Annotated in this window: 52 protein-coding genes and 3 pseudogenes (1 of these 55 only partly in view); 29 read left to right on the forward strand and 26 right to left on the reverse strand. The window is 63.2% G+C overall.

Features of this window, described 5'->3' with window-relative positions:
- The 4 genes from secD to queA all read right to left on the reverse strand — a co-directional run.
- Positions 1–998, reverse strand: the 5' portion of a protein-coding gene (gene secD, locus C7440_RS04005) for a protein translocase subunit SecD (RefSeq protein WP_017524372.1). 871 nt of this gene lie to the left of the window's left edge; the window shows 998 of its 1,869 coding nt (coding positions 1–998); it begins with the start codon at positions 996–998; its stop codon lies beyond the left edge, outside the window.
- A gap of 93 nt (positions 999–1,091) precedes the next feature.
- Entirely contained in the window at positions 1,092–1,436 is a 345-nt protein-coding gene (yajC, locus tag C7440_RS04010) for a preprotein translocase subunit YajC (RefSeq protein ID WP_017524373.1), read from the reverse strand.
- An 84-nt stretch (positions 1,437–1,520) separates the two neighbouring features.
- A complete protein-coding gene (gene tgt, locus C7440_RS04015; RefSeq protein ID WP_017524374.1) occupies positions 1,521–2,657 on the reverse strand; it encodes a tRNA guanosine(34) transglycosylase Tgt in 1,137 nt (378 codons plus the stop codon).
- Positions 2,654–3,694, reverse strand: coding sequence for a tRNA preQ1(34) S-adenosylmethionine ribosyltransferase-isomerase QueA (queA, locus tag C7440_RS04020; RefSeq protein WP_017524375.1), 1,041 nt, complete (start codon positions 3,692–3,694; stop codon positions 2,654–2,656). Before queA ends, tgt begins: the two co-directional genes overlap by 4 nt.
- A gap of 134 nt (positions 3,695–3,828) precedes the next feature.
- On the opposite strand from queA, the gene dacB reads away from it, so the two are divergent.
- From dacB to C7440_RS04055, 6 genes are all read left to right on the forward strand, one after another.
- Positions 3,829–5,364, forward strand: coding sequence for a D-alanyl-D-alanine carboxypeptidase/D-alanyl-D-alanine endopeptidase (dacB, locus tag C7440_RS04025; RefSeq protein WP_243410819.1), 1,536 nt, complete (start codon positions 3,829–3,831; stop codon positions 5,362–5,364).
- A gap of 25 nt (positions 5,365–5,389) precedes the next feature.
- A complete protein-coding gene (gene upp, locus C7440_RS04030; protein WP_017525191.1) occupies positions 5,390–6,028 on the forward strand; it encodes a uracil phosphoribosyltransferase in 639 nt (212 codons plus the stop codon).
- Positions 6,029–6,251: 223 nt separating this feature from the next.
- A complete protein-coding gene (locus C7440_RS04040; protein WP_100224226.1) occupies positions 6,252–6,974 on the forward strand; it encodes a hypothetical protein in 723 nt (240 codons plus the stop codon).
- 240 nt (positions 6,975–7,214) lie between these two features.
- Positions 7,215–7,532 carry an ElaB/YgaM/YqjD family protein gene (locus tag C7440_RS04045; protein ID WP_017525188.1) on the forward strand — a complete coding sequence of 106 codons (318 nt, stop codon included), beginning with the start codon at positions 7,215–7,217 and terminating at the stop codon, positions 7,530–7,532.
- Positions 7,533–7,608: 76 nt separating this feature from the next.
- The gene (locus tag C7440_RS04050) at positions 7,609–8,019 is read left to right on the forward strand and encodes a phage holin family protein (RefSeq protein WP_040549299.1); all 411 of its coding nucleotides are present in this window, start codon (positions 7,609–7,611) and stop codon (positions 8,017–8,019) included.
- On the forward strand, positions 8,012–8,383 hold the full coding sequence (locus tag C7440_RS04055) for a hypothetical protein (protein WP_017525186.1): 372 nt from the start codon (positions 8,012–8,014) through the stop codon (positions 8,381–8,383). The genes C7440_RS04050 and C7440_RS04055 overlap by 8 nt, the downstream gene beginning before the upstream one ends.
- Positions 8,384–8,572: 189 nt before the next feature.
- Here C7440_RS04055 and C7440_RS04060 read toward each other — a convergent pair whose 3' ends face one another.
- On the reverse strand, positions 8,573–10,117 hold the full coding sequence (locus tag C7440_RS04060; protein ID WP_116517550.1) for a UbiD family decarboxylase: 1,545 nt from the start codon (positions 10,115–10,117) through the stop codon (positions 8,573–8,575).
- A gap of 108 nt (positions 10,118–10,225) precedes the next feature.
- On the opposite strand from C7440_RS04060, the gene C7440_RS04065 reads away from it, so the two are divergent.
- Positions 10,226–11,059 (forward strand): lytic transglycosylase domain-containing protein, encoded by an 834-nt coding sequence (locus C7440_RS04065; protein WP_083851329.1) that lies wholly within the window; start codon positions 10,226–10,228, stop codon positions 11,057–11,059.
- A gap of 36 nt (positions 11,060–11,095) precedes the next feature.
- On the opposite strand, the gene C7440_RS04070 is transcribed toward C7440_RS04065, so the two are convergent.
- Complete coding sequence (locus tag C7440_RS04070) at positions 11,096–12,259, reverse strand: pyridoxal phosphate-dependent aminotransferase (protein ID WP_017525183.1); 1,164 nt, start codon at positions 12,257–12,259, stop codon at positions 11,096–11,098.
- A gap of 1,029 nt (positions 12,260–13,288) precedes the next feature.
- Here C7440_RS04070 and C7440_RS04075 point away from each other — a divergent pair.
- The 4 genes from C7440_RS04075 to C7440_RS04090 all read left to right on the forward strand — a co-directional run bounded on the left by C7440_RS04075 (position 13,289) and on the right by C7440_RS04090 (position 18,315).
- Positions 13,289–14,212 (forward strand): hypothetical protein, encoded by a 924-nt coding sequence (locus C7440_RS04075; protein WP_017525236.1) that lies wholly within the window; start codon positions 13,289–13,291, stop codon positions 14,210–14,212.
- Positions 14,213–14,346: 134 nt separating this feature from the next.
- Complete coding sequence (locus C7440_RS04080; RefSeq protein ID WP_017525235.1) at positions 14,347–16,641, forward strand: NADP-dependent malic enzyme; 2,295 nt, start codon at positions 14,347–14,349, stop codon at positions 16,639–16,641.
- Positions 16,642–16,645: 4 nt separating this feature from the next.
- On the forward strand, positions 16,646–17,848 hold the full coding sequence (locus C7440_RS04085) for a patatin-like phospholipase family protein (protein ID WP_116517551.1): 1,203 nt from the start codon (positions 16,646–16,648) through the stop codon (positions 17,846–17,848).
- Positions 17,845–18,315: a barstar family protein gene (locus C7440_RS04090; protein WP_017525233.1), complete on the forward strand. Its 471-nt coding sequence runs from the start codon at positions 17,845–17,847 to the stop codon at positions 18,313–18,315. The genes C7440_RS04085 and C7440_RS04090 overlap by 4 nt, the downstream gene beginning before the upstream one ends.
- A gap of 68 nt (positions 18,316–18,383) precedes the next feature.
- Here the strand turns inward: C7440_RS04090 and C7440_RS04095 are convergent, their stop codons facing one another.
- Positions 18,384–19,112 (reverse strand): 16S rRNA (uracil(1498)-N(3))-methyltransferase, encoded by a 729-nt coding sequence (locus C7440_RS04095; protein ID WP_026068093.1) that lies wholly within the window; start codon positions 19,110–19,112, stop codon positions 18,384–18,386.
- A gap of 96 nt (positions 19,113–19,208) precedes the next feature.
- On the opposite strand from C7440_RS04095, the gene tkt reads away from it, so the two are divergent.
- The 9 genes from tkt to C7440_RS04140 all read left to right on the forward strand — a co-directional run bounded on the left by tkt (position 19,209) and on the right by C7440_RS04140 (position 29,728).
- Positions 19,209–21,254: a transketolase gene (gene tkt, locus C7440_RS04100; RefSeq protein WP_026068092.1), complete on the forward strand. Its 2,046-nt coding sequence runs from the start codon at positions 19,209–19,211 to the stop codon at positions 21,252–21,254.
- Positions 21,255–21,269: 15 nt separating this feature from the next.
- On the forward strand, positions 21,270–22,283 hold the full coding sequence (gene gap, locus C7440_RS04105; RefSeq protein ID WP_116517552.1) for a type I glyceraldehyde-3-phosphate dehydrogenase: 1,014 nt from the start codon (positions 21,270–21,272) through the stop codon (positions 22,281–22,283).
- Between the two features lie 142 nt (positions 22,284–22,425).
- The gene (locus C7440_RS04110; protein ID WP_116517553.1) at positions 22,426–23,619 is read left to right on the forward strand and encodes a phosphoglycerate kinase; all 1,194 of its coding nucleotides are present in this window, start codon (positions 22,426–22,428) and stop codon (positions 23,617–23,619) included.
- 88 nt (positions 23,620–23,707) lie between these two features.
- Positions 23,708–24,340 (forward strand): molybdopterin adenylyltransferase, encoded by a 633-nt coding sequence (gene mog, locus C7440_RS04115; RefSeq protein ID WP_116517554.1) that lies wholly within the window; start codon positions 23,708–23,710, stop codon positions 24,338–24,340.
- Between the two features lie 187 nt (positions 24,341–24,527).
- Positions 24,528–25,592 carry a class II fructose-bisphosphate aldolase gene (gene fba, locus C7440_RS04120; protein ID WP_116517555.1) on the forward strand — a complete coding sequence of 355 codons (1,065 nt, stop codon included), beginning with the start codon at positions 24,528–24,530 and terminating at the stop codon, positions 25,590–25,592.
- On the forward strand, positions 25,593–26,471 hold the full coding sequence (locus C7440_RS04125; RefSeq protein WP_017525226.1) for a phosphoribosylaminoimidazolesuccinocarboxamide synthase: 879 nt from the start codon (positions 25,593–25,595) through the stop codon (positions 26,469–26,471).
- Between the two features lie 47 nt (positions 26,472–26,518).
- Positions 26,519–27,055, forward strand: coding sequence for a 5-(carboxyamino)imidazole ribonucleotide mutase (gene purE / locus C7440_RS04130; RefSeq protein ID WP_017525225.1), 537 nt, complete (start codon positions 26,519–26,521; stop codon positions 27,053–27,055).
- A gap of 106 nt (positions 27,056–27,161) precedes the next feature.
- Positions 27,162–28,346: a 5-(carboxyamino)imidazole ribonucleotide synthase gene (locus tag C7440_RS04135; RefSeq protein WP_116517968.1), complete on the forward strand. Its 1,185-nt coding sequence runs from the start codon at positions 27,162–27,164 to the stop codon at positions 28,344–28,346.
- 179 nt (positions 28,347–28,525) lie between these two features.
- Entirely contained in the window at positions 28,526–29,728 is a 1,203-nt protein-coding gene (locus tag C7440_RS04140) for an L-threonylcarbamoyladenylate synthase (protein WP_116517556.1), read from the forward strand.
- Positions 29,729–29,821: 93 nt separating this feature from the next.
- On the opposite strand, the gene C7440_RS04145 is transcribed toward C7440_RS04140, so the two are convergent.
- The 9 genes from C7440_RS04145 to C7440_RS04185 all read right to left on the reverse strand — a co-directional run bounded on the left by C7440_RS04145 (position 29,822) and on the right by C7440_RS04185 (position 39,043).
- The gene (locus tag C7440_RS04145; protein ID WP_017525222.1) at positions 29,822–30,532 is read right to left on the reverse strand and encodes an ABC transporter ATP-binding protein; all 711 of its coding nucleotides are present in this window, start codon (positions 30,530–30,532) and stop codon (positions 29,822–29,824) included.
- Entirely contained in the window at positions 30,529–31,275 is a 747-nt protein-coding gene (locus C7440_RS04150) for an ABC transporter ATP-binding protein (RefSeq protein WP_017525221.1), read from the reverse strand. The genes C7440_RS04145 and C7440_RS04150 overlap by 4 nt, the downstream gene beginning before the upstream one ends.
- Positions 31,276–31,285: 10 nt before the next feature.
- The gene (locus tag C7440_RS04155) at positions 31,286–32,284 is read right to left on the reverse strand and encodes a branched-chain amino acid ABC transporter permease (protein WP_017525220.1); all 999 of its coding nucleotides are present in this window, start codon (positions 32,282–32,284) and stop codon (positions 31,286–31,288) included.
- 12 nt (positions 32,285–32,296) lie between these two features.
- Entirely contained in the window at positions 32,297–33,175 is an 879-nt protein-coding gene (locus C7440_RS04160) for a branched-chain amino acid ABC transporter permease (RefSeq protein ID WP_017525219.1), read from the reverse strand.
- 67 nt (positions 33,176–33,242) lie between these two features.
- On the reverse strand, positions 33,243–34,400 hold the full coding sequence (locus tag C7440_RS04165; protein WP_017525218.1) for an ABC transporter substrate-binding protein: 1,158 nt from the start codon (positions 34,398–34,400) through the stop codon (positions 33,243–33,245).
- A gap of 60 nt (positions 34,401–34,460) precedes the next feature.
- A complete protein-coding gene (locus tag C7440_RS04170; protein WP_017525217.1) occupies positions 34,461–35,276 on the reverse strand; it encodes an alpha/beta fold hydrolase in 816 nt (271 codons plus the stop codon).
- Position 35,277: 1 nt separating this feature from the next.
- Positions 35,278–36,831, reverse strand: coding sequence for a benzoate-CoA ligase family protein (locus tag C7440_RS04175; RefSeq protein WP_017525216.1), 1,554 nt, complete (start codon positions 36,829–36,831; stop codon positions 35,278–35,280).
- A 108-nt stretch (positions 36,832–36,939) separates the two neighbouring features.
- Positions 36,940–38,478, reverse strand: a complete 1,539-nt coding sequence (locus C7440_RS04180) for a 3,4-dehydroadipyl-CoA semialdehyde dehydrogenase (protein WP_116517557.1) — start codon at positions 38,476–38,478, stop codon at positions 36,940–36,942.
- A gap of 94 nt (positions 38,479–38,572) precedes the next feature.
- Positions 38,573–39,043 carry a 4-hydroxylaminobenzoate lyase gene (locus C7440_RS04185; RefSeq protein WP_017525214.1) on the reverse strand — a complete coding sequence of 157 codons (471 nt, stop codon included), beginning with the start codon at positions 39,041–39,043 and terminating at the stop codon, positions 38,573–38,575.
- Positions 39,044–39,195: 152 nt separating this feature from the next.
- Between C7440_RS04185 and C7440_RS04190 the strand changes: the two genes are divergently transcribed.
- The 6 genes from C7440_RS04190 to C7440_RS19780 all read left to right on the forward strand — a co-directional run bounded on the left by C7440_RS04190 (position 39,196) and on the right by C7440_RS19780 (position 45,468).
- Positions 39,196–40,134 (forward strand): helix-turn-helix transcriptional regulator, encoded by a 939-nt coding sequence (locus C7440_RS04190; RefSeq protein WP_026068087.1) that lies wholly within the window; start codon positions 39,196–39,198, stop codon positions 40,132–40,134.
- Between the two features lie 117 nt (positions 40,135–40,251).
- A complete protein-coding gene (gene boxC, locus C7440_RS04195) occupies positions 40,252–41,934 on the forward strand; it encodes a 2,3-epoxybenzoyl-CoA dihydrolase (protein ID WP_017525212.1) in 1,683 nt (560 codons plus the stop codon).
- Positions 41,935–41,969: 35 nt separating this feature from the next.
- On the forward strand, positions 41,970–43,397 hold the full coding sequence (gene boxB, locus C7440_RS04200; protein WP_017525211.1) for a benzoyl-CoA 2,3-epoxidase subunit BoxB: 1,428 nt from the start codon (positions 41,970–41,972) through the stop codon (positions 43,395–43,397).
- Positions 43,398–43,516: 119 nt separating this feature from the next.
- Positions 43,517–44,788 (forward strand): benzoyl-CoA 2,3-epoxidase subunit BoxA, encoded by a 1,272-nt coding sequence (gene boxA, locus C7440_RS04205; protein WP_017525210.1) that lies wholly within the window; start codon positions 43,517–43,519, stop codon positions 44,786–44,788.
- Positions 44,789–44,809: 21 nt separating this feature from the next.
- Entirely contained in the window at positions 44,810–45,259 is a 450-nt protein-coding gene (locus tag C7440_RS04210) for a MaoC family dehydratase (RefSeq protein WP_026068086.1), read from the forward strand.
- A gap of 59 nt (positions 45,260–45,318) precedes the next feature.
- Complete coding sequence (locus C7440_RS19780) at positions 45,319–45,468, forward strand: hypothetical protein (RefSeq protein WP_165832440.1); 150 nt, start codon at positions 45,319–45,321, stop codon at positions 45,466–45,468.
- Between the two features lie 57 nt (positions 45,469–45,525).
- Here the strand turns inward: C7440_RS19780 and C7440_RS04215 are convergent, their stop codons facing one another.
- The gene (locus C7440_RS04215; protein WP_116517558.1) at positions 45,526–46,473 is read right to left on the reverse strand and encodes a LysR family transcriptional regulator; all 948 of its coding nucleotides are present in this window, start codon (positions 46,471–46,473) and stop codon (positions 45,526–45,528) included.
- 113 nt (positions 46,474–46,586) lie between these two features.
- Between C7440_RS04215 and C7440_RS20275 the strand changes: the two are divergent.
- Positions 46,587–46,982, forward strand: a pseudogene (locus C7440_RS20275) (carboxylesterase family protein); the annotation flags it as partial.
- The gene (locus C7440_RS04225) at positions 46,937–47,749 is read left to right on the forward strand and encodes an MFS transporter (RefSeq protein WP_341476768.1); all 813 of its coding nucleotides are present in this window, start codon (positions 46,937–46,939) and stop codon (positions 47,747–47,749) included. The pseudogene C7440_RS20275 and the gene C7440_RS04225, both read left to right, overlap by 46 nt.
- Before the next feature lie 80 nt (positions 47,750–47,829).
- Here the strand turns inward: C7440_RS04225 and C7440_RS04230 are convergent, their stop codons facing one another.
- The 8 genes and pseudogenes from C7440_RS04230 to C7440_RS04265 all read right to left on the reverse strand — a co-directional run bounded on the left by C7440_RS04230 (position 47,830) and on the right by C7440_RS04265 (position 53,928).
- Positions 47,830–48,999: an ABC transporter substrate-binding protein gene (locus C7440_RS04230; protein WP_116517560.1), complete on the reverse strand. Its 1,170-nt coding sequence runs from the start codon at positions 48,997–48,999 to the stop codon at positions 47,830–47,832.
- A 78-nt stretch (positions 49,000–49,077) separates the two neighbouring features.
- On the reverse strand, positions 49,078–49,821 hold the full coding sequence (locus tag C7440_RS04235) for an ABC transporter ATP-binding protein (RefSeq protein ID WP_207775377.1): 744 nt from the start codon (positions 49,819–49,821) through the stop codon (positions 49,078–49,080).
- Positions 49,818–50,576 (reverse strand): ABC transporter ATP-binding protein, encoded by a 759-nt coding sequence (locus C7440_RS04240; RefSeq protein ID WP_116517561.1) that lies wholly within the window; start codon positions 50,574–50,576, stop codon positions 49,818–49,820. The genes C7440_RS04235 and C7440_RS04240 overlap by 4 nt, the downstream gene beginning before the upstream one ends.
- Positions 50,573–51,115 (reverse strand): annotated as a pseudogene (locus C7440_RS04245) (branched-chain amino acid ABC transporter permease); the annotation flags it as partial. The pseudogene C7440_RS04245 and the gene C7440_RS04240, both read right to left, overlap by 4 nt.
- 10 nt (positions 51,116–51,125) lie before the next feature.
- A pseudogene (locus C7440_RS20280) lies at positions 51,126–51,353 on the reverse strand (ABC transporter permease subunit); the annotation flags it as partial.
- A gap of 12 nt (positions 51,354–51,365) precedes the next feature.
- Complete coding sequence (locus C7440_RS04255) at positions 51,366–52,532, reverse strand: LLM class flavin-dependent oxidoreductase (protein WP_017525200.1); 1,167 nt, start codon at positions 52,530–52,532, stop codon at positions 51,366–51,368.
- A 5-nt stretch (positions 52,533–52,537) separates the two neighbouring features.
- On the reverse strand, positions 52,538–53,317 hold the full coding sequence (locus C7440_RS04260; RefSeq protein ID WP_026068085.1) for an alpha/beta fold hydrolase: 780 nt from the start codon (positions 53,315–53,317) through the stop codon (positions 52,538–52,540).
- Positions 53,318–53,334: 17 nt separating this feature from the next.
- Entirely contained in the window at positions 53,335–53,928 is a 594-nt protein-coding gene (locus C7440_RS04265) for an NADPH-dependent FMN reductase (RefSeq protein WP_017525198.1), read from the reverse strand.
- Between the two features lie 769 nt (positions 53,929–54,697).
- Between C7440_RS04265 and C7440_RS04270 the strand changes: the two genes are divergently transcribed.
- Positions 54,698–55,189: a MarR family winged helix-turn-helix transcriptional regulator gene (locus tag C7440_RS04270; protein ID WP_017525197.1), complete on the forward strand. Its 492-nt coding sequence runs from the start codon at positions 54,698–54,700 to the stop codon at positions 55,187–55,189.
- A 265-nt stretch (positions 55,190–55,454) separates the two neighbouring features.
- Here C7440_RS04270 and C7440_RS04275 read toward each other — a convergent pair whose 3' ends face one another.
- On the reverse strand, positions 55,455–56,642 hold the full coding sequence (locus C7440_RS04275) for an acyl-CoA dehydrogenase (protein WP_017525196.1): 1,188 nt from the start codon (positions 56,640–56,642) through the stop codon (positions 55,455–55,457).
- Positions 56,643–56,812 lie beyond the last annotated feature (170 nt).

Consider the following 56,812-nt stretch of genomic DNA (forward strand, 5'->3'; position numbering starts at 1 on the left):
AGCACCACCTGGCGGCGCAGCAGCAGCGGGCGTCCGTCGGTATCGGTATAGCGCTCGAGCCCGAAGGGCACGTTGCCGCTGGAAAGCGCCGCCATGGCCGAGGGCGAATCGTCGACCATGCGGATTTCGAGGGTGGCGGTGCGGCCCAGGATTTCCTTGGCCTTGGCTACGTCTTGCACGCCGGGCAGCTGCACGATGATGCGGTCGGCGCCCTGTTGCTGGATGACCGGCTCGGCCACGCCCAGCTCGTTGATGCGGTTGTGCAGCGTGACGATGTTCTGGCGCAGGGCGTGGCTTTGCACCTGGGCGATCGCGGTTTCGGTCAGCACGCCGGTAAGCAGGAAGCTGTTGCCCGCGGTGCCGTTGGTAAACGCCATGTCGGGCATGCGCCGGCGCAGCTCTGAGGCGGCATCGTCGCGGCTTTGTTCGGTGTCGAAGCGGGCCACTACGGAATGGTCGCTGCGCTCGACCCCCGAGACTGCGATGCGCGCGTCGCGCAGGCTGCTGCGCACGTCGTTGGCCAGCGAATCGTAGCGCCCCGTCAGTGCCCCCTGCATGTCGACTTCAAGCAGGAAGTGCACGCCGCCGCGAAGGTCGAGACCCAGGTACATGGGACGCGCGCCGATGGCGGTAAGCCAGTTGGGCGAGGCCGAGAGCAGGTTCAGGGCAATGGTGTAGTCGGGGTCTTCGGGATTGGGATTGAAGGCTTTTTCAAGGGCGTCCTTGGCCGCCAGCTGGATGTCGGGAGTGGCAAAGCGCACGCGCACGGCGCCCACCGGCCCGTTCTGCTCGAAGAAGGCCCCGGTGGATTCGATGCCTTTCTCGGCCAGAACCTGCTGTGCCCGGACCAGCACGCTGTTGTCGATCTTGACGGAAGTCTTGGCCCCTGCGATCTGGACCGCCGGCGACTCGCCGAAGAAGTTGGGAAGCGTATACAGCAGCCCGACGATCAGGGCCACCAGAACGGTAAGGTATTTCCAGAGGGGATAACGGTTCATCGTCGATCAACTAAATAAGCGGGAACGGGCCCCGGGGTGGCCGGCATGCGGCCGAAGCAGCGCTTCGGCGCACGCAAGGCCTGCGCGTCGGGATTACAGCGACTTGATCGTTCCCTTGGGCAGCACGTTGGACACGGCGGTGCGCTGCATGACGACCTCGACCGGCTTGTCGGCCAGTTCGGCGACTTCGATGGTGATGTAGGCGTCGCCCACCTTGGTGACCTTGCCCAGCAGGCCGCCCGAGGTGATGACTTCGTCGCCCTTGCTGAGGCCGGCCACGAGATTGCGGTGCTCTTTCTGGCGCTTCATTTGGGGACGGATCATCAGGAAGTACAAGATGACGAACATCAGGATGATGGGCAGCATGCCCATCAGCCCGCTGGTGGCGTCGCCCGCGGCCTGGGCGGTAATGATGTTGAGTAGGTCGACTGCCTGCATGTGTATGGCTCCTGGTCTCGATGAAAGTATTTGTAAGTGCGGGGGTGCAAAAAAGCGAATTTTCTATTGTAGCGACATCCGGCGCTATTCGATGCCCCGGGCGCGGTTTTCGGCAAACTGCTTTTTCCATGCCTCGAAGCTGCCTTCTGCGATGGCCTGGCGCATCTCGTCCATGATGGTCAGGTAGAAGTGCAGATTGTGCAGGGTGTTCAGGCGCGAGCCGGTGATCTCGTTGGCCCGCTGCAGGTGATGCAGGTAGGCGCGCGAAAAATGCGAGCAGGTGTGGCACGAGCACGAGGGGTCGAGCGGGCGCGTATCGTCGCGATAGCGGGCGTTGCGTATCTTGATGTCGCCGTAGCGCGTGAACAGCCAGCCGTTGCGGGCATTGCGGGTGGGCATGACGCAGTCGAACATGTCCACGCCGCGGCTCACGCCCTCGACCAGGTCTTCGGGCGTTCCCACCCCCATCAGGTAGCGCGGCGCATTGGCGGGCAGGCGCGGCGCGACGTGGGCCAGCACCCTTTGCATGTCTTCCTTGGGCTCGCCCACCGACAGGCCGCCTATGGCGTAGCCGTGAAAGCCGATGTCCACCAGCCCGGCCAGCGATTCGTCGCGCAGGTTTTCGTACATGCCGCCCTGCACGATGCCGAACAGGGCGTTGGGGTTTTCAAGCTTGTCGAAGGCCTCGCGCGAGCGCCTGGCCCAGCGCAGCGACATGCGCATGGAACGCGCCGCCTCTTCCGAGGTGGCCGGGCGGCCGTCGATGGCGTAGGGCGTGCATTCGTCGAACACCATGACAATGTCCGAGTTGAGCGAGCGCTGGATGCGCATGGATTCTTCGGGCGTAAGAAACAGCCGAGAGCCGTCTATGGGCGAGGCGAACTTTACGCCTTCTTCGGTGATCTTGCGCAGGCCGTCCAGGCTGAACACCTGGAAGCCGCCCGAATCGGTCAGTATGGGCTTTTGCCACTGCATGAAGCCGTGCAGCCCGCCATGCTTCTCGAGAACGCCGGTTCCCGGGCGCAGCCACAGGTGGAAGGTATTGCCCAGCACGATCTGGGCGCCGATTTCGTCCAGCTCGTGGGGCAGCATGGCCTTGACGCTGCCATAGGTGCCCACGGGCATGAAGATCGGCGTCTGGACGACGCCGTGATTCAGGGTGAGGCGCCCGCGGCGCGCGGCGCCGTCGGTGGCCAGAAGCTCGAATTGCAGGCCGGTCATGGTTTGGGAGATTCAATGAACATGGCGTCGCCATAGCTGAAGAAACGATAGCGGGATTGCACCGCATGGGCGTAGGCCCTGCGTATGGGCTCCATGCCGGCCAGAGCCGACACCAGCATCATCAGGGTGGAGCGCGGCAGGTGAAAATTGGTGATCAGCGCATCGACATACGAAAAACGATAGCCGGGCGTAATGAACAGGCGGGTATCGCCTTCGAGCGGGTCGTCGGCGCAGCCGGCTTGTGCCGCGGCCGATTCCAGGGCACGCACGCTGGTGGTGCCCACGGCGATCACCCGGCCGCCCTGGCGCCGGGCTTCCTCGATCTGCCGAACGACCGCCTGGGGAACGACATAGCGCTCGGCATGCATCTGATGTTGGGACAGGTCTTCGACCCTTACGGGCTGGAAGGTGCCCGCGCCCACATGCAGGGTGACGAAAGCATGCTGGATGCCCTGGGCGACCAGTGCATCCAGCATGGGCTGGTCGAAATGCAGGCCCGCCGTGGGCGCCGCTACGGCGCCGGGAGCCTGGGCGTAGACGGTCTGGTAGCGTTCCTCGTCCTGGGCCTGGGCCTCATGCGTAATGTACGGCGGGAGGGGCGTGGCGCCATGGCGCTCGAGGAGATCGAGCACCCGGGCCGGAAACTCCAGCTCGAACAGCTCATCCTGGCGGCCAGCCACTTCGATCGTGAAGGCGTCGTCGATGCGCAGCCGGGTGCCCGCCTTGGGCGATTTGCTGGCCTTGACGTGCGCCAGGGCGGTGGTGGGGCCGGTGATGCGCTCGACCAGAATCTCGACCTTGCCGCCGCTGTCCTTGTGCCCGCGCAGGCGCGCCTTGATGACCTGGGTGTTGTTCAGTACGAGCAGGTCGTGGGGCCGCAGCAGCGAGGGCAGATCGGTAAAGAGGCGGTCATGCAGGGCCGAGCGCGCATCGAGATGCAGCAGCCTGCTGCCGCTGCGGGTGGCGGCCGGAGTCTGGGCAATGAGTTCGGAGGGAAGGTGATAGTCGAACTGCGACAGTTGAAGCGAGGGGTTCACGCGTAAAGATTTGCAATGGTCAACGTGCCATTTTAAGCCGCGCTGCGATTTTTCCGCTCGCGCCCTCCCTGTCCACCCATCGTTCCGGTATGCTGGTGTTTTTTTTGCGGTACCCGGCGAACCTGTTCCAAAGCATGATGACTCTGTCCGCATTTTCCGAGCATTCGTCTGCGCCGCGTCGGCGGGCAGGCCTGTTCCGTCGCCTCGCGCAGCATGCAGGCCTGAAGTCCCTGGCCCGGGTGTCTGGTCGCCCGGCTTCCGCCCTTGCAGGTTTCCTGTTCGTATGCCTGGCCTCGTACGGGGCGGCGGCAAGCGCCCAGGCCTTGCCGCCCGAACTCGATCAGGCTTGGCGGGCCGCCCGGCTGCAGCAGGGCGATGTGTCGCTGGTCGTGCAGGAAATCGGCGGGCCCCGTCTGGTCGAGCTCAATCCGGCCACGCCGCGCAATCCCGCATCTGTAATGAAAATGGTCACTACCTGGGCGGCGTTGTCGGGCCTGGGGCCCGAGTATCGCTGGCGCACCGAACTGCTGGCCGAGCGCGGCGCCCGCATCGATGGCCAGGGCAGCCTGCGCGGCCCCTTGTACATCAAGGCTGGGGGCGACCCCCACCTTACCCAGGAAGAGCTCTGGTTCCTGTTGCGCGAGCTGCGCCTGCGGGGGGTCAAGAACCTGAGCGAGGTCGTGGTCGACCGCTCCGTCTTCGGCCAGGTGGGCATCGACCCCAACGCGTTTGACGACGCCGGAGACCGGCCCTACAACGCCAGCCCCGATGCCATGATGGTGGGGCTGGGTGCTGCGCGCCTGCTGTTCGTGCCCGATACCGTGGGTCGCAAGTGGATACCCGTTCTCGACCCTCCATTGCCGGGGGTGCGCATCCAGGGCGAAGTGAAATACAGCGACGCCGTGTGTCCCGGCTCGCCCGCCGTGTCTGTCCAGGCGCGCCAGGTAGGCGCCGAAACCCTGGTCGACGTGGCGGGCACCGCCGCGGGTTCCTGCGGCGAGTTCACCGTTTACCGGCTGGTGCAGTCGCAGCCGGCCTATTTCTCGGCCCTGTTCCGCCAGTTGTGGCGCGACCTGGGCGGTACCCTGGCAAGAGGGGTCCGTGAAGGCCGGGCGCCCGGCAATGCGCAGGTCCTGGCCTGGACCGAGTCCGAGACCCTGGCCGACACCATTCGCCAGATCAACAAGCAAAGCAACAACGTCATGGCGCGTACCCTGCTGCTGACCCTGGGCGCCGAAAAAGCCGGCCGCCCGGCAACCCCGGCCGGCGGGGGGCAGGCCGTCCTGGCCGTCCTGGCCGAGCAGGGCGTAGACACGCGGGGCTGGCAAATAGATAATGGTTCGGGCCTGTCGCGCAACGGCCGCCTTACCGCCGGGGGCCTGGCCGGCATGCTCGAGGCGGCCTGGCGCTCGCCGCTCATGCCCGAGTATGTCTCCTCGCTGGCCATTTCCGGCGTTGATGGTACGATGCGGCGGCGCCTTCGCCAGGACGAAGTCCGGGGCATGGCCCACCTTAAAACAGGCACGCTGCGCGATGCCCGCGCCCTGGCCGGCTACGTGCTTGGGGCAAGCGGCAAGCGTTATATTGTCGTCAGCCTGGCCAATGGCGAGCGGGCCACGGCGATCCGGTCTTTCGATGACGCGCTGATCTCGTGGCTGGCCGCACGCTGACTTCTTCTCTGCACACCGAACCACCATGCCCATACACGAAATCCGCCATCCGCTGATACGCCACAAGCTCGGCCTCATGCGCCGCGCCGACCTCAGCACCAAGAACTTCCGCGAGATGTCCCAAGAGGTCGCGGCCCTGCTCACCTACGAGGCCACCAAAGACCTGCCCCTCGAATCGGCGGCGGTACAGGGCTGGTGCGGCCAGATCGAGGTCGAAAAACTCGCCGGCAAGAAGGTAACCGTGGTGCCCATCTTGCGGGCCGGAATCGGCATGCTCGACGGCGTGCTTACCCTGATTCCAGGCGCCAAGGTCAGCGCCGTGGGCATCGCGCGCGATGAAGAAACCCTTCAGGCCCAGCCCTATCTCGAGCGCCTGGTCGGCGCGCTGGACCAGCGCCTGGCCCTCATCGTCGACCCCATGCTTGCCACAGGCGGCTCCATGGTCGCCACCATCGACATGCTCAAGAAGGCCGGCTGCCGCAATATCCGGGCCCTGGTGCTGGTCGCGGCGCCCGAGGGCATCAGCGCGGTCGAGGCCGCCCACCCCGACGTGCAGGTCTTTACCGCTTCCATCGACAGCCATCTGAACGCCAGCGGCTACATCATCCCCGGCCTGGGCGACGCGGGCGACCGCATCTTCGGCACCAAGCAGAAAGACGACTGAACTTCGGCCGCCGCCCGACGCCGTTCGATCGCGCAACTACTCAAGCGCCGCCAAAGGCCGCTTCTCGACGCCCGGCCTGGCGCCCGCCGGCCACGGGTCGCCGCATGCCGCTTCGGGCGCCGGTAAGATATTGATAACTTTTTCATTGCGCGCATACCGCATGCGCAGCGCAAAACGGGTAGGATGTAACCATTGCGCTTCGTACAGGGGTGATTGAATGCACATGGCCGCAAGAACGGGTTGTACCTTGGCGTTTCTGTTTATCGGGCTGCACGCCGGGCCCGCTGCGGCCGGCTTGTGCGACGCGCCTTTCATGCACGACCAGGGCAAGGTCCGCCTCGATGGTTCGGGCGCCCTGCGGCTGGGCGCCGACCTGTCCTTTTCCGAAGTCAAGAAGAACTCGCAGGGCGAATGCCAGGCGCGGGTGCAGGGCACCGCCACTTTCGGGCTGGCGGGCCTGCCGGCGGGCAAGTCCGACCTCGACTACTGGATGACCCTGCGCAACGGGCAGGCCAGCTTCGAGCGCCAGACCGAGCAGGGCGGGCGCGAGCCGGTGCAGGGCAAGTTCGACCTGCGCATGCTGGGCCTGTTTTCCTACGGCGAGCCCATTACAAAGGCCGGCCAAACCTTCCCGGCCCGCAAGTTCCAGGTCAATGTCGATCACAAGGGCGTCGATGCCAAGCCCGTCGTCGTCCATACCGGCGCCAAGACCGTGGGTGAAAAGGCTTCCATACAAACCGCGGCCGGCACGCAGTCGTGCTGGCCCATCAATTACTCGCGGGTCATCGAAGCCACCCAGGCGTCGTTCAGCGGCCTGGTCCTGCCCATACCCGAGATCCGTTCCACCGTCACCGACTGGTTCTGCCCCGAGCTGAACATGGTCATGCGCCAGGAAAGCCGGCAGCAGGGCGTGTCGTCCACCGTCGAGGTGTCCGAACTGAAATAATCGATATGGGTTGTTGCTTGAACTCTTGGGCATGCTTCTTGCCAACGGGCCTTTCCAAGAGCCCGCCCATATTCAGGCATGACCGCCGCATTGTGTGCAGCGCGATTGTTCGAGCGGCGGGCGGGGGCGCGGCAACAATTCCGGCACGGAGCATGACATGAATCAATAAATGCTTCGCAGCTTCCGCTAATATCGTTATTGAAGACCGCAGTTTCTTCCATTCTTCACAAGGAGCCCATCATGGCACGAAGCAAAGATCTCGAGTCCAGAGAAGACCAGTTCATCAACAGCGTAAAAGAAAGCCTCGACGACGCCGAAAAGCTCTTGCGCGAGGCGGCCGACACCACCGGCGACAAGGCCAACGAACTGCGCGAGAAGGCCATGGAATCGCTGCGCCGCACCCGGGTCGCCCTGTATGACGCCCAGGATGCAGTGCTTGCCAAGGGCCGGCAGGCGGCCCGCGCCACCGACGACTACGTCCACGACAACCCCTGGCAGGCGGTGGGGGTGGCCGGTCTCACGGGCCTGCTCGTGGGCATGTTGATCTGCCGCCGCTAAGGGGCCGTACGCAAAACCTCGCCTCGTGCCGGCCGGCCGCAAGGCCGGCGGCATGCTGCCTTACGCAAGGGGATTTATGGCGCTAAGACACTCTATCGGAGACCTCGCCAGCACTGTCCTTTCCATGGTCCGCACCCGGCTCGAGCTTTTTTCGCTCGAAGCGGCGGGCGAAAAGTCGCGCGTCCTCCGCCTGCTTTGCATGGCCTTCGGTGCGCTGCTGTTTTCTTCGCTTGCGCTGCTGGTCTTTTCCATCGCGGTGGCGCTGTACTTCTGGCCCACCGAAGCGCGCTACCTGGCGATAGGCGTGCTGGCCCTTATTTACGCGGTGGTGGGCCTGGGTCTTTTCTGGGGCGTCTGGCACTGCCTCAGCAACGGTCCCATGCCTTTCTCGGCCACGCTTGCCGAGCTCAAGCGCGACATATCGCTGGCCGAACGCTTGCGCGAACCCGACGAGCCTGACGATTTCACAGGAGGAAGGCATGGCTAGTAAACCGTCCGCCAGTCGCCTGCGCGAAGTCAAGATCGAGTTGTTGCGGGCCCGGGCCGCCATCGAGCGCCAGACGCTGCAGAACAGCCTGCGCCACGTGGGCCAGGACCTGCAGCCGGGGGCGCTGCTGCGCAGCTTCCTGCCGGCCTCCGTCAGCCGCAAGCGTCCCACTGATTGGCTGTTCCAGGGGCTGGGCCTGCTCAGGCGCTATCCCTTCATCGTGTCCACGGCCTCGACCCTGCTTTCGGGCGTACGCAAGCGCAACCGCCTGCTGCGCCTGGGCGCGGGGCTGCTGCTTAGCTGGCAGGTGGCCCGCAATATGGGCGGACGCGACGACCGGGGCGGCACGGGGGCAAGCCGCTAGGGCCTTTTTGCATAAAAAGCTGCGAGAGTGCCCCGATTTTTGCCGGGAATCCGCGGGGGCTAGCCCTTGGGGAAACGGTGGCCGCGCTGGCGGGCAAAGGCCGAGCAGGCGCTGTTTCGAGCTTATTGCCGGATCAACCGCGCTCCCTGGCCCGCGCGGGGCCGGCCTTGGCTTCTGCCGGCTCGGCGTTTACAGGCCCAACTGGCCCCACATGGCGTCGACGCGGGCCTTTACGTCTTTGTCCATCTGAATGGGGCGGCCCCACTCGCGCTGGGTTTCGCCCGGCCATTTGTTGGTGGCGTCCATGCCCATCTTTCCGCCCAGGCCCGACACGGGCGAGGCAAAGTCCAGGTAGTCGATCGGCGTGTTCTCCACCAGCAGGGTGTCGCGTGCCGGGTCCATGCGGGTGGTCATGGCCCAGACCACCTCTTTCCAGTCGCGCACGTCGACGTCGTCGTCCACGACGATGATGAACTTGGTGTACATGAACTGGCGCAGAATGCTCCACAGGCCGAACATGACCCGCTTGGCGTGGCCGGCGTACTGCTTGCGTATCGACACGACCGCCAGGCGGTAGCTGCAGCCTTCGGGCGGCAGGTGGAAGTCCACGATCTCGGGAAGCTGGCGCCGCAGAAGCGGCACGAACACCTCGTTCAGGGCCACCCCCAGCACGGCCGGCTCGTCGGGCGGCTTGCCGGTGTAGGTGCTGTGATAAATGGGATTGCGGCGCATGGTAATGCGCTCGACCGTGAAGACCGGGAACCAGTCCTGCTCGTTGTAATAGCCTGTGTGGTCGCCGTAGGGGCCCTCGAGCGCCATTTCATAGCGCCCGTCGGAGGGGGGCTTGACACCCTCTGGAACCGTGGGCTCCAGGGCGGCGGGGTGGTCCGAGGGCAATATATGCCCCTCGAGCACGATTTCGGCGAAGGCGGGAACGGTAAGGTCGCTGCCCAGGGCGTCGGCCACCTCGGTGCGCGAGCCGCGCAGCAGCCCGGCAAACTGGTATTCGGACAGGCTGTCGGGCACGGGCGTGACGGCGCCCAGGGTGGTGGCCGGGTCGGCGCCCAGGGCCACCGCTATGGGAAATGGCTTGCCGGGGTTGGCCAGGGCGTGGTCGCGGAAGTCGAGCGCCCCGCCGCGATGCGACAGCCAGCGCATGATGAGCTTGTTGCGGCCGATGAGCTGCTGGCGGTAGATGCCCAGGTTCTGGCGGCGGGCATTGGGGCCGCGCGTAATGACCAGGCCCCAGGTGAGCAGGGGGGCGGCGTCCTCGGGCCAGCAGGTCTGCAGCGGGATGGCGCCCAGGTCGACGTCGTCGCCTTCGAGCACGATTTCCTGGCAGGCCGGATTGCGAATGCGTTTCGGGCTCATGTCCCACAGGGCCGACTTCAGCAACGAGACCTTGGCAAAGGCATCGCGCAGACCACGCGGGGCCTCGGGCTCGCGCAGCGAGGCCAGCAGTTCGCCGATGTCGCGCAGGGCGGCCACGTCGTCGGCGCCCATGCCCAGCGCCACCCGCCCGGGTGTGCCGAACAGGTTGGCCAGCACGGGCATCGAGGCGCGGCGGCCGTCGTGCATGGGGTGCTCGAACAACAGGGCGGGCCCTTCGGCACGCAGGACGCGGTCGCTGATTTCGGTCATTTCAAGCGCCGTCGAGACGGGGTGCGTGATGCGCTTGAGCTGGCCCGCTCCTTCCAATTGCGCGACGAAGTCCCGCAGGTCACGGTATTTCAAGAAATTCTCACTGATTGGTTTTGACGGACGTCTAAGGTTAACATCGAGCTCGGCATTTTATTGGAAGGGGCCGGGCACCAAGGGCCCCTGAAGGAAGGCAACAAGGACATGACGGTTTCGGGCACTTACACTTGGCTGGGACGCTCGCTGCGCCTGACGGGCAGGCGCGCGGCCGAGCTTACGCATGCCGCGGCGGTCTACCTGGGGATTGCGGTGCTGGTCACGGTATCGCTGAGCTTTGTGGTGCCGTCGCTGCGCGATCAATCACAGCAGATACACGCCGCCCTGCTGATTAGCCTGAAGCCCGGCTCGGTGACGGACGATGGTTCGGGCCTGTCGCTGGCGGAACGCCTGTCGGGCGGGCAGGTGGACCTGTCCTCGGGACGCGGTGCCGCGGACGACGGAGCGGCGGCGGACGAAGAAGAGCCGCAAACCTTTGCCGACGCGCTCAGCGCGCTCGATTCCTTCTCCATCCCGGGTGTCACCAAGGTGCAGAGCCAGGCGCTGCGCAGCTACATTGCGCGCAAGTACCGCATCGCCCATGACGTGGCGGGGGTGTTGATCCACACGGTGTTCGCGGTGGCGCCTGAAAAGGACCTGGACCCGCTGCTGGTGCTGGCCGTCATTGCCATCGAGTCGCGCTATAACCCTTTTGCCGAAAGCCATGTGGGCGCGCAGGGGCTGATGCAGGTCATGACCAAGGTGCACCAGGACAAGTTCGAGCGTTTTGACGGCGGCGCCGAAGCGGCGCTGAATCCGATCGCCAACATACGGGTGGGCAGCCAGATCTTGCACGACTGCATCCAGCGCCGTGGCTCGGTCACCGGGGGCCTGGCCTGTTATGTGGGGGCCACCGGCCCCAGCGACGGCGGCTACGGGGCCAAGGTGCTGGCAGAGCGCCGGCGGCTTTCCCTGGCCTCGGGCATTCCGCCGCGGCTGTAGCGGCACCGCGCTTCCGGCGGGGGCTCGGGTGTTTGCCTATGCCCGGGCGAGAAAGCCTTCCATGCGTTCCACGGCTTCTTTCAGGCGGTCCAGGCCGGTCGAGTACGACAGGCGGATCGAGTGTGCCGCATGGGCCGGCCCGAAATCGCGCCCCGGCACCGTGGCCACGCCCGCTTCATGCAGCAGCCGGTGCACGAAGTCGTCGCTGTCCTGGCTGTAGCGGCTGATGTCGGCGTAAATGTAGAAGGCGCCGTCGGGCACGACCGGCACGTGCAGGCCGATGCGCTCGAGCTGCGGCAGCAGGTAGTCGCGCCGCTGTTTGAACGACAGCCGCCGCTGGTCGTACACACGCATCACTTCGGGCTCGAAGCAGGTAAGGGCGGCATGCTGCGCCAGCGAGGGAGCGCAGATCGCCAGGCTGGCCGCAAGCTTTTCGATGGCGGGCACCATGTCTTGCGGGGCGATCATCCAGCCCAGGCGCCAGCCTGTCATGTGGAAGTATTTGGAGAAACTGTTGATGATGATGATGTCGTCGTCGATGGCCAGCGCGCTGCGTGGTGTATCGCCGTAATACAGGCCCAGGTAGATTTCGTCCATGATGACGAAGCCGCCCCGCTGGCGCACTTCGCTGACCAGCTCGCGCAGTTCGTCGTGCTCGATGGTGGTGCCCGTGGGGTTGCTGGGCGAGGCCACGAGCACTCCGGCTGTGGCGGGCCCCCAGTGCCGCCGGACGTCTTGGGCCGAAAGCTGGAAGCGCTGTTCCGCCGACGAGGGAACCAGCCGAGGCACGCCGCCCGCGCCCATGATGAAGTTCTGGTTGGCGGGGTAAGAGGGGTCGGACATCAGTACTTCGTCGCCCGGGTTGATCAGTGCCATGGCGGCCAGCAGCAGGGCGCCGGAAGCGCCGGATGTGACGATGACGCGGCTCGGGTCGACGGTTGCGCCGAATTGCTGCTGGTAGTAGTGGGCAATGGCCTCGCGCAGGGCGGGCAGGCCGGCCGGCGATGTATAGCCGCTTAGGCCGGCTGCCGCGGCGCGATTTAAAGTCTCGACGACCTGGGCGGGGGCGGTGAAGTCGGGCTCGCCTATGCCCAGGCTGATGATGTCCCGGCCTTGCGCATTCAGGGCGCTGGCCTGCTTGAAGATTTCGACTGCGTAGAAGGGCATGACCTGGTCGGTGCGCTTGGCTAGGCGGGACATAAATTGCTGCTCTGAAGAAAAATCTGATTGTAGGCGGTTCTTTGGGTTCTTGAACTGGAGCGCTGGGCGGTTGAAAGTCCCTAATGTCCCTCCATCCCGACACTTCAACAATACAAGTTCTTAAGCTGGCGCGCTGGTGTGGTCCGTTCTTTGAGTTCTTTAGCGGCGCGCTGCGGGGCAGTATTTAGGGCGCCGGAGAGCTGCGGCCGGCTTTGCCGGCTGCCCTCGCGTCCTATTGTTTTTGGGGCGCTCGCGAACTCGCGGGCGGCGGAGCAGTGCTCCGCCAAGCTTGCCCGCTCAAACATGCGCTCGCTTGCCTCCCCAAAAACAACAGGCCGCTCGGCTTGCTCAACGTCGCCCTAAATACTGCCCCGCATCGCGCCTCAGAGTGTCTTGGGTTGGGGCACCCTGGGTTTCTTGGCTTGATGCACCGTATTTTTTCTGCGACAGGTGGCGGCATTCTGCTTTTGCGACAGATAGGTGGCATTTCTACGAATACAGGGTGTTCTGCCACAGGCATGCGGCATTACGACCGGGCAGTATTTTTAGCTGCCAAGCCATCACATCCCCCCGGACTCAAGGTTTTCCCCAGCCCGAGCCTCGCAAGAGGGGCGTTTATCTACCCCAATGCAGTTCCTGTGATGTGGGGTGTGGCTGGGCCGGGCGTTGGCGGTCGAGCCAGGCGCCGCAGAACGGAGGGCGAAGGCCCGGAGGATGCGGACAGGCGGGCCCGGAGGGCCGACCGGCGTCGACTGGAACAGACATACCCCGCAGCGCAGGAACGGGTTTAAAGCAAACAGCATCACATTCAAGAGGCAACCCAGGGACAAACACCCCCACAGCCAAGAGACAACTCAGGAACGGTTCAAGAACCAACGTCCTCACCGTCAGACGCAGGAGCGGACTAAGAACCAGCAATCTCACGATCAAGAGATAAGATGGAACAGGAACGAATCACCCGCCCGCTCACTCAAAACACGGCAGTCGTAGCTATACTTTCCACCAAAGATTCTTCGCAACAGGAACACCATGGAGTCCTCATCCAGACGGGCTTTTCTGACCGGTCGGCGTGCCGCGCGCAGCCCCTGGGAACAATTCTGCCGCCGCATGCAGCATGGCATTGCCGGCGACTTTCTTGACTTCGGCCTGTACGAAGGCAAGGGCAGCGCCCGGCTTACCCCCAGCCAGGGCGGCGACGTGCGCCTGGCCCTGGCCCTGTGCCGCGAATTCGGGGTGGTCCTGGCCCTGAGCGGCATCAACCAGGGCGACAGCCTGACCGGGCAGTCGGTCTTGTGGATCGAGCTCGACGGCTCCATGGCCGGCTGCCAGCCCTTGCCCGACGATGAGGGCAAGTGGTTCGTCCAGCCCGGCACGCATCTGTCGGAACTGGCAAGCGCCGGCCTGCCCCAGTTTGCCGACCAGCCCGGCTACCTTACCGTTGCCGCCTGGGCAGCCGACCGCAGCCTGTGCGGCTGGGCGCCGGGCGAGTCTTTTCGTTGCGGCCTGCTGCATGCTTCGGTGCTGATGGCCGATGGCAGCAGCGCCGTGCTGGGGCCTTTCGGCGCGGGCAACCGTATGCCCCTGGGCACGCTGACCTTGCAAAAGCTCGTGCCACAGCTGTTTGCTCTGGCTTCGTCTGAACCCGCCGCCCGTTTCGCCACTCACGAACGCTGGCCCGCGCGCTATCGTCTCGATGCGCTTGCGCCCCGGCCGGGGCATGATGTCAATCTTTCTCATCTTTTGCTGGGCCATGGGGGCGATCTGGGCTGGATCGAGTGGATGGTGTTCGAGGCCCGGCCGGCCCTGCCTTCGATGGACTGGACCACAGCCTATACCAGTCGTCCGCCGGCGGGCGACGATGCGCTGTGGCAACAAGCGTCTACGCTCGATCGCGGCGTGAAGAAGCTGTTTGATCCCGACGGCGTTTTTCCCGACCCGGGGCAGGATCTTTGACGCCTTGCGCCCGGCTTTGCGCCCCGTGCCGCGCAAGGCGCGGCTTGCGCGTAGGCATCACACCATGACCGAAGGCGCGCGAGGGGCTAGAATGATCGTCTCTTGTTCACCTCGTCCTGTCTGAATCGATCATCATGGAAGAAAACTTTCGCAAAGCGGCCCTCGAATACCACGAGCAAGGCCGTCCGGGGAAAATCGCCGTCACGCCCACCAAGCAGCTGTCCAACCAACGGGACCTGGCGCTGGCATACTCGCCCGGCGTGGCCGCCGCTTGCGAAGAGATCGTCAACGATCCTGTCAATGCCTTCCGCTTCACGGGGCGCGGCAACCTGGTGGGCGTCATCACCAACGGCACCGCGGTGCTGGGCCTGGGCAATATTGGCCCGCTGGCTTCCAAGCCGGTCATGGAAGGCAAGGCGGTGCTTTTCAAGAAGTTCGCCGGCATCGACGTCTTCGACATCGAGATCAACGAAAACGACCCCGACAAGCTGGTCGACATCATCGCCGGGCTCGAGCCCACCTTCGGCGGCATCAACCTTGAAGACATCAAGGCGCCCGAGTGCTTCGTGGTCGAGCGCAAGCTGCGCGAACGCATGAAGATTCCCGTCTTCCACGACGACCAGCACGGCACGGCCATCTGTGTCGCCTCGGCCTTCATCAGCGCGCTCAAGGTGGTGGAAAAAGACATCAAGCAGGTCAAGCTGGCGGTGTCGGGCGCCGGCGCCGCCGCGCTGGCCTGCCTCGACCTGCTCGTCGACCTGGGCCTGCCGGTCGAGAACATCTGGGTCTCGGACATCGAAGGCGTGGTCTACAAGGGCCGCACCGTCCTCATGGACCCGGCCAAAGAACGGTTCGCGCAAGAAACCGAGGCCCGCAAGCTGGGCGACATCATCGGCGGCGCCGACGTGTTCCTGGGCCTGTCGGCCGGCGGCGTGCTCAAGCCCGAGATGGTGGCCGCCATGGCGCCCAGGCCCGTCATCCTGGCCCTGGCCAACCCCAACCCCGAAATCCTGCCCGAAGACGCCCACGCGGTGCGCGACGACGTCGTCATGGCCACCGGGCGCTCCGACTACCCCAACCAGGTCAACAATGTGTTGTGCTTCCCCTACATTTTCCGGGGAGCGCTCGACGTGGGGGCCACCACCATTACGCGCGGCATGGAAAAAGCCGCCGTCGAGGCCATTTCGCAACTGGCCCAAGAAGAACAGAACGACGCGGTGGCCGCCGCCTACGGCACCTACAACGTGTCTTTCGGCCCCGAATACCTCATTCCCAAGCCCTTCGACAACCGCCTCATCGTGCGCGTGGCGCCGGCCGTGGCGCGCGCCGCCATGGAAGACGGCGTGGCCACGCGACCCATTGCCGACTTCGACAGCTACGTCGAAGAACTGCAGCAGTTCATGTACCGCTCGGGCTCGTTCATGAAGCCGCTGTTCTCCACCGCCAAGAGCATGGTGCGCGAGGGCGGCAAGGCGCGCATCGTATTCAGCGAGGGCGAAGAAGAGCGCGTGCTGCGAGCGGTGCAGATCGTGGTCGACGAGAAGCTGGCCAAGCCCATCCTCATCGGCCGGCCCGAGGTCCTGCAGGCCCGCATCAAGAAGTTCGGCTTGCGCCTGAAGCTGGGTGAAGACGTCGAGGTCACCAACACCGAGTACGACGAACGTTTCCACAGCTACTGGACCACCTACTGGGAAATGATGTGCCGGCGGGGCATTACCAAAGAAATGGCCCGGGTCGAGATGCGCCGCAGGCTTACGCTCATCGGCGCCATGATGATCCACATGGGCGATGCCGACGGCATGGTGTGCGGCACGGTCGGCTCCTACGCCGATCACCTGCGTTTCATCGACGAGGTCATCGGCAAGGCGCCGGGGGCCCGCACCTATGCGGCCATGAACATCCTGCTGCTGTCCGAGCGCACGGTGGCGCTGGCCGACACCCACGTCAACGACAATCCCACCACCGAGCAGATCGCCGAGATCACGCTGGCGGCGGCGGGCGAAATGCGGCGCCTCAACATCGAGCCGAAGGCGGCCTTGCTGTCGCGATCCAACTTCGGCACCGGCAGTTCGGCCTCGGGAGCCAAGATGCGTGATGCATTGGCCATCGTGCGCGAACAGGACCCCACACTGGAGGTCGACGGCGAGATGCACGGCGACTGCGCGCTCGACGAAGCCCTGCGCCAGCGCATCCTGCCCTCGACCACGCTGAAGGGGTCGGCCAACCTGCTCATATGCCCCAACGTCGATGCCGGCAACATCGCCTACAACCTGCTCAAGACGGCCGCGGGGGGCAACGTTGCCGTCGGGCCCTTCCTGCTCGGCGCCAACGCGCCCGTGCACATCCTGACGTCCAGTTCAACGGTGCGGCGCATCGTCAACATGGCGGCGCTGACTGTCGTGGACGCCAACACGCCACGCTCGACGTGATGCCATGCGCAAGGGCTTCGGTAGCTCGCCGGTAGGCCTTGTTCTGATGGGGGGCGGCGCGCGCGCCGCCTACCAGGTTGGCGTCCTGTCGGGCATTCTGCAAATACTCGACCCCGACCGCTCACCGCAGTTCTGCAACCCTTTTCCCATCTTGTGCGGCACCTCGGCCGGCGCCATCAACGCGGCGGCCCTGGCCTGCCGGGCCAACGACATCCACCTGGCGGTCGACCGCCTGGTCACGCTCTGGGATGAGCTACACACCGAGCACATCTATCGCAGCGATGCGCTTTCGCTGCTGGGCACGGGATGGCGCTGGCTGAGCATGCTGGCGCTGGGCTGGCTATGGCCCGGACTGCGCGGCAGGCGTCCCAGCTCGCTGCTCGACAACAGCCCCCTGGCCGATCTGCTGGCGGCCACGCTGGATTTCGACCGTCTCAACGACAATCTCGACCAGGGCGAATTGCAGGCGCTTGCCATCACGGCCACGGCCTTCGTCACGGGCGAGCATCTTACCTTCTATAATGCGCGCCACCTCATCGACCCATGGACACGAAGCCTGCGCCGCGCCGTGCCCGGGCGGGTAGGGGTAGAGCATCTCATGGCATCCAGCGCCATTCCCTTCATCTTTCCCGCCCAGGCCATCCTGGTGAACGGCAAGACGGAATGGTGTGGCGATGGCTCCATGCGGCAGCTGGCGCCCCTGAGCCCGGCCATCCACCTGGGCGCCGAGCGGGTCCTGGTGGTGGGTACCGGCCATCGGGACGACACCCATGCCGAAGAGCGCCAGGTCGACTCCCACTATCCGCCGCTGGCCCAGGTAGGTGGGCATGTGCTGTCCAGCATATTCATGGACGGCCTGTCGATGGACGTCGAAAGGCTCGAACGCATCAACGACCTGCTCGCCCTGGCGCCGGCCGAGAAAGTCGAAACGCAGTCCCTCAGGACGGTCAGCGCACTGACCATCACCCCCAGCAAGCCGCTGGACAACATTGCCATGGAGTTTTTGCATCAAATGCCACCTTCGGTTCGTACACTTTTTCGGGTACTCGGTGTATCGTCGGGTTCCGGGGCCACGACAGGCGGAGCGTTGGTATCCTACTTGCTGTTCGAGGCCGGATACACCCGCGAGCTCATCCGTCTCGGACGAGCCGACAGCATGGAACGTATTGAGGAAGTCAAAGCGTTTTTCAAGGAGACGCCACAATGACCCAAGCGCAGACATGGCAGAAAAAATTACAGAAAGGCGGTCTGATCGATTCCGCAGCCGTCTCGCGGGAAGAAGCCGTCGAGCGGGCCCAGGCTGCGGGGCTTACCGCCTATGTGATCGATTGCGATCGGGCGCGCAGCCGTTCGGCTGTGTTGCGGGCGGTGGTCAAGGCGGTCGATTTTCCCGAGTTCTTCGGGGGCAACCTCGACGCCCTGTACGATTGCATCTGTGACACGGTGCTCGACCAGAAAACAGGCCTGTTCCTGTGGTTCGACAAGCTGCATTCGGGCGATCCGGCCCTGACCGAAGACGCCGAGGCCATTCTGGCGGTGTGCGACGACGTGGTCGAGTTCGCCCGCAATAACGAGCGCAGCTTTTCGTACGCCGTGGTGCATGCCGGCAAGCATCCCGACCCTGAACCGGGGGTTGCGCCTACGCCTTATTCGGGCGCCCGCGAAGAAGAATAGCCGGCAAGGGTAAGAACACCGGCTTTGCCAGGTGCCCAAGCCGCTGCGTGCGCAGCGGCTTGGCTGTTTCAGTTCCAGCCTTTCAATGCGCTTACGGCGGCGATCAGTGCCAGCCCCGCCGTCTCGGTGCGCAACACCCGCGTCCCGAACCGCACGGGCGCCGCGCCTTGCCGCAGCGCCGCCTGCTGTTCTTCGGGCGACCAGCCGCCTTCGGGCCCCACCAGAAGGGTAATGTCGTTTGCCGCGCCCACGGCCTGGTCCAGCGCCTGAGTGGCTTCCGGATGGCAAAGCAGCACGGGGCCGGCCGTTTCCAGCGAAGCCAGGCAGGCTTCCAGGGCGAGGGGGGCCTCGATGCGCATGATGCGGTTGCGGCCGCATTGCTCGCTGGCCGACTGGGCAATGCGCTGCCAGTGCTGCAGGCGCTTGGCCTGGCGCTGCGGGTTCAACTGAACCACGCTGCGCTGGGCCGCGACCGGAATCAGCCGATGCGCACCCAGTTCCACGGCTTTTTCCACGATCCAGTCCATCTTGTCGCCCGAGGGTAGGCCCTGCACCAGGGTGATCGTGCCCGCCAGCTCGGCTTCCACGGCGTGGTGGGCGCCCACTTGAGCCTGGGCCGACTTGCCCTGGATGCTTAACACGGCCTCGTACTGCCCCCCGCGCCCGTCGAACAGAATGACCGCTGCGCCGTCCTTCAGGCGCAGCACACGCAAGGCGTAGTGCGCAAGCTCGGGGGGCAGCTCGAGGGCCTGATGCGGCTGCAGGGGAAGAGGGCAGAAGAACCTGGGTCGGGCCATGGGCTGGGAAAAATGCAAGATGGTAAAATCAGTGGCTTTGCAACGCTTCGCCGGAAAGCGGCCCATACGCGGCCGCCAGGTCTTAGAGAATACCCCATGAGCCCTTCGCCAGCCCAAGACTCCACTTTGGCCAATGCCATCCGTGCGCTTTCCATGGATGCGGTCCAACAAGCCAATTCCGGCCACCCGGGCGCGCCCATGGGCATGGCCGACATTGCCGAGGCCCTCTGGACCCGCCACCTGCGCCATAATCCGGCCGATCCGGCCTGGTTCGACCGCGACCGCTTCGTGCTGTCGAACGGCCATGGCTCGATGCTGATCTACGCCTTGCTGCATCTTACCGGCTACGACCTGCCCATCGGCGAACTCAAGAATTTCCGGCAGTTGCATTCGCGCACACCCGGCCACCCCGAAGTGGGCATCACCGCCGGCGTCGAGACCACCACCGGCCCGCTGGGCCAGGGCCTGGCCAACGCGGTCGGCATGGCGCTGGCCGAGGCCCTGCTGGCCCAGGAATTCAACCGCGACGGCCACAAGGTGGTCGATCACTTCACCTATGCCTTCGTGGGCGACGGCTGCCTGATGGAGGGCATCTCTCACGAAGCCTGCTCGCTGGCGGGCACGCTGCGCCTGTCCAAGCTCGTTGTCTTTTACGACGACAACGGCATCTCCATCGACGGCAAGGTCGAAAACTGGTTCCGCGACGACACCCCCGCGCGCTTTGAAAGCTATGGCTGGAACGTGGTGCGCAACGTCGACGGCCACAACGTGGCCGACGTCGACCAGGCCATCGAGCAGGCCAAGGCCTGGTCCGCGCAGGGCAAGGGCCCCACGCTTATTTGCTGCCGCACCGTCATCGGCAAGGGCGCGCCCACCATGGCAGGCACCGAGAAAGTGCACGGCGCGCCGCTGGGCGCCGACGAAATCGCCGCCACGCGCGAAGCGCTGAACTGGCCCCACGAACCTTTCACGGTTCCCGACCACGTCTATCAGCGCTGGAGCGCCCGCAACAAGGGCCTGTTGTGGCAGAACGAATGGCAGGGCGCCTTCGACGCCTACGCCCAGGCCTATCCGACCGAAGCCGCCGAGCTCAAGCGCCGCATGGCCGGCGAACTTCCCGCCGACTTTGCCGAGAAGGCACGCGCTTTTGTGCAGGCCACCGCTGAAAAGGCCGAAACCGTCGCCAGCCGCAAGGCCTCGCAGTTTGCCATTGCCGCGTTTGCCGAAATACTGCCCGAGATGGTGGGCGGCTCGGCCGACCTTACCGGCTCGAACTTCACCGACTGGAAGGGCGTGGCACCCGTGCGCGCCACCGGCGATGGCCTGCAGTTCGGCCGCCACATCAACTACGGCGTGCGCGAGTTCGGCATGGCGGCCATCATGAACGGCATGGCCCTGCACGGCGGTTACCTTCCTTTCGGCGGCACCTTCCTTACGTTCTCCGATTACTCGCGCAATGCGGTGCGCATGGCCGCCCTCATGAAGCAGCGCGTGGTGCACGTGTTCACGCACGATTCCATCGGCCTGGGCGAAGACGGCCCCACCCACCAGTCGGTCGAGCACGCCACCAGCCTGCGCCTCATTCCCAATCTGCACGTCTGGCGTCCTTGCGACACCACAGAAACCGCGGTGGCATGGCAGCTGGCGCTGCAGCGCCCGGCCAGCCTGGGCATGGCGGTCCGCCAGGGCGGCCCCAGCGCCTTGCTGCTGTCGCGCCAGAACCTGCCCTTCGTGCAGCGCGACGACGACGGCATCCAGGCCATTGCCCGCGGCGGCTACGTGTTGCGCGATGCCCCGAACGCCAAGGCGGTCATCATCGCCACAGGCTCCGAGGTGGCCCTGGCCCTGGGCGCACAAGAGCAGCTTGCCGCGCGCGGCATCGCGGTGCGTGTGGTGTCCATGCCCTGCACACAGATCTTCGACGAGCAAGACGCGCAATGGCGCGACGCCGTGCTGCCCAAGGGCCTGCCGCGCGTTGCCGTCGAGGCCGGCGTTACCACCGCTTGGTACAAGTACGTGGGTCTCGAAGGCGCGGTGGTCGGCCTCGACACCTATGGCGAATCTGCGCCGGCCGGCGTCCTATTCAAGCATTTCGGCCTTACCGTCGAGCACGTCGCGGCGGCCGTCGAGCAAATTTTGTAAAACAGGAGAATCACCATGGCAATTCGCGTAGCGATCAACGGATACGGACGTATCGGGCGCAATGTTCTGCGTGCCCACTATGAAGACGGCAAGAAGCACGACATCGAAATCGTCGCCATCAACGACCTGGGCGACCCCAAGACCAACGCCCACCTCACCCGTTACGACACGGCGCACGGCCGTTTCCCCGGCACGGTCGAAGTCGACGGCGACTACATGGTCGTCAATGGCGACCGCATTCGCGTGCTGGCCAACCGCAACCCCGCCGAATTGCCCTGGGGCGAGCTCAAGGTAGACGTCGTGCTCGAGTGCACGGGCTTCTTCACCACCAAGGAAAAGGCCGGCGCCCACATCCAGGGTGGCGCCAAGAAGGTCATCATCTCGGCTCCCGGCGGCAAAGATGTGGATGCCACCATCGTGTACGGCGTGAACCACGACGTGCTCAAGGCCAGCGACACCGTTATCTCGAACGCCTCGTGCACCACCAACTGCCTGGCCCCGCTGGTGCAGCCCCTGCATCAGAAAATCGGCGTCGTCACCGGCCTGATGACCACCATCCACGCCTACACCAACGACCAGGTCCTGACCGACGTCTATCACAGCGACCTGCGTCGCGCGCGTTCGGCCACTTCCAGCATGATCCCCACCAAGACCGGTGCGGCTTCCGCGGTCGGCCTGGTGCTGCCCGAGCTCAACGGCAAGCTCGACGGCTACGCCATTCGCGTTCCCACCATCAACGTGTCGCTGGTCGACCTGTCGTTCGTGGCCGCGCGTGAAACCTCGGTCGACGAGGTCAACGCCATTCTCAAGGCGGCGGCATCCGAAGGCCCCCTCGAGGGTATTCTGGCCTACACCGACGAACCGCTGGTGTCGGTCGACTTCAACCACTCCACCGCGTCCAGCACGGTAGACGAAGGCCTGACCAAAGTCTCGGGCAATCTGGTCAAGGTCGGTTCGTGGTACGACAACGAGTGGGGCTTCTCCAACCGCATGCTCGACACCACCGTGGCCCTGATGTCGGCCAAGTAATCCGACGCTGCGGCACTTGAAGGGCGGGAATCATTCCCGCCCTTTGAATGTAACTTTGCGGAGCCCGAGGCTTCCTTGAAACAGCGGCGCAGAGTGCCGGCTTGCACACCGGCGTTATTCGCCTCAACTATGATCCGTTTCCATGTCTTCGATCCAAACTCTTTCTGCCCTGGCCAAGACCGACGCACTGTCGGGCAAGCGCGTGTTCATCCGCTCCGACCTCAACGTGCCGTTCAACGATGCGGGCGAAATCTCTGAAGACACGCGCATCCGTGCTTCGATTCCCGCCATCCGCATGGCCCTCGACGCAGGCGCCTCGGTCATGGTTACCTCGCACCTTGGCCGTCCCACCGAAGGCAAGGTCCAGGCGGCCGACACCCTGGCGCCGGTGGCGGCGCGCCTGAGCGAACTGCTGGGGCAGCCGGTGCGGCTCGTGCAAGACTGGATCGACGGCGTTTCGGTGGATCCGGGCCAGGTCGTGTTGTTGGAAAACTGCCGCTGCAACGTGGGCGAGAAGAAGAACGACGAGTCGCTTTCGCGCAAGATGGCGGCGTTGTGCGATGTATACGTGAACGACGCCTTTGGCACTGCGCACCGCGCCGAAGCCACCACGCACGGCATCGCGCGCTATGCGCCCATCGCCTGCGCCGGCCCCTTGCTCGAGGCCGAGCTCGACGCCCTGGGCCGCGCCCTGCAAGACCCCAAGCGCCCCATGGTGGCGATCGTGGCCGGCTCCAAGGTGTCGACCAAGCTGTCCATACTGCAATCGCTGGCCGACAAGGTCGACCAGCTGATCGTGGGCGGCGGCATTGCCAATACCTTCATGCTGGCCCAGGGGCTGTCCATCGGCAAGTCGCTGGCCGAGGCCGAGCAGGTCGACCAGGCGCGCGCGGTCATCGAGCTGATGAAGCAACGCGGCGCCGATGTGCCCATTCCGGTCGACGTGGTATGCGCCAAGTCTTTCGCGGCCGACGCGCCTGCCGTGGTCAAGCCGGCCAATGAAGTGGCCGACGACGACCTCATCCTGGACATCGGCCCCGATACCGCCGCCGCGCTGGCCGAGATGTTGCGCAAGGCGGGCACCATCGTGTGGAACGGCCCGGTGGGCGTATTTGAGTTCGACGCCTTTGCCGGCGGCACCGAGGCCATCGCCCGCGCCATCGCCGAATCGGAGGCGTTTTCCATCGCCGGCGGCGGCGATACCCTGGCGGCCATCGCCAAGTACGGCATCGCCGGCAAGGTCGGCTATATTTCAACCGGGGGCGGCGCCTTCCTCGAGTTCCTCGAAGGCAAGGTGCTGCCCGCCGTCGACATCCTTCAGCAGCGCGCCGCCTGAAGCCGCCCGCCTGAAATATCCGCCTTGATCGGGCGCGCTGGCGGCAGGCATGCCGGCCGCCCGAGCCGACACTATGCAGGAGGTCTCCATGCCTACGAACCCGCGCCTGACGCGCCGTAATCCCGACGAGCTTCTGGTTGGCCTGGTATCGGTGTCCGACCGCGCATCCAGCGGAGCCTACCAGGACCAGGGCATTCCTTCGCTGCAGTCGTGGCTGGACGAGGCCCTGCTGGGTACGGCGCAGTACGCCACCCGCCTCATCGCCGACGAAAAGCCCCTCATCGCCCGCACGCTCATCGAGCTGGTGGACGAGGCGGGCTGCGACCTTGTGCTGACCACCGGCGGCACGGGCCCCGCGCGGCGCGACGTCACGCCCGAGGCCACGCTCGAGGTCGCCACCAAAGAGATGCCGGGTTTTGGCGAGCAGATGCGCCAGATCAGCCTGCGCTTCGTGCCCACGGCCATACTTTCGCGCCAGGTGGCGGTTGTTCGCGAGACGGCCGGCCATGCCGCCCTGATCATCAACCTGCCGGGCCAGCCCAAGGCCATCAAGGAAACGCTCGAAGGCCTCAAGGACGCCGATGGCGCGCAGCTTGTGCCGGGCATCTTTGCGGCCGTGCCGTATTGCATCGACCTTATCGGCGGCCCTTATATCGAGACGCACGAGCGGATCGTGAAGGCCTTTCGGCCCAAGTCGGCCGTGCGCGCGCCGCGCTCTTAAGCCCCTGGGCGCCGGACGGTCGGTGCGCAGGCCGGCAAAGGCGGGGCCAGCCTACGGGCTCCGATGTGTTTACAGGCTTCAAGCCTTTGTCTCCAAACGTTTTCGAGGCGCCGCGCGGGCCGATGCCCGCCGCCCATTCGGGTAAAATTGCTGCAATCCCCTTTATTCTTGATTTGGAGGTCTTGTCATGGCCCTAGTTTCCATGCGCCAGTTGCTCGATCATGCCGCCGAGAACGGCTACGGCATCCCGGCATTCAACGTCAACAATCTCGAGCAGGTACAGGCCATCATGGAGGCCGCGCACGAAACCGACAGCCCGGTCATCATGCAGGCCTCGGCGGGTGCGCGCAAATACGCCGGCGAAGGCTTCCTGAAACAGCTCATCCAGGCCGCGGTCGAAAGCTACCCGCACCTGCCCGTGGTCATGCACCAAGACCATGGCCAGTCTCCGGCCATATGCCAGGGCGCGATCGACCTGGGCTTTACCAGTGTCATGATGGACGGCTCGCTTGAAGAAGACGGCAAGTCGATTGCCGACTACGAATACAACGTCGACGTGACCAAGCGCGTGGTCGACATGGCCCACAAGCTGGGCATCACGGTCGAGGGCGAGCTGGGCTGTCTGGGTTCGCTTGAAACCATGAAGGGCGACAAAGAAGACGGCCACGGCGCCGAGGGCACGCTTACCATGGAGCAGCTGCTTACCGATCCCGAGCAGGCCGCCGACTTCGTCCGCCAGACCCAGCTCGACGCCCTGGCCATCGCCATCGGCACCAGCCACGGCGCCTACAAGTTCTCGCGCAAGCCCACGGGCGACATCCTTTCCATCTCGCGCATCAAAGAGATCCACGCCCGCCTGCCCAACACCCACCTGGTCATGCACGGCAGCTCCAGCGTGCCGCAAGAGCTGCTGGCCGAAATCCGCCAGTTCGGCGGCGACATGAAAGAAACCTACGGCGTGCCGGTCGAAGAAATCCAAGAGGCCATCAAGTTCGGCGTGCGCAAGGTCAACATCGACACCGACATCCGGCTTGCTATGACAGGCGCCATCCGCCGCTTCATGGCCGAGAACCCCTCCAAGTTCGACCCGCGCGAATACCTCAAGCCCGCGCGTCTGGCCGCCAAGCAGATCTGCCTGCAGCGCTACCAGCAGTTCGGCACCGCCGGCAACGCCAGCAAGATCAAGCCCGTCGCGCTTGACGAAATGGCACGCCGCTATGCGGCCGGCGAACTGGCCCAGGTGGTGCAGTAAATGACAGCACTGCATCAATCGCAGATCAAGTCGCTGCCCCTGCTGGCACGCGGCAAGGTGCGCGATATGTATGCCGTGGGCGACGACAAGCTGCTCATCGTCGCCTCCGACCGCATTTCCGCCTTCGACGTCATTCTTGACGACCCCATTCCCGGCAAGGGCCAGGTGCTTACCGAGCTTACCCAGTTCTGGCTTGGCAAGCTGGCCCATGTCGTGCCCAACCATTCCACCGGCATTGCCCCCGAAGACGTGGTGGCGGCCGACGAGCGCGACCAGGTGGCGGGTCGCGCCATGGTGGTCAAGCGTCTCAAGCCAGTCATGGTCGAGGCCGTGGCGCGCGGCTACCTGATCGGTTCAGGCTGGAAAGACTATCAGGCTACCGGCTCGGTCTGCGGCATTTCGCTGCCGGCCGGCCTCAAGCAGGCCAGCCGCCTGCCCGAGCCCATCTTTACGCCGGCGGCCAAGGCCGAGGTCGGCGCCCACGACGAGAACGTCGATTTCGCCCACGTGGTGGCCGAGGTCGGCCAGGACATGGCCGAGCAGATCCGCAACGTCACGCTGCGGCTCTATTCCGAAGCGTCCGCCTTCGCTGCGCAAAAAGGCATTATCATCGCCGACACCAAGTTCGAGTTCGGGCTCGATGCCGAAGGCACGTTGCATCTCATGGACGAGGTGCTTACGCCCGATTCATCGCGCTTCTGGCCCGCCAGCGAATACGCCGAGGGCATCAGCCCGCCGTCGTTCGACAAGCAGTTCGTGCGCGACTGGCTCGAAACCCAGCCCTGGGGCAAGACCCCGCCGGCGCCGCGCCTGCCGGCCGAGGTCATTGAAAAAACCGCCGCCAAGTATCGCGAGGCGGTTACCCGCCTCACTTCCTGAAACCCACCGCAGCACGCCCGCCAGCCGGGCTTTTTTCCGACAGGCTTATGAGCTCTATTGCCGATACGTCCACCGATAAGCAACCGCTGATCGGCATTATCATGGGTTCGTCCAGCGACTGGGACATCATGAAGCACGCGGCCGACATGCTGAGCGATTTCGGCGTGCCGCACGAAACCCTGGTCATCTCGGCGCACCGCATGCCCGCAGACATGGCGCAGTACGGCGCGCAGGCTGTCCGGCGCGGGCTGCGCGGCATCATCGCCGGAGCGGGGGGCGCCGCCCATCTGCCGGGCATGATGGCGGCGCTTACGCCGGTGCCCGTCTATGGCGTACCCGTGCCCTCGCGCTATCTGCGGGGCGAGGATTCCCTGCTGTCCATCGTGCAGATGCCCAAGGGCGTACCGGTTGCCACTTTCGCCATCGGCGAGGCGGGTGCGGCCAACGCCGCGCTGCACGCCATTGCCTGCATGGCGGTTACCGAGCCCGCGCTGCGCGACAAGCTCGATGCCTTCCGCGCCAGGCAGACCGAGGCCGCGCGCAATATGGTCGTGCCGCCGCCAGGCAATGATCAAACCGCTTAGGGCCTGCCTTGCACTTGAACATTATTGCGTTGGGCGGCAACAGGCTCCAGGCCTTACGATGCATTTTCCAGCCGCATTCATTAGCACCGCGCACAACACATCCGACATGAATACACCCTCCGATGTTTCCGTAATTGCACCCGGCAACTGGCTTGGCATGCTGGGCGGCGGGCAATTGGGACGCATGTTCTGCCATGCGGCGCAAAGCATGGGCTACAAGGTGGCCGTGCTCGATCCGGCGGCAGAGTGTCCGGCCGGTGTGGTGGCCGACCTGCACATACAGGCCGCCTACGACGATGCACAGGCGCTGGACCGCCTGGCCGGCCTGTGCGCCGCCGTAACCACCGAGTTCGAGAACGTGCCCGCGCAAAGCCTGGAAAGGCTGGCGCAAAGCGTGCGCGTCAGCCCCGATTCGCGTTCGGTGGCCATTGCGCAGGACCGCATCGCCGAAAAGTCGTTTCTGGCCCGGGCCGGCGTGCCCGTGGCCCCGCATGCCGCCATTGTTCAGCCTGGCGAGCTGGAGCAGGCCGGCAACGAGCTGTTCCCCGGCATCTTGAAATCAGCCCGCCTGGGCTACGACGGCAAGGGACAGGTGCGTGTCGCCAGCCGCGCCGAGGCCATCGAAGCATGGGAAGCCATGGGCCGCGTGCCCTGCGTGCTCGAGGCCCTGGTGCCGCTTGCCAGTGAGATCTCCGTGGTGGTGGCGCGCAATGCGCAGGGCCAGTCCGTGGCCTATGCGCCCTCGCTCAACGAGCACCGCGACGGCATTCTTGCCGTTTCCACGGTAGAGCCCCAGGCTCCCAAGTCGGCGCAGGCTTTTCACCAAGCCGCGGCGCGCATCGCGCAAGACGTCGCCCATGCACTGGATTATGTCGGCGTGCTGTGCGTCGAGTTCTTCGTGCTGAACGACGGGCGGCTGGTGGCCAATGAAATGGCCCCGCGGCCGCACAACAGCGGGCACTACACTATAGATGCCTGCATCAGCAGCCAATTCGAGCAGCAGGCCCGCGTCATGGCCGGCCAGCCGCTGGGCGACCCTTCCTGCCTGTGCGCCTCGGTCATGCTCAATGTTCTGGGCGACGTCTGGTTCGACGCGCAGGGCGAGCTGCGTGAGCCCGACTGGACCCGTGTACTGGGCGTGCCCGGCGCCAAGCTGCATCTGTACGGCAAGGCCGAGGCCCGCCGCGGACGCAAGATGGGCCATGTCACCGTGCTGGGCGCCACGCTCGGGGCGGCCCGCGAAGGCGCGCGTGAAGCGGCCGCCGCGCTGCGCATCCCCTTCGACGTTTAAGGGGTTCCTGGTTCAAGCGGTTTCAGGCCTGATCCTTCGATACGGTGGCCGGAAAGGCCGCCTTGATCGGGGGCAGGGTCGTGGAGGTGACGATATGGCGTCGGGGGCCAAAGCCATTTGTGGGATGGTCGTTTATCCGCCGCTTACGGGCGAGTGAATAAGTAGATAAAGACGAGAGCATGAACTTTTTTTTCGACGACGCGATGGAAGCCGAAATCCGGCGGGCCGCGCAGCGCCTGCTGGAAGGCCGCCTCGTCGCCTTTCCGACCGAAACCGTATATGGCCTGGGTGCCGACGCCGAGAACGTGCAGGCCATTGCGCGCATCTATGCCGCCAAGGGCCGGCCCGCGAATCATCCCGTCATCGTCCATCTGGCGCCGGGCGCCAGCCTGGAGTATTGGGCTGCCCGGGTGCCGCCCCAGGCGCAGAAATTGATCGACGCCTTCTGGCCCGGCCCTTTGACCCTCATTCTGCCCAGGGCCGAACGCATTCCCGCCGCCGTGGCGGGCGGACAGGACAGCATCGGCCTGCGTTGCCCCTCTCATCCTGTCGCCCAGGCCCTGCTGCGCCGCTTCGCCGAACTCAAGGGCGGGCACGGCGGGGTCGCGGCGCCTTCCGCCAACCAGTTCGGGCAGGTGTCTCCCACCCTGGCCGAGCACGTGCGGGCCGAATTCCCCGGCATGCCTGAAGACGAATTGCTCATCCTCGAAGGCGGCGCCTCGGAAGTGGGTATTGAATCGACCATACTCGACCTTTCACGCCTGGAGCAGGGCGTGGGCCCCGTCATCTTGCGCCCCGGTCACATCACTGCAGTTCAGATGGGCGAGGTGCTGGGCCTGGCGCCCGAGAGCCTTATTCCAGGCGAAGCAGGCGAGGGCATGCATGACTCGAGCAGAGTCGAGGTAGCACATCAGCGAGGCGGGGGCGGCCTCGTTCAAGAGCCGTTGAGCCAGGCTCGAGCGGGGAGCCAAAGACAGGAGCCGCGACAGGATCAAGTTCAAGACCGGGCGCAGAGCCAGGCGCCCCGCGTTTCGGGTTCGCTCAAGGCCCATTACGCGCCTCGCACGCCGTTGCAGGTATCGTCGTGGGACGGAATCCAGAAGCTGGCCGATGCCGGCCTTCTCCCCGGGCAACGCCTGGCGTGCATCGTGTTCGAGCGACCCGAGGGCAAGCCTTCCTCCGTGCCCGGAATCGATTGGTTCGTGGTGAAGGCAGAGCCTCACGCCTACGCCCGCGAGCTCTACGCTTTGCTGCGCCGCCTCGATCAGGACGGCTATGCCCGCCTGGTCTTCGAGCAGCCCCCCCGCTCGGCGCCCTGGCGCGCCGTCAACGACAGGCTGGGCCGCGCCGCAGCGGCCTTCGACGTCAGCCTATCTAAATGAACTGGCCTCAAAAGTTGGATACAGATTCCAACCTTTGAGGCCAGGTTCAAAAACGAGGCGTTGTCACCGAGACATGTCGCGGAAGTAGAGCCGCTAAACCCCCAGATACCGTGTCAGCAGCTCGGTCTGGCTGGCCAGCGTGGGGCTGTCGCGCTGTTCGACCACCTTGCCTTTTTCAAGCACCACGCAGCGGTCGGTATGTGTAAGCACCTTGCGATAGTTGCGGTCGACGATAAGCGTGGCCACGCCCGTATCGCGGATGGCCTCGATAATGCGCCAGATCTCGTTGATGATGAGCGGCGCCAGCCCTTCGGTGGCCTCGTCAAGAATGAGAATGTCGGGGTTGGTCATGAGCGCACGGCCGATCGCCAGCATCTGCTGCTCGCCGCCCGAAAGCTGTTGCCCGCCGTGGCCCAGGCGTTCTGTCAGGCGCGGGAAGGTATCGAGCACCCGTTGGTAGGTCCAGTCTTTGCGGCCCTTGTAGCCCGGGCGCGCGGCCACCAGCAGGTTCTCGCGCACGTCGAGATTGGGGAAGATGCCCCGGCCTTCGGGCACATAGGCCACCCCCTGGCGGGCGATCTGGTGCGGCTGGGCGCGCGTATTGTCGCGCCCGCGAATCACGATCTTGCCCTGCGCCGGGGCCAGGTGCCCCATGACCGTGCGAATGAGCGTGGTCTTGCCCATGCCGTTGCGGCCCAGCAGCCCGATGGATTCGCCTGCCTCGATGCGCAGGTCGATTCCGTGCAGCACGTGGCTGGCGCCGTAATAAGTATGCAGCCCCGAGGCTTCGATAAGCGTTGTCATTCGTCGTCTCCGAGATAGGCCGTTTGCACCAGCGGATTGGCCTTGATGCTGGCCGGATCGCCATGGGCGATGACCGCGCCGTTGACCATGACCGTGATCTCGTCGGAAATGCGAAAGACAGCATCCATGTCGTGCTCGACCAGCAGGATGGCGTGCTCGCTTTTGAGCGAGGCCAGCAGGTTGAGCATGCGATCGGTTTCTTCAGAGCCCATGCCGGCCAGCGGTTCGTCGAGCAGCAGCACGCTGGGGTGGGTGGACAGGCTCATGGCGATTTCAAGCTGGCGCTTGCCGCCGTGCGACAGCAGCCCGGCGATCTGGTCGCCAAAGCCCGACAGCCCGGCCAGCTCGAGCGCCCGGTCGGCGGCCTCGTTGCTTTTAAGGCAGCGGCTGGTGGGCGTCCAGCTCCAGAAGTGCTGATGGTTGGCCTGCGCGGTAAGGCGGCAGTTTTCGTGCACGGTGAGGGACGGGAAAATGGTGGTGCGCTGGTAGCTGCGTCCGAGGCCCGCCCGCGCGCGGCGGGGCTGGGGCCAGTCGGTGATGTTCTGCTGGTTCATGTGGATGGTGCCCTCGTTGGGCGCCAGTTCGCCCGACAGGACGCTGACCAGGGTGGATTTGCCCGCGCCATTGGTGCCGATGACGGCATGCACGGCGCCGCGCTTGAGCTCGAGCGAGACGTTGTCGATGGCCGTCAGGCCGCCGAAACGGCGGGTGATGTGCTGGGCCGATAATAAAGTTTGCGTCATGGTGCTGCCTTTACTGGGCCGAAGCCGGCGAGATGGACTTGGAGCGACGGCGGTTGCGCAATTGTTCGGGCAGGCCCGCCAGGCCCTGGGGCAGGACGGCGACCAGGGCGATGATGGCCAGGCCGAAGGTCAGGTGCCACCGGCTGGCAAATTCGCCGAACAGGGCGTGCGATTGGAAGAGCTCTTGCAGCAGGGTCAGCGCCACGGCGCCCAGCACGGCGCCCCACAGGCGGCCCATGCCGCCCAGGATGACCATGAGCAGCACCAGGCCCGATTGCTCCCAGGCCAGCAGCTCGGGGTTCACGTAGCCGTCTTTGGCGGCATACAAGAAGCCCGCGACGCCGGCCAGGCCGCAGCCGATGACATAGGCGATGAGCTTGTACTTGAAGGTGGAGAACCCGGCCGCGCGCATGCGCTGCTCGTTGACCCGTATGCCGGTCAGTGCCGCGCCAAAGCGCGAGCGCATCAGCAGGGCCAGGAAGGCCCAGGTAAGCAGCAGGCAGGCCAGCGTGAACACATAGAACACGAACTGGTTGTCGATATTGAGCACCACCCAGTCGCCCAGGCGGATTTCGGGCCGGAAGTACAGATAGATGCCGTCGGTGCCGCCGCCCAGGGCGGTGTCGTGGAATACGTAATAGGCCATCTGGGCAAAGGCCAGGGTGACCATGATGAAGTAGATGCCCTTGGTACGCAGCGCCAACGCGCCGGTGACCACCGCATAGCCCATGGCGGCCAGCATGGCGCCGGGCAGCAGCCACAGCATGTTGCCCGCGCCCGATTCGGGCGACAGCAGGGTGACGAAATAGGCGGCAATGCCGAAGAACGCCGAGTGCCCCAGGCTGACCAGGCCGGTACAGCCCACCAGCAGCTGGAGGCTGAGCGCAAACAGGGCGTAGATCATGATCTTGATGACCAGGCCCAGGTAATAGCTGGAGGCGAACGACGGCAAGGACAGCACCAGCGCCAGCAGCACGAGCAGCAAAACGGCACGAAGAATGAAACGCATGATCGGCCTTGATTAGTGTTTAAAGAGCCCTTCGGGCTTGAACAGAAGAATGGCGGCCATGAGCAGGTAGACCATGACGCCCGCGGCCGCGGGGAAGAACACTTGCCCGAAGGTATCGACGAAGCCCACCAGCATGGCGGCCAGAAACGCCCCCTTGATGGAGCCGATGCCGCCGATGACCACCACCACGAAGCAGATGATGAGCACGGCGTTGCCCATGCCCGGGTACACCGAGGACACCGGAGCGGCGATGGCTCCGGCCAGCGCCGCCAGCGCCACGCCGATGGCGAACACAATGCGGAACAGGCGGTTGATGTCGATGCCCAACGAGTTGATCATTTCGCGGTTGCTGGCGCCGGCGCGGATCATCATGCCCAGGCGGGTGCGATTGAGCACCCAGAACATGAGCAGCGCGATCAGGATGCATACCGCCGAGATGAACAGGCGATACACGGGATAGGTCATGACGTCGCCCAGGGCGACCGAGCCGTTCAGCCACGAAGGCACCGGCACACCGTGCACGTCGTTGCCCACGATGATGCTGCGCAGCTCTTCAAAGACGAGGATGAGGCCGTAGGTCATGAGCACCTGCTGAAGGTGCTCGCGTGTGTACAGGTAGCTGTAGAAGGCCCATTCGAGGAAGTACCCCAGCACGGTGGCCAGCACCACGCACACCAGCACGGTAATGACGAAGCCCCCGCCCAGGTACTGGGCCACGAGCGGCTGCAGCGCGAAGGCCATGTAGGCCCCGATCATGTAGAAGCTGCCATGGGCCAGGTTGATGATGCCCATGATGCCGAAGATGAGGGTCAGGCCGCTGGCGACGAGAAAAAGCAAAAGGCCGTACTGGACGGCATTGAGGCACTGGATCAGGAGGATGGCCGGGTCCACGAATATTCCTTTGGTTCAACGGGTGCACGGGGCAGGCGCGGCGCGCCCGCCCCATGCGGGTACGGATTTACAGCTTGCAGCCGCGTGCGGGGTCGGCCAGTTTTTCGACGGCGATCTTCACGAACTGGTTCTTGTCGCCTTCGACCTTGCGCAGGTACATGTCTTGCACGGGGTTGCCGGCCTTGGACAGGGTGAACTCGCCGCGCGGGCTGTCGATCTTGGCGCTGCGGATGGCGGTGCGCATTTCGTCTTTCTTGCTGACGTCGCCGTTGACGGCCTTCAGGCCGGCGTCGAGCATTTGCGCCGCATCATAGCCCTGCACGGCGTAGACGTCGGGGGGAAGCTGCGGGAAGTTCTTGATGTAGTCTTCGCGGAACTGGTTGTCGCGAGGCGTATCAAGGCCGTCGGCATAGTGCAGGGTGGTTTGCAGGCCCTGGGCCGATTCGCCCTGTGCTTCGAGCGTGCCGTCGGTGAGGAAGCCGGCGCCCAGCAGGGGGATGGAATCTTTCAGGCCGGCCGCGGCATAGTCTTGCACGAACTTCACGGCGCCGCCGCCTGCGAAGAAGGTGTAGACCGCGTCGGGCTTGATCGAGGCGATTTCGGTCAGCAGGGGCTGGAACTCGACGTTGGGGAAGGGCAGGGTCAGGTGCTTGACGACCTTGCCGCCGCCTTTCTCGAACGACTCTTTGAAGCCGTCGGTGGACTCTTTGCCCGCGGCGTAGTTCCACGAGATGGTAACGGCCGTTTTGAAGCCTTCGTCGGCAGCGACCACGCCCATGGCATAGCCGGGCTGCCAGTTCGAGAACGAAGAGCGGAACACGTTCTTGCTGCACAGGGGGCCGGTGATGGCGTCGGCGCCGGCATTGGGAATGATGAGCGTGGTGTCGGAGTCGTTGGCTGCCTTGGCCAGGGCCATGGCCACGCCCGAGTGCACGGTGCCGACCAGGATGTCGACGCCGTCGCGCTTGATCAGGCGGTTGGCGTTTTCAGGGCCCTTCGAGGGGTTGGACTCGTCGTCGACCTTGTAGTATTCGATTTCTTGGCCGGCCAGCTTGCCGCCTTGCTCTTGCACATACAGCTTGAAGCCGTTCTCGATGGCTTCGCCCAGCTTCGCATACGTGCCGCTATAGGGCAGCATGAAGCCGACCTTGACGGCGGCGAATGCGCTGCCGGCGCTGAATGCCAGCACCGTTGCGAGGGCCGTGCGGGTAAGGGTTTTTTTCATTGCCTACTCCTGTTTTTTATGAAAAGGGGTGACTTCAGGGGATGCGCAAATGGGCGCGGTTCAAGTGAGGCCGTGGAGGAAATCCACGACTTCGCGAATGACTGTTTCTGGTTGGTCTTTGTGAGGGGAATGGCGGCAGCGCTCAATGATACAGAGCTTTGCATGTGTTGCAATCCGTTTAATCCCTTGGATTTGATCGAGGGTGCCGTACTCGTCGTCGACGCCCTGCAGCGCCAGGATGGGGCAGCGGATCTGGTCCAGATAGGCCTCGATATTCCACTTGCGGAACTCGGGGTTCAGCCAGATGTCGTTCCAGCCCCAGAACACCGAATCCGTGTCGCTGTGATAGCGCCCCAGGCGTTGGGGCAGATCGGTGTGCAGATAGGCTTCGCGGGCGGCCTCGATGCTCTTGACGGAGATGTCCTCGACGAAGATGTGCGGAGCGGCCACCGCGATGGCCTTCACGGCATCGGGATACATGGCGGCATACAGCAGCGCGATCGAGGCGCCGTCGCTATGGCCGAACAGTATGGGCCTTTCGTCTTGCAGGTCCAGGGCCTCGAGCAATGCCGGCAAGGCCTCGCGGGCCTGGTCGTGCATATACTCGACGGGCCATTTTTCATCCGGCGGCCGGGGCGTGCTGGCGCCATAGGCATAGCGCGAAAAGACCAGGCCGCGGCAGCCGGCGGCCTCGCACAGCTGGGCGGGCCAGTCTTTCCACATCGAGGCCGAGCCCAGGCCTTCGTGCAGGAAGATGATCAGGTCGGCGTCCCGTTTTTCGGGCGCGATCAGGTAGTACTCGATGTCGGTTTCGCGGCCCAGCGCGCGTATGCGCGCATGGGTCGTGGCGGCGGCAAGGGGCGTGCTGTCTGCCATATCAGTGCTTTTCCTGTTCGCGCAGGCGGAAGCGCTGGATCTTGCCGGTTGCCGTCTTGGGCAGTTCGTCGACGAAATGTATGGTGCGCGGATACTTGAAGGGAGCCAGCTGGCCCTTGACGAAAGCCTGCAGCTCTTGCTGGATGGCGTCGCAGGCCGAATTGCCCGAACGCAGCACCACATAGGCGATGGTCTTGACCAGGCCCTGGCCGTCGGCGGCGCCGATGACGGCCGCCTCGAGCACCGCCGTATGCTGGATGAGGATGTTCTCGACCTCGATGGGCGACACATACTGGCCGCTGACCTTGATCATGTCGTCGCTGCGGCCCGAATAGGTGTAATAGCCTTCTTCGTCGCATACGTATTTGTCGCCGCTTTTGACCCAGTCGCCCAGGAAGGTAGAGCGGGTCTTGTCGCGGTTGTTCCAATACATGAGGGCGGCGCTGGGGCCCTTTATGTATAGGTCTCCGATGGTGCCGCAAGGCACGGGACGGCCTTCGTCGTCGCGAAGTTCGACTTCATAGCCGGGAACCGGCTTGCCGGTGGTGCCGTAGCGCAGGTCGTCTTCGCGGTTGGAAAGAAAGATGTGCAGCATCTCGGTCGAACCGATGCCGTCGAGGATGCGGCAGCCGAATTGCTGGGTGAAACGGTCGCCCAGGTCGCGCGGAAGGGCCTCGCCGGCCGAGGCGCAGACACGCATGGCCACATCGGCCTTCGAGGGCATGGCGTCGAAGGCCAGCATGCTGGCGTACAGGGTGGGCACGCCACAGAACACGGTGGGCTTGTGCTCGACCAGGCGCTTGTACACGGCGGCCGGGGTGGGGCGCTCGTCCATCAGCACCACGGTGGCGCCGACCGAAAGCGGGAAGGTCAGGCCATTGCCCAGGCCATAGGCAAAGAAAAGCTTGGCGGCCGAGAACACGATGTCGTCTTCGCGCACGCCCAGCACCGGCTTGCCGTAGAGCTCGGCCGTGTGCCACAGGTTGGCGTGGCTGTGCACCACGCCCTTGGGCTGGCCGGTGGAGCCCGACGAATAAAGCCAGAAGGCGATTTCATCGGCCTTGGTGGCCGCGGGCGGAACCTCGGCCGCCTGCTGCAGGCGGCTTTCGAGCTCGATGAGGCCGGCCGCCAGCTTGCCCTCGGGTCGGGCGACCACCACATGCCTGACTTCATGGCGGGCGATGCCCATGGCCTCTTGGACGGTGCCGAGCAGAGGCTCGGACACGAACACGGCCTGGCAGCGGCTGTGCTCCATCATGTAGGCATAGTCGGCCGCGGGCAGCAGCGTGTTGACGGCCACCGGCACCACGCCGGCGTGCAGGGCACCCAGGAAGACGACCGGCCAGTCGTTGATGTCGAGCATCGACAGCAAGATGCGTTCTTCGCGGCGGATGCCCAGTTCTTGCAGCAGGCCCGCGAACTTGGCGACGCGCTGGGCCAGCTCACCGTAGGACAGCGTGCCCTGGCTGTCGACATAGGCCGTTTTGTCGGCTCGGCCCGCGTTGATTTCGGCGAGGTGTTGGGCGAAGTTGAATTCTGCGGGGCAGGCTTGCATCAGTGTCTCCAGATCTTGCGTAGGTACTGCGGGGCGGCGCCAGGCGTCTTCTCGGTTTGGGTGTATCGGGTGCGGCGTGAGCCACTATCTATATATAAAGAGGCTTATTCAGGAACCCGCCGTCAGTTGGGCCAGCACCTCGGGCGAGGCCTGTATCGCCGCCAGGCGGTGATAGAAGGCCAGGGCCCGCAAGCCGCCAAGTTCTTGTCCGCCGCCGGCGCGGCCGGGCCCACCGTGGTTCGATTGGGGCATGGCATTGCCGTGGCCGGTCTGCACCTTGGCGACTTCGCTGTTGATGACATGGACGCGGCCATGGCTTTCAGCCAGGTTCAGCGCGGCCTGGGCGAGAAAGACGGGGTCTTCTCCGTAAACCGAAGCCACCAGCGAGCCCATGCCGCGCCGGGCCAGTGCGTAGGCGTGCTCGGGGTCGCGATAGGGCATGATGGTGGCCACGGGGCCGAACACCTCGGTTTCATGGACCAGCGCCTGGCCGTCGGGGTCGCGCGTGCCGAAAAGCATGGGCGCCACGCAGGCGTGGTCGGCCGATTCGGCCTGGATCGGCGTGTTGCGGCCGTCGAAGATGACGTCGCAGTGGCCGGCCAGAAGCTCGATGCCCTCGAGGACGGCTTTTTTCTGTTGCGCGCTGACCAGGCTGCCCATGCGCACCGATTCGTTGCGCGGGTCGCCCACCGAAATGGTCTGCAGTTTGTCGGCAATGGCCTTGGACACGGCGTCGTAGCTGGCCTGAGGCACCAGGATGCGCCGGATGGCGGTGCATTTCTGGCCCGATTTGATGGTGAGCTCGCGCACCACTTCGCGCACCAAGAGGTCGGCGCCGCTGCCTTCGGGGTCGAGCAGGGCGCAGTTGACGCTGTCGGTTTCGGCGTTGAAGCGCACGCCGTCATGCTGTATGCGGGGGTGCTGGCGCAGGGTGGCGGCGGTGTCGGCCGAGCCGGTGAACGAGACCAGGTCGAGGCCGTTCAGGGCGTCCATCAGGCCGTCGGGGCGGCCGCACACGATATTGAGGCTGCCTTCGGGCAGAATGCCCGCCTCGACCACGTCCTTGACCATTTCGTGGGTCAGCCACGCCGTGGCCGTGGCGGGCTTGGCCACCACCGGCACACCCGACAGCAAGGCGGGGGCGGCCTTTTCCCACAGCCCCCAGGCCGGGAAGTTGAAGGCGTTGATCAGCAGGGCGACGCCGCGGACGGGAACCTGCACGTGCTGGCTGGCGAAGGCTTTGTCCTTGGCCAGCGAATCGGCCTCGCCGTCGAGATGTAATTGGCCGTCGGACAGCTTCGAGCCCAGCTTTGCGTAATAAGAGAGGGTATAGACGCTGCCGTCGACATCGACGGCCGTGTCGTTCTTGACCGTACCCGAGTTCTGCAGCGAGATATCGTAGTATTTGTCGCGGTTGGCCTGCAGCACCTGCGCCACCTGGGCCAGCAAGTCTGCGCGCTCGGCGTAGCTGAGCTTGCGCAGCGCGGCGCCGCCCTGTTCGCGTGCGAAATCATAGGCTGCGGCCATGTCGATGCCTTGGGCGGAAACAGAGGCCAGCGCAGTGCCCAGCACGGGGTCGAACAGAACGGCGCCTTCGCCGGTGCCTTCCTGCCAGCGGCCTTGAACATAGTTAGCGAGTTTCTTCATAAGTGTCCTGTGCTGTTTGAAGCGAGGCGAACAGAGTCCGCCGAAAAATACGGCCGGTCGTGGCGTGTGTCGCCAACGCTTTGGGCGGAAGCCCTTACTGGCGGGTGAACTCGATCTTGCCTTCGGGCAGCAGATAGAGCACCAGCGCGCGTCCCTGCGTCACGGTGGGGCTGTGGGCGGAATCGGGTCCGTACACCAGCCAGCCGCCGGGTTGTCCGTCGAAACGCGCCTCGGGCGAGATGGGCATGATGAGGTCGATCTCGCCATTGGGGTGCCGATGGTGGGGGCCTGCGAGGTCGTTCATGTCGACGACGTCGACCGAGTAGCCGTGCAGCTCGGCCGACGGCTTGATGACGCGCCCATAGCGCACGCCGCCCCCTTCGTATTGGCACATCCAGCCTTCTTCCACCCCGCTTCTACAGGTTTCTACAATGCGCTGACAGGCCTCGCCGTTATAGGGAAATTGCTGATTCAGTTTTTCCTGAAGGGCTTTGTCGAGGGACTGGCTGCCGATAAAATCTGTTACCTGGCGGATAAGCCCCTGAAATGTCTCGATGTTGCTCATAATACGTCCTTCCTGGATCGGCGGGGCGCATGGCCACAGGGGCCCCCCAAACACCGATCCCCGATGTGCTTGTCAGGCTGAAAATTATGCCTTTTCTTCTACCGTGTCAAGCACTATAATGCATATCTACGGCTTTCTTAGGGTTTTTCTGGGTGAAGAATAAAGCACTAGAAGATAAGGTCGCTACCACGGCGGCCAATACGGAGACAGTGCGCGATGCCTATCTGGTCGCGTTGGGCGAACGCGTGCGCCGGCTGCGCGCCAGGCGCGGCATGACGCGCAAAGAGCTCGCCCGGGCCGCGGCGGTATCGGAAAGGCATCTGGCCAATCTCGAGCGCGGCGTAGGCAATGTGTCGATACTGGTGCTGCAAAGCATTGCCGGCGCCTTCAACTGCCCGCTGGCCGAGCTGGTCGGCGACGTCACCACCTCTACGCCCGAATGGCTGCTTATCCGCGAACTGCTCGAGGGCCGTGGCGAGCCAGAGCTGCAGCTGGCGCGCCAGACGCTGTCCGAGCTTTTTGCCGGCCAGCCCGAAAGTGCGCCCCGCAACCGCCTGCGCCAGATTGCCCTCATAGGGCTGCGCGGCGCGGGCAAATCCACGCTGGGGCGCATGCTGGCGGCCGACATCGGCTATCCTTTCATTGAGCTAAGCAGCGAGATCGAGCGCGTGGCGGGCTGCGGCATACTTGAAATCCACAGCCTGTACGGCGCCACCGCCTATCGGCGCTACGAGCGCCGCGCCCTTGAAGAAGCACTGCAACTGTATCCCGACATGGTGCTGGCCACCCCGGGTGGCCTGGTGTCCGAACCTTCCACCATGAATCTCATGCTGGCCCACTGCTACAGCGTGTGGGTCAAGGCCACGCCCGAAGACCATATGGCACGGGTCATGGCGCAAGGCGATTTCCGTCCCATGGCCGGCAACAACGAAGCCATGGCCGATCTCAAACGTATTCTTGCCAGCCGCGAGGCTTTTTACTCCAAGGCCGACTTCATCTGCTCGACCAGCAACCATTCGCTTTCCGACTCGTTCAACGTGCTGCGCACGCACATTCGGGAGGCGGCCGGCCTGCCCCTGCAGGCCGCCTGAAGTCACTATGCATTTTCTTGCATGTTTTGATTGACGCGTAGTCTGACTTGCATTATTATGCATCCACGTTTGAAAGATGCATTATTGTTCGGGCTTCGAAAATATTAGGAGATATCGATGAATCAAGTCGCCACCCCCGCGGTCGAGCAAGCCGCTGCCAACCGCGTCGACTTCCGTACCGACCCCAGCCAGTACAAGCACTGGAAACTGGCCTTCGATGGCCAGGTCGCCACCCTGACCATGGACGTTTCCGAGGAAGGCGGCCTGCGCCCCGGCTACAAGCTCAAGCTGAACTCCTACGACCTGGGTGTCGACATCGAACTGCACGACGCGCTGCAGCGCATCCGCTTCGAACATCCCGAAGTGCGCACGGTGGTGGTCACCAGCGGCAAAGACCGCATCTTCTGCTCGGGCGCCAACATTTTCATGCTGGGCCTTTCCACTCACGCCTGGAAGGTCAACTTCTGCAAGTTCACCAACGAAACCCGCAACGGCATCGAAGATTCCAGCCGCCACAGCGGCCTGAAGTTCGTGGCGGCCCTGAACGGCGCATGTGCCGGCGGCGGTTACGAGCTGGCCCTGGCGTGTGATGAAATCCTGCTGGTCGACGACCGCTCGTCGTCGGTCTCGCTGCCCGAAGTGCCCCTGCTGGGCGTGCTGCCCGGCACCGGCGGTCTTACCCGTGTCACCGACAAGCGCAAAGTGCGCCACGACCGCGCCGACATCTTCTGCACCCTGGTCGAGGGCGTGCGCGGCGAGCGTGCCAAGCAATGGCGCCTGGTCGACGACGTCATCAAGCCCGCCCAGTTCGCCGAGGGTGTGCAAAAGCGCGCCCAGGAACTGGCGTCCGGCAGCGACCGTCCCGCCGACGGCAAGGGTGTTGAACTGACTCCGCTGCAGCGCACCGATTCCGAAGACGGCCTGGCTTACAAATACGTCGAAGTCCAGATCGACCGCCAGAAACGCATCGCCAACCTGGTGGTGCGCGGACCCGAGTCCGTGCCCGCCGACATCGACGCCATCGTGGCCGAGGGCGTTTCGTGGTGGCCCCTGCAAATGGCCCGCGAACTCGACGACGCCATCCTGCAGCTGCGCACCAACGAACTCGATGTGGGCACCTGGGTGTTCCGCACGCAGGGCGACATCGCCAAGGTGCTCGAAGCCGACGCCACGCTTGAAAAATTCGCCGACCACTGGTTCGTGCGCGAAACCCGCGGCATGCTGCGCCGCACGCTGGCCCGCCTCGACGTCACTTCGCGTTCGCTGTTCGCCCTGATCGAGCCCGGCTCCTGCTTTGCAGGCACCTTGCTCGAGCTGGCCCTGGCTTGCGACCGCAGCTACATGCTCGACGACCCCGATGCCGACCAGGCCACCGAGATCGCCGTCAGCCCGCTCAACCTGGGGCCCTATCCCATGGTCAGCGCCCAGACCCGCATCCAGCGCCGTTTCTACGAAGAAGAGCCCGCCATCAGTGCTGTCGCGGCCACCGTCGGCAAGCGCATCAGCCCGGCCGAAGCCGAAGAGCTCGGCCTGGTCACCTATGCGCTCGACAGCCTCGACTGGGACGATGAAATCCGCCTGGCCCTCGAAGAGCGCAGCGCGCTGTCGCCCGATTCGCTTACCGGCCTCGAAGCCAACTTGCGTTTCGGCGTGGCCGAAACCATGGAAACCCGCATTTTCGGCCGCCTGAGCGCATGGCAGAACTGGATCTTCTACCGCCCCAACGCCTCTGGCGAAAAGGGGGCGCTCAAGCTGTACGGCAAGGGCGAGAAGGCCAACTTCGACTGGAACCGCGTTTAAACGCAAGATAATCAGATCCATTAAGGAGCATAGACATGTCTGGCATCAACTATTCCGAGAAGATTCCCAACAACGTCAATCTTTCCAGCGACCGCACCCTGCAGCGCGCGCTCGAGCACTGGCAGCCCAACTACCTGCAATGGTGGCAAGACATGGGCCCCGAGGCTTCGCAGAACATGGACGTCTACCTGCGCACCGCGGTCAGCGTGCAGCCCGACGGCTGGGCGCACTTCGACCACGTCAAGATGCCCGACTACCGCTGGGGCATCTTCCTTACCCCCCAAGACGGCCAGCGCAAGGTGCACTTTGGCGAGCACATCGGCCAAGACGTATGGCAAGAGGCGCCTGGCGAGCATCGCGCCAACCTGCGCCGCATCATCGTCACCCAGGGCGACACCGAGCCGGCTTCGGTCGAGCAGCAGCGCCACCTGGGCCTTACCGCTCCTTCGATGTACGACCTGCGCAACCTGTTCCAGGTCAACGTCGAAGAAGGCCGCCACCTGTGGGCCATGGTCTACCTGCTGCACCGCTACTTTGGCCGCGACGGCCGCGAAGAAGCCGATGCGCTGTTGCAGCGTAATTCTGGCAGCGAAGACAGCCCCCGCATCCTGGGCGCCTTCAACGAGAAGACCCCCGATTGGCTGGCCTTCTACATGTTTACGTACTTTACCGACCGCGACGGCAAGTTCCAGCTCAGCGCGCTGTCCGAGTCGAACTTCGACCCGCTGGCCCGCACGACCAAGTTCATGCTGACCGAAGAAGCGCACCACATGTTCGTGGGCGAGTCGGGCGTGTCGCGTGTGCTGCAGCGTACGGCCCAGGTCATGAACGAACTCAAGACCGACGACCCCGAAGCACTGCGCAAAGCGGGTGTCATCGACCTGCCCACCATCCAGCGCTACATCAACTTCCATTACAGCGTCACGATCGACCTGTTCGGCGCCGACCAGTCGTCCAACGCCGCCATCTTCTACAGCTCGGGCCTTAAGGGTCGCTACGAAGAAAGCAAGCGCAACGACGACCACCAGCTCAAGAACGACACCTACCGCATTCTCGACGTTCAAAACGGCGAACTGCGTGAAATCGAAGTGCCCATGCTCAACGCACTGAACGAAGTGCTGCGCGACGACTTCATCAAGGACACGGTGGCTGGTGTGGGCCGTTGGAACAAGGTACTCGAAAAGGCCGGTATCGACTTCCGCCTTACAGTGCCCCACAAGGCGTTCAACCGCCAGATCGGTACGCTGGCCGGCATCCGCGTGTCACCTGATGGCCAGGTGCTGACTGAAGATCAATGGAAGAACCACGTAAACGATTGGCTGCCCACCCCTGAAGACCGCGCCTTCGTCGCGTCGCTGATGGGCCGTGTGGTCGAGCCGGGCAAGTTCGCCAACTGGATCGCGCCTCCGGTCATGGGCATCAACCGCCAGCCTATCAACTTTGAATATGTGCGCTTCAACTAACCCAGCATTGCCCTGTTGAATCAGGGCGTCCGCCGGCCCACGCCTTGCGCGGCGGCCGGCGGGCAATCCATTGGTCGGGCCTGCCTGAAGTGGCGACTCTGGCGATACGGAGACCTAGAATGACAGTCGAAACCCCCAATCGCGTAATCAAACAACATCTTATCGATCCAGAGATCTGCATCCGTTGCAACACGTGTGAAGAAACCTGCCCGATCGATGCCATTACCCACGACTCCAACAACTACGTCGTGGACGTCGACATCTGCAACAGCTGCATGGCTTGCGTGCCGCCCTGTCCAACTGGCGCCATCGACAACTGGCTTCGCGTGGTGGCGACCGACGCCTATTCGCTTGAAGACCAGTTCAGCTGGTCAGAGCTGCCCACCGAGCAAGAGCTTCCGGCCGACGCCGTGGAAGCCCCCGCCGGCGAAGCCGCCGAGGCGCCCCAAGGCGTTGCCGCAGCCGAAGACGATGTGAACGCCGAACTTGAAGGCCTGCCGTCCACAGCGGCCGGGGCCAGCATTCCGCCCTGGTCGGCCGCGCACCCGTACATCAACCTGTACACGCACAAGAACGTGGCTACCGCCACCGTCGCCGGCAACTATCGCCTTACCGACGAAGATACCGACAACGCCATCCACCACATCGTGCTCGACTTCGGCGAGCTGCCGTTCCCGGTGCTGGAGGGCCAGTCGATCGCCATCTTCCCGCCGGGTACCGATGAGCAGGGCCGCGCGTATCATGCACGCCAGTACTCCATCGCCAGCCCGCGCGACGGCGAGCGTCCCAACTACAACAACCTGTCGCTGACGGTAAAGCGGGTTACCTCCGACTACGACGGCAAGCCGGTGCGCGGTGTCTGCTCGAACTATCTGTGCGACCTGCAAAAGGGCGACAAGGTCAAGGTAATAGGCCCGTTCGGCAATACTTTCCTGATGCCCAACCTGGCGCATTCGAACCTGATCATGATCTGCACCGGCACGGGCTCCGCGCCGATGCGCGCCATGACCGAACGCTGCCGCCGCCTTACCAAGAACAAGGCCTTTAATGGTAAGCTTATGCTCTTTTTTGGCGCACGTACCGAGCGCGAGCTGCCTTACTTCGGCCCGCTCATGAACCTGCCCAAAGATTTTATCGACATCAATTTGGCGTTGTCTCGAGCATCGGACAAACCCAAGCGCTACGTGCAGGACCTGATCCGCGAAAGGGCAGCCGAAGTCCTCGATCTGCTGGACGATGCGAACACATGCATCTACGTTTGCGGCCTCAAGGGGATGGAAACCGGCGTGATCGAAGCCCTGAAGGACGCCGTCGAGGGCGCGGGGCGCAACTGGCCCGAAGTCCATGCACAGCTTAAGTCGCAAGGGAGACTGCATTTCGAGACTTACTGACCAATCTTCCGGATTGCGAACATGAAATTTAGTGAGTTTCGAAACGGCATGATCATTCACCACGAGCCCGTCGTATTGGGCCAGGAAGAAATGATCGCCTATGCAAAGCAGTACGACCCCCAGTGGTTCCATACCGACGTCGACAAGGCCGAGGCGGGCCGCTGGGGCGGCCTGATCGGCAGCGGCTGGCTCACCTGCAGCCTGGCCATGCGCATGGCAGTGCAGGCCGCCCTGCACGATTCCGAATCCTTCGGCTCGCCCGGTGTTGAACGCATCCGCTGGATGCTGCCGGTGCGGCCCGGCGACGCCCTTCGGCTTGAAATCACGGTCGATTCGGTGCGGGTCTCGTCCTCGCGCGAAGACCTGGGCATCGTCCGCTGGACCTGGCGCATGTACAACCAGCGCGACGAGCAGGTGCTCGAGGTCGAGGCCACGAGCTTGTTCGATCTGGCACAGGGGCAGGCTTCCTGATCCTGACCGCAGAGTCATGTTGATCTTCTTGAAAAAGCGCTTTGGCGCTTTTTTTGTCCATGTCGCGTTCCATCGCATTCTGCATGCTGCTGATCGGCATCGTGCACAATAGCGCCGGCTGCGATGGCAGCCGGATCGTGGCCGAAGACGCGACCGGGCGGGTCATGGATGCCCTGCACGATTCTTTCTTCACTGTCCGGCGTTGCTGATGCAGGGCTCCCGTAGCGGGGGCTGCCTCGCCTAAGGGTGGAGGCCCGGCGGCCGCGCTATTTATCGCATGAGGGGTTTGCGGGCAAGCCCGCGGGCGGCATCACATGAAGATTCAAGTGCATGAACTTCGCCTCGATCATCTTCAGGAAGAGGCGCGCCGCCTTGGTCAGGGCCCGGCTGCTGGGATACAGCGCATATAGCTGGACAGGCGGCGGTTGCCAGCCCTCGAGCACTCTTACGAGCCTGCCCGATTCCAGGTCGGCGCGGCAAGCGGGCAGCGGCAGCGCTGCGACGCCCAGGCCCGACAGCGCCGCATGACGCAGGGTGGCCAGTTGGCTGGACGATAGCCGAGGCTTGAACGGGATGCGGCGGATCTGCCCGCCGCGTTTCAGCTTCCAGCTCCAGCGGGCCGTCTTGTTTCCCAGGCCAAGGCAGGGAAGCCGGGCCAGTTCGTCGGGCGTGGCGGGCATGCGGCCCGCCTTGAAGAGCGAGGGGCTGGCGACCAGCAGGTAGGGCACCTCGACGAGTTTTCTGGCGACGATGTCGGTGTCGGGCAACACATCAAAAGTGGGGTAGATGATGAGGTCGGCCGTAACGTGCCTGGGGTCGAGCGTTTCGGTGCTGGTGTCGATGTGCAGCACCACCTCGGGCGACTGGGCGGCGAACTGCGATGCCAGTTGATCGAGTACCTCTTCGCCCAGCATGGGTGGGCAAACGATATGCAGGAAGCCGCTGGGCGCGTTGCGCGCGCGGTCGGCCAGCAGGAACAATTGTTCGGTTTCCTGGATGATGCGCTCGCATTGCGCCAGACAGTCGGCCCCGAAGTTCGTTAGCACGAAGCGCCGCCCCGTTCTGTGGAACAAGGGGCCGCCCAGGCGTTCTTCCAACGCCCGGACGCGTCGCGCAAGCGTTGATTTGGCGATGTTCAGCTTGCGGCCCGCGGCCGAGAAACTGCCGTGTTCATTCACCAGCCTGAAGAGATGGATGTCGTCCAGATTCTGCATTTTCCAGCCTGAAAATAAAACGTTGGCGTTTCAATATTAGAGCAGATCAGGCCCCGGGGTGGGGCTAAGATTTTTTCAGTCATCGAAGAATCAGAATTTGGCACGGAGGCAGGATGGAGACCAGAGTTATCGATACGCCTTGCGGACCGCTGGAAGGCGCCGTGGCGGATGGGGTTGCACACTACGGGGCGGTGCCTTACGCCAGGCCCCCGGTGGGCGACCTGCGCTTTGCCCTGCCTCGGCCTGTCGAGCCCTGGCAAGGCGTACTCGATGCCACGCATGCGGGGCCGGTTGCGCCGCAACTGCCCTCCCGGCTCGACAAGGTCATGGGTATCTATCCCGCACGGCAGGACGAAGACTGCTTGCGCCTTGAAATCTGGGCGCCCGAGGGGCCTTCGGAACCCAGGGCGGTCATGGTCTTTGTGCATGGCGGCGGTTTCATGACCGGCGGCGGAGCCTTGCCCTGCTACGATGCGGCGTTGCTGGCGCGCCGTTTCGGCGTGGTGGTGGTCAATGTCTCAATCGGCATGGCTGGCAGTTCATATTCTGGGTCGGCGGCATTGTGCCGCTGGTGCTGCTGGTGCCGCTGGCCTGGGCGCTTTCCATGTCGCGCAATGGCGAGCAAGCCGCTCCCGCCCCCGGCGGGCGCAAGCCCGGCGTCGTCCGGGCGCTGTTCGACGGCGGCCTGGCCCCGCACACCATTTTGCTGTGGTTGTTTGCCTTCGTCGTCTTCATCAATTCTTACGCATTGATGTTCTGGATTCCCTCGCTGCTGATGAGCTTTGGCTTCGAAGCCGGACAGACCCCATTGGGCACGGCCGCCCTGGGCGTGGGCGGGCTTGCCGGGAGCCTGTTCATGATGGTGTTCATCTCCAGAACAGGGGTCAAGCCACTGCTGGCGCTCATGACGCTGCTGGCGGCCGCATGCGTGTGGTTGATCAGCCGGGCGGATATCCAGCAGTCATGGGTGTTGCCCCTGATTGCCGGCCTTGGGGCGGGTTCCATCGCATGCTGCGTTGGCCAGAGCGTGCTGGCCGTGTCCTTCTACCCGCCCGCCCTGCGCACGGCAGGCGTGGGCTGGGCCGCAGCGCTGGGCCGCATCGGGTCTATCGTGGGGCCGGCCGTGGGCGGCGCCTTGCTTTCGCTGGGCTGGAACGCCCGCGAAATTGTGCTGACCGCCGTGATACCCGCCGCGGTGGCGCTGGTGCTATTGCTGGGCATGGCGCTGAGCGATCGCCGTGCGCGTGGTGCGGTGAAGGAGTCGACAAGCCGGTAGTGGCCGGGCCGATGGAGTAGCGTGCCGGCACATCTGGAACGCCGCATGAGAGGGCTCATCGACTAAGTTGAGGCCGTCTCTTACTTATCCGAAGCGAACTTCCACACGTGCTTGTCGGTGTCGACGATTAATACTCGGCCAGGAATGTGCGCGTCCCCAGTGTCACGGAACGTGTAGGTTTGAATTCCGCTGAACGTGTCCAGCTTCATGAACGCATCCTTGATGATCTCGCGCGCCTCTTTAGCAGGCGTATTGCCGTCAATGTGATTGCGACGCATGATATCGGCATACAGCAAGACTGCGTCATAACTCATGGACCAGTTCGCCGAATTGGCCGGCTGGCCCATGGTGCTGTCCGCCTGTTCCAGGAAACGCTTGACGACCGACGCGTTCAACGCATTATCTCCAGTTGAGCTATCCATGGTCGTGAAGCCAATCGTGTGCCAATTCTTACCGTTGTCGCCGACGGTGTACACGAACGGCCCCGGCCAGATCAGTGAGTTGCCCAAGACCGGCACGTCTACTTTCTGTACCTTGAACTCTTTGGCGAGCATCAGGGCATTGGGACCCAAGGCAGAAACCAGGATGGCGTCGGGATTCAAGCCCTTGACCTTGATTGCCACTGGCGACAAGTCAGTGGCTCGTGTGGAAAACTCTACGATTTCCACGACTTCGATACCCGCTTCTTTAGCCAGTTGCTCGTAGGCTTCCGCGCCAGCTTTACCCGAGGCTTCACGCACATCAGCCACAATCACGACTCGCCGAATGTCGGGATAGATGCGGTGGAAATCCTTAAAGCCGTCGGCGATGAATAAGTCGTCGGGTGGCTGCAACCGTATTGTCCAGGGGCGCACTGTGATTCCGGGCTTGCTGGCTGTTGCTGTGATGGCAGGCAAGCCCAGGCGGTTAGCCAGTGAGCTGACCGTCTCCCACTGGGTTCCGGTCATGGGTCCAACGACGCCCAATATATCTTCCCCCGCAAATTTCCGGAACAATAGAACAGCTTGTCCGGGATCCATTTGCGCGTCGGCCTCTTCTACTTCGATCAGGCTGCCATTGACACCGCCGGCCGCGTTGACGTCCTCGACCGCGAGCTTGACCATCAGGCTTTGAGCCTTGCCATAGGCGCCCAAAGGGCCGGTTGTGGCGGTGATGTATCCCAGCTTTACTGGGGGTTTGGCTTGTGCCGTTGCTGCGCCCGGCAGCGTGACTGCGGCGGCCAGTGAGAGGGCATATATAAGTTTTTTCATTGAACTTGTCTCCGTTATTTAGCGGCCATGACAACGCCGCCGATTTATTGGCATTAAGGTATACGGCAGCTATACTACTTAGGGTGTCATTCCAACACTCGTTGCTTTTCTGTGCCCCAGATAACCAGCAACCACGGCAGGGTCTTCCGCCATGGCCGCGGCCTCTCCGGAGGCCGTAAACGCGCCATGACTCAATACATAGGCTCGGTGGGCCAGGCTTAGCGCGCTACGAACGTTCTGCTCGACCAACAGGATCGTCATACCCGAATCGCGCAGTTCGGCCAGTACCTGGAAGACCTCTTGGGCGAACAGAGGCGATAGGCCCATGGACGGCTCATCGACCAGAAGCAAAGTAGGGCGATTGATCAGCGCACGTCCGATCGCCAACATTTGTTGCTCGCCGCCCGACAGGTTCCCGGCCAGTTGCTCACGGCGTTCGGCCAGACGTGGAAAACGCTCGAACACAACCTGGATGGCGTCTTCAAACCCTGTCTGTGTCGGCCGGATCTCCCAGGCAAGCCGCAAATTTTCTTCGACTCGCATATTTTGCAAGGTGCCCCGGCCTTCGGGGATGTGAAGCATGCCTGACCTCGCCAGTGTATGCGCCGCCGCTGTCCGAATGTCGTGGCCCAGGAACCGGGCGGCACCCGAAGCAATAGGCAAGACGCCCGACAAAGCATGCATCAGCGTGGTTTTTCCTGCCCCGTTAGCACCGACGATTGCAACCGTCTCGCCTTGCTCGACGCTTAAGCTAATACCACGCAACGCCCGAATCGGTCCGTAAGAAACGTGAAGCTCAGTGGTTTCCAATACGATGCTCATGTATCGCTCCCAAGGTAGGCTCGCCGAACATCGGGGTGCTCGAGAACGGTGTCCGGATCACCCTCGGCAAGTTTTTTCCCGTAGTCCATCGCCACGATCCGATCAGATAGACTTCGGATCAAGCTCATGTCGTGTTCGATCAGCACAATGGCTTTGACGCTTGTCTGAACCTTATGGATATCGGCCACCAGTTGATCCGTTTCTGTTTCGTTCATCCCTGCAGCGGGCTCATCAAGCAGAAGCAAAGAGGGATTTCCTGCCAAGGCGCGTGCAATTTCCAGGCGCCGGGCATCGCCGTACGACAAGGCCGATGCAAGCATGTCAGCCTTGTCGCCCAGCTGCATGAGCTCTATCCAGTGCCTGGCTTCGTCCAGTGCCGTGCGACCACCGATGACCCCCAGGAAGGCGCTAAAGGAGGACCGGACATAGCGCTTGTTTGCCGCCATGACGTTTTCAAGTACCGTCATGCGCTTGAAAAGGCGGATATTCTGAAAGGTACGACCAATGCCCAGGCGGCCGATACCGTGCAAAGGCATATTGGAAATCTCTTGACCCATGAACCGTATCGAACCGGTTGTTGCCCGATAGAAACCGGTAATAGTATTGAGCAGAGCTGTCTTTCCGGCACCGTTAGGGCCGATCAAACCCAGTATTTCTCCTTCTCGAACTTCGAGATCTATGCCGTCCAGGGCGGTCACCCCGCCAAATACCTTACGCAGGCCAGTAATGGTCAATATAGGTTGGCTGGTAGTCATGGCGCGGTTCCAGGCGTGGATTGTTGTTCGAGAGAGCCGGAGGTTGCGGACTTCGTTGGGCGGCGGTAGCGCTCTGTAACAGCCCGGAAGGACAGCAAGCCATTAGGCTTGAACAACAGCATGATCAAAACCGCCAGCCCAAACACCGTTGGGCGCCAATCTGCCAGTTCTCGGATGTATTCGGGTAGCAAGGTCATGACAACGGCACCTACGACCGGCCCAAGCATATTGTTGACGCCGCCAAGAACCACATAGAGCACGACGTAGATTGACAGCAAGACGTCGAAGCTTTCGGGCCTGACGAAGCTCATGTAATGGCCATACAGCGAACCCGCCACGGCAGCAACGGCCGCTCCGAGGGCAAACCCCAGGATCCGGATGCCAGTCACGTTGATTCCAAGCGATGCCGCAACCCGCTCGTCTTCCCGCACCGCATCGAAAATTCTCTGCAAGGGACTGATTGTGATCAGAACGAGTAAAACCGCAACACAGCCGACGGCAATGGCCACTGCGCGCATCGGAGCTTTGAAACCGCCGGAAGGCCACCAGTTCTGTGAATAGGCCGAGCAACCCGCCTACAACCAAGGCCAGCACAAACGCCCAGGGCAATGGCAGATATGTCAGCGAAATCAGCCCGATAAATCCCCCCAGCATGAAGACTTCCGGATGGGTGAAATTAAGCTTGTCCAGCACACCCACAACCAATGTAAAGCCGATAGCCACCAGAGCGTACATAGCCCCGCTTACGAGCCCGTTCAGTATTTGGCCTGCCAACATACTGTTGTCTCCTTAGGTCGCCGTTGCGCCCGAGCCCGCCTTCATTGACTGCAAAGCCGGCAGCACATTCTCGGCGAACAGCTTCATATTGCGTCGTGTGAGATCTTCGGGCAACGATCCGAAATGCAGCATGGTCAGCAGATTATCGAAACGCATGCTCTTCCAATATTCTTCGAGGCGCTGGCGAACCGATTCGGGGCTGCCGCAGATGATCATGCCCATCTCAATAGCCGTTTCGATGGTGAGATCCTGTGAGAGCATTGCCTTGGCGGCCATCACTCTCTTCAAGGAGTCGCGCGACGTATATCCGGGAGGTAGCAGCATTTCAAAGGGCATCTTCAGCAAGCGGTTGCGGAACAGCTCGAAGTGGTGCTTGGCCTCGCGGATGGCTTGCCGATCAGTGTCGGATACATAAATCGGGACCGCCCAGCCCAATTGACTGTCTGCCGCCTCGTAGCCATAGTCAGCCGCCGTGTCCCGATAGGACTGCAAGTATTTTTCTACCGTTTTTGCGGGGCTGAATGTCTGTAAATACGTGTAGCGACGATCAGGATGCGACGCCCAGTCGATAGTTTCCTTGCTGCCCTGCGATGGAACCCAGATGGGAGGGTGGGGTGTTTGATAAGGACGGGGCCACAGGTTGACGTAATCTACGTTGTAATGGCGTCCGCTGAAGGAAAAAGGCCCCGGCTTGGTCCAAGCTTGAACAATCAAGTCGTGTGCTTCATGGAAGCGGTCGTGCGAGATGGTTGGGTTTATGCCGAAGGTATGATATTCGGCGCCAATGCCGCGTACGAATCCGCTGATCAAGCGTCCGCCTGAGATCACATCGACCATGGCGTGTTCCTCAGCCACGGTCATAGGGTGCTCGCGCAGCGGCAAGGCACTGCCCAGAATGGCTATCTTCACCCGTTTCGTGCGCCGAGCAAGCGCCGACGCCATGACGATGGGCGAGGGCATAAGGCCATATGCCGTCTGATGGTGTTCGTTTACAGCCACACCGTCAAAACCCAGTTCTTCCGCGTACTCGAGCTCGTCGAGATAGCGGTTGTACAGTTTGTGTCCTTTTACCGGGTCGTAGAAGCTGTTCGGCAGGTTGACCCATACCGTCTCGTATTGTTTTGTCGCCTCGAAGTCCAGGTCGGCGTACCCCATTAGATGGAACAGAATGACATTCATGACTATTAGGCCTCTTCAATGAATTTCTTGACCACCGCACTGAATTCCGACGCGCGCTCAACCTGGGGTAAATGTCCGCAGTTTTCATAGGTTTGCAAACTTGCCTGTGGCAGCAGCTCTGCCAGCATCCGTCCCACGGCGGGGGGCATGATCTTGTCGTTTTCACCCCATATCAGCTTGACCGGCATGTCGATGCGATGCAGCCACTTGGCCAGGAAGGGGTCAAACAAGCGAGGCTGCCAGGCCAATTTGGCCACGGTGTGACGGTTTTTCAGCTGGGCGTCCTGCTCTTCAGCCGTGGTGGGCGGCGTCGCGAGCATTTTCTCGGCTATGGCTTGATCGAAAAAGGTGTTGCGTACCATTTGCTCTGGGCTCCATAAAAAAATGTCTCCGGGCAAAATATTAGGCACCCTGACCCCCGCAGTGCCGACCAGCACAAGGGATTTGAACCGGGACGGCTCGCGTATGGCCATCTCCATGGCCAGCCAGCCGCCCAGTGAACTACCGATCACATGGACAGTGTCAAGCTTTTGCTCTTTCAGGAAGTCAAGGTAGAAGTAGGCCAAGTCCTGGATGTTTTCGAGCCAGTCGGGCTCATCGGAGTAACCAAACCCCGGATGCTCGGGCACCAGCAGATCGAAATCTTTTGCCAGTTCATTCATGAATGGCTGCACTTGCATTGCGCCATTGGCACCGTGTAGATAAAGTACGGCTTGCCCCTTGCCCCCGCGACGCATGCGGATGCGGCATCCGTTGAGCTGTATGTACGACTCTTCAAATCCCATCACATAACCCCCCTGATTTAATGTTGCAGGCTCAGCCCGCCCGCCGTGTGTTCGCGCTGAGCAAAGCCGACGACCTGGCTAACCATCATTTGCAACTGTTTTTCAACGTTCTCGTCTTTGATTTCACCTGCCGGCCCGAACGGCTTGGCGGCGGAATTGAGTGCTGCGGCGTAAGGCGTGGGCCAGCCCCGCAGCGCATGAATAATGGAACGTAGGGTGAAGAGTGTGGAACCCATCGCCTGAGCGCCATCCGCGCAGACAATACAACCCACCGCTCGGCCGTCGAGATAGGGGCGCTCGTCGGCACGCATGTCCTCGGTGTAGTCGATGGCATTCTTCAACATGCCCGAAATCGACCCGTGATAGCTGGGCGAAGAGATAAGCACCCCGTCGGCCTGACGTAGCGCCGCTACCAACTGGCCGGCTTTCTCGGAGCGTGCAGTTGCTCCAGGTTCATACGCATCCATCAGCAACGCAGCGCCCGAAAGTATTTGGGTTCTGGCGCCCATTTCGCGAGCCATTTTCAGTGCCGCGGCAAGCGCCATCTCGGAGGTCGAGCCGGGGCGCATGGTTCCGCCAATTCCTACGATAAGCGGCGCTTCTTTGTCCATGACCAAATCCTTTTTTTCATGCAAAGCTGACGCAACTCTCGTAAGAAAAGAACTGCGTCTGGTGTATGTTCTTTGGCCAATGCGGCCGCAAGTTTTAAGTGATACGAAGTACTGGCTCCTCTTGTTGAGGAGAACGAACTAAGGTTGTCTCTGAATCTAATTTCTTAACGTGTGCATGACTGAAAACGTGATGGGAGGTGGTGCTGTAAGCCCCAGAATCTCCCGATCCGGGTTTTTCGACTTTAAAAATATGCATGCATTGTTTTGAATAATATCTATGCTTATTTTTCCTGTCAACAGGTTTGGCCTGTTATCATCGTGCAAAAATAAGCATTCATATTTTGGGTGTGCACCTAAGTGCGCCCAAGGCCTGACAACCCACCCAGGATCGTGCTTTCTGCTCGTATAGAGCGATTGGCGGCTTCAACTTGTTGCGTTAGGACTTGGTTTCACGCCGCTACGGGAGCGGGTCATTCATACGCTCACACAGATCATAGATGCGCGTGATTGCCTGCTGTTGCAAAGATGTAGGAATACACGTACGGGGGATGTCGCGGCCGCCGGAATGTAAGCCTACAATTACGAACGCACAAACGTAGTACTGTGCATAATCGCTCCAATAGTGGTTCGTCTAGGGGATGCATGGAATCGGCACTTTCATAGCTTCGTACGAGTGAGATTGCCTAATGACGAGTCACGTTTTGACGCGATGCAATTCAATAGCTGCATCCATACGGTTGAAAATGCCGAATAGAGGGACCCCAAAGAAATGAAACTAAACTCCTTTGCCGACTTGCACAGCTTTCCCGGTTACCTGATGAGGCGCGCGGGTCAATTCGTCACGGCAACGTTCAATGCGGAACTGGGGGGCATGGGCATTACTTCAGGACAATTGGCGGTCGTTCTTGCCGCGTATATCAAGCCGGGTATGCAACAACACGAGCTTGCTGACTCGCTCAATTGGGATGCGGCTACCGTCGGGGGGATGATCAGACGGCTTGAAGCGCGAGGCTTGCTCGAGGGGCGTAGAAGCCCCCGCTCCCGTAGGGGGAAAGAGATCTTTTTGACAGAGGCTGGCAAAGAGTTTTACACACACATCGAACCGCACGTTGCCACGGTTCAAAAGAATGTGCTTAAGGCTCTCTCGCCCGATGAGCGAAAGCAGGTTCTTTATCTGCTTAGCAAAATGATGGGTGAAACAAACAATCATTTCCCGCCCAAGAGCCAAACTGGAAAAGCTCAGGTGAAGAATCGGAGTTGAGCCGGCCAGATACGCTTCCTGGCGGTGAATCCAGCATCGCCTTTAAATTGCGTGGTTCCTCGGTTGGTAAGTGTAAGAGTCAAAGTGCCCACGCCGCCTGCGAGTGGCTGTTTCACCTGAGAACCCGGCGGCGGCCTCTGGACGGGTGGCGGCCAGCACCTCTGCGTAGGCAATTGACGAGGGTTCACATTGGCTTCGGGGCCATTGGCGAACAAAAAAGCCCGGGCAAAAAAGCCCGGGCTCGTCCTGGTAGCGCAGTAGAAACTCAGCAGAACGCCTGAATACCCGTTTGCGCGCGGCCCAGAATAAGGGCGTGCACGTCGTGGGTGCCTTCGTAGGTGTTGACCACCTCGAGGTTGACCAGGTGGCGGGCCACGCCGAACTCGTCGGAGATACCGTTGCCGCCCAGCATGTCGCGCGCCATGCGGGCGATGTCGAGCGACTTGCCGCAAGAATTGCGCTTCATGATGGAGGTGATTTCGACCGCGGCCGTGCCTTCGTCCTTCATGCGGCCCAGGCGCAGGCAGCCCTGCAGGCCCAGGGTGATTTCGGTCTGCATGTCGGCCAGCTTCTTCTGGATGAGCTGGTTGGCGGCCAGGGGGCGGCCGAACTGCTTGCGATCGAGGGTGTACTGGCGGGCGGTGTGCCAGCAGTCTTCGGCGGCGCCCAGGGCGCCCCAGGCGATGCCGTAGCGGGCCGAGTTCAGGCAGGTGAAGGGGCCGCGCAGGCCGCTTACGCCGGGCATCATGGCGTCGGCGGGCACTTCGACCTCGTCCATGACGATTTCGCCGGTGATGGAGGCGCGCAGGCCGACCTTGCCGTGAATGGCGGGGGCGCTGAGGCCCTTCAGGCCTTTTTCAAGGATGAAGCCGCGGATCTTGCCGTTGTCGTCGCCGCCGACCACCTTGGCCCACACCACGAAGACGTCGGCGATGGGAGAGTTGGTGATCCACATTTTGTTGCCGGTGAGCTTGTAGCCGCTGTCGGTCTTGACGGCGCGGGTTTCCATGCTGCCCGGGTCGGAGCCGTGGTTGGGCTCGGTCAGGCCGAAGCAGCCTATCCATTCGCCGCTGGCCAGCTTGGGCAGGTATTTCTGCTTTTGCTCTTCGGTGCCGAATTCGTTGATGGGCACCATTACCAGCGAGGACTGCACGCTCATCATCGAGCGGTAGCCGGAGTCGATGCGCTCGACCTCGCGGGCGATCAGGCCGTAGCAGACGTAGTTCAGGCCCGCGCCGCCGTACTGTTCAGGAATGGTGGGGCCCAGCAGGCCAAGCTCGCCCATCTCGGAAAAGATGGCGGCGTCGGTTTTTTCGTTGCGGAACGCCTCGAGCACGCGGGGCGCCAGTTTGTCTTGGGCGTAGGCGCGGGCGGCCTCGCGCACCATGCGCTCGTCTTCGGTCAGTTGCGAGTCGAGTAGAAGGGGGTCTTCCCAGTTGAAGGAGGCCGACATAGTTTGCTCCGGTGTTCAATAAGTTTAGGTTTAAACTATCATAATGTGATTTAACCGCACAGTGCAATTGATAAAAAAGCACAATATAGTGCAATTTATGAACGTAAACAGTCATGCGGGCAGCCGATGGGGCAATTGTTGCAGCCCAGGCGCTTGCCGGCAATCCTCAC

Origin of the sequence: Pusillimonas noertemannii, assembly GCF_003096595.1 — a bacterium.
Classification (GTDB): domain Bacteria; phylum Pseudomonadota; class Gammaproteobacteria; order Burkholderiales; family Burkholderiaceae_B; genus Pusillimonas; species Pusillimonas noertemannii.

Coding starts and splice junctions, on each gene's coding strand:
- C7440_RS04085 (WP_116517551.1), top strand. CDS start 16,646: ATGCGCAAGGGCTTCGGTAGCTCGCCGGTAGGCCTTGTTCTGATGGGG.
- C7440_RS04040 (WP_100224226.1), top strand. CDS start 6,252: ATGGCCGCAAGAACGGGTTGTACCTTGGCGTTTCTGTTTATCGGGCTG.
- C7440_RS04155 (WP_017525220.1), bottom strand. CDS start 32,284: ATGCGTTTCATTCTTCGTGCCGTTTTGCTGCTCGTGCTGCTGGCGCTG.
- C7440_RS04150 (WP_017525221.1), bottom strand. CDS start 31,275: ATGACGCAAACTTTATTATCGGCCCAGCACATCACCCGCCGTTTCGGC.
- C7440_RS04095 (WP_026068093.1), bottom strand. CDS start 19,112: ATGGCCCGACCCAGGTTCTTCTGCCCTCTTCCCCTGCAGCCGCATCAG.
- boxA (WP_017525210.1), top strand. CDS start 43,517: ATGACAGTCGAAACCCCCAATCGCGTAATCAAACAACATCTTATCGAT.
- C7440_RS04140 (WP_116517556.1), top strand. CDS start 28,526: ATGAACTTTTTTTTCGACGACGCGATGGAAGCCGAAATCCGGCGGGCC.
- C7440_RS04275 (WP_017525196.1), bottom strand. CDS start 56,642: ATGTCGGCCTCCTTCAACTGGGAAGACCCCCTTCTACTCGACTCGCAA.
- C7440_RS04265 (WP_017525198.1), bottom strand. CDS start 53,928: ATGGACAAAGAAGCGCCGCTTATCGTAGGAATTGGCGGAACCATGCGC.
- C7440_RS04175 (WP_017525216.1), bottom strand. CDS start 36,831: ATGCAAGCCTGCCCCGCAGAATTCAACTTCGCCCAACACCTCGCCGAA.
- C7440_RS04110 (WP_116517553.1), top strand. CDS start 22,426: ATGTCTTCGATCCAAACTCTTTCTGCCCTGGCCAAGACCGACGCACTG.
- dacB (WP_243410819.1), top strand. CDS start 3,829: ATGATGACTCTGTCCGCATTTTCCGAGCATTCGTCTGCGCCGCGTCGG.
- C7440_RS04075 (WP_017525236.1), top strand. CDS start 13,289: ATGGAGTCCTCATCCAGACGGGCTTTTCTGACCGGTCGGCGTGCCGCG.
- mog (WP_116517554.1), top strand. CDS start 23,708: ATGCCTACGAACCCGCGCCTGACGCGCCGTAATCCCGACGAGCTTCTG.
- C7440_RS04135 (WP_116517968.1), top strand. CDS start 27,162: ATGAATACACCCTCCGATGTTTCCGTAATTGCACCCGGCAACTGGCTT.
- C7440_RS04210 (WP_026068086.1), top strand. CDS start 44,810: ATGAAATTTAGTGAGTTTCGAAACGGCATGATCATTCACCACGAGCCC.
- gap (WP_116517552.1), top strand. CDS start 21,270: ATGGCAATTCGCGTAGCGATCAACGGATACGGACGTATCGGGCGCAAT.
- C7440_RS04230 (WP_116517560.1), bottom strand. CDS start 48,999: ATGAAAAAACTTATATATGCCCTCTCACTGGCCGCCGCAGTCACGCTG.
- boxB (WP_017525211.1), top strand. CDS start 41,970: ATGTCTGGCATCAACTATTCCGAGAAGATTCCCAACAACGTCAATCTT.
- C7440_RS04065 (WP_083851329.1), top strand. CDS start 10,226: ATGACGGTTTCGGGCACTTACACTTGGCTGGGACGCTCGCTGCGCCTG.
- C7440_RS04070 (WP_017525183.1), bottom strand. CDS start 12,259: ATGTCCCGCCTAGCCAAGCGCACCGACCAGGTCATGCCCTTCTACGCA.
- C7440_RS04055 (WP_017525186.1), top strand. CDS start 8,012: ATGGCTAGTAAACCGTCCGCCAGTCGCCTGCGCGAAGTCAAGATCGAG.
- tkt (WP_026068092.1), top strand. CDS start 19,209: ATGAGCCCTTCGCCAGCCCAAGACTCCACTTTGGCCAATGCCATCCGT.
- C7440_RS04125 (WP_017525226.1), top strand. CDS start 25,593: ATGACAGCACTGCATCAATCGCAGATCAAGTCGCTGCCCCTGCTGGCA.
- yajC (WP_017524373.1), bottom strand. CDS start 1,436: ATGCAGGCAGTCGACCTACTCAACATCATTACCGCCCAGGCCGCGGGC.
- C7440_RS19780 (WP_165832440.1), top strand. CDS start 45,319: ATGTCGCGTTCCATCGCATTCTGCATGCTGCTGATCGGCATCGTGCAC.
- purE (WP_017525225.1), top strand. CDS start 26,519: ATGAGCTCTATTGCCGATACGTCCACCGATAAGCAACCGCTGATCGGC.
- C7440_RS04165 (WP_017525218.1), bottom strand. CDS start 34,400: ATGAAAAAAACCCTTACCCGCACGGCCCTCGCAACGGTGCTGGCATTC.
- C7440_RS04170 (WP_017525217.1), bottom strand. CDS start 35,276: ATGGCAGACAGCACGCCCCTTGCCGCCGCCACGACCCATGCGCGCATA.
- C7440_RS04090 (WP_017525233.1), top strand. CDS start 17,845: ATGACCCAAGCGCAGACATGGCAGAAAAAATTACAGAAAGGCGGTCTG.
- fba (WP_116517555.1), top strand. CDS start 24,528: ATGGCCCTAGTTTCCATGCGCCAGTTGCTCGATCATGCCGCCGAGAAC.
- C7440_RS04145 (WP_017525222.1), bottom strand. CDS start 30,532: ATGACAACGCTTATCGAAGCCTCGGGGCTGCATACTTATTACGGCGCC.
- boxC (WP_017525212.1), top strand. CDS start 40,252: ATGAATCAAGTCGCCACCCCCGCGGTCGAGCAAGCCGCTGCCAACCGC.
- C7440_RS04255 (WP_017525200.1), bottom strand. CDS start 52,532: ATGAATGTCATTCTGTTCCATCTAATGGGGTACGCCGACCTGGACTTC.
- tgt (WP_017524374.1), bottom strand. CDS start 2,657: ATGACCGGCCTGCAATTCGAGCTTCTGGCCACCGACGGCGCCGCGCGC.
- C7440_RS04260 (WP_026068085.1), bottom strand. CDS start 53,317: ATGGGATTTGAAGAGTCGTACATACAGCTCAACGGATGCCGCATCCGC.
- upp (WP_017525191.1), top strand. CDS start 5,390: ATGCCCATACACGAAATCCGCCATCCGCTGATACGCCACAAGCTCGGC.
- C7440_RS04215 (WP_116517558.1), bottom strand. CDS start 46,473: ATGCAGAATCTGGACGACATCCATCTCTTCAGGCTGGTGAATGAACAC.
- C7440_RS04180 (WP_116517557.1), bottom strand. CDS start 38,478: ATGAAGAAACTCGCTAACTATGTTCAAGGCCGCTGGCAGGAAGGCACC.
- C7440_RS04050 (WP_040549299.1), top strand. CDS start 7,609: ATGGCGCTAAGACACTCTATCGGAGACCTCGCCAGCACTGTCCTTTCC.
- C7440_RS04240 (WP_116517561.1), bottom strand. CDS start 50,576: ATGACTACCAGCCAACCTATATTGACCATTACTGGCCTGCGTAAGGTA.
- C7440_RS04185 (WP_017525214.1), bottom strand. CDS start 39,043: ATGAGCAACATCGAGACATTTCAGGGGCTTATCCGCCAGGTAACAGAT.
- C7440_RS04270 (WP_017525197.1), top strand. CDS start 54,698: ATGAAACTAAACTCCTTTGCCGACTTGCACAGCTTTCCCGGTTACCTG.
- C7440_RS04045 (WP_017525188.1), top strand. CDS start 7,215: ATGGCACGAAGCAAAGATCTCGAGTCCAGAGAAGACCAGTTCATCAAC.
- C7440_RS04080 (WP_017525235.1), top strand. CDS start 14,347: ATGGAAGAAAACTTTCGCAAAGCGGCCCTCGAATACCACGAGCAAGGC.
- C7440_RS04235 (WP_207775377.1), bottom strand. CDS start 49,821: ATGAGCATCGTATTGGAAACCACTGAGCTTCACGTTTCTTACGGACCG.